Source organism: Pontibacter fetidus (assembly GCF_010119545.1).
Taxonomy (GTDB): Bacteria; Bacteroidota; Bacteroidia; order Cytophagales; family Hymenobacteraceae; genus Pontibacter; species Pontibacter fetidus.
On sequence record NZ_JAAEAA010000009.1, the window covers coordinates 1 to 57,671 of the forward strand.

A 57,671-nucleotide genomic window follows, 5' to 3' on the forward strand; every position below is an offset into this window, starting at 1 on the left:
GCTGCGTATTTGATAATAAATGCATAAAGCCTCCTTTTCTAAAGTGACCTGATACTACTGTCACTTACGAAAAGAAGGCTTTTACTTTTTAGAAATCCCTAACCTAAAATTCGGGATGACTCATGTTGTTTATGACTTCCGCTTCAGGGTTATAAAACTATAGCTATACTTGTTTTTTTCATCCGGTTCGTGTTTTTCTTCATAAATAACTTCCCAGTCGTTTTCCTTAATTTCAGGAAAGAACGTATCGCCCTCAAACCTATAGTGCACACGGGTTAGATAGATGGTGTCCGTTCTAGCTAAAGCTTGTTTGTAAATCTCAGCTCCACCGATGATATATACATCCTGATCTATAGTTTGTGCTTCTGTGATGGCTTCGTCAATTGAGTTTACAACGATACAACCGGGGGCTTCAAAATCCTGCTGGCGCGTGATGATAACAGTGGTACGACCAGGCAGCGGTTTACCAATTGATTCATAGGTTTTGCGGCCCATAATGATCGGATGGCCCATGGTCAGGTTTTTAAAGAAACGCAGGTCGGCGGGCAGATGCCAGATCAACTGGTTATCTTTACCGATTACGTTATTTTCGGCGACGGCCACAACTATAGCAATCATATCTTTATAAGTTAAAACTATAACCTCTTAATAAATCAGCCAGCGGCATACGCTTTTTGCCTTCCATCTGCAGGTCAACTATAGTTACAGCACTGTCTGAAGTTTTTACATGTACAAAGGTTTTGTTGTCGGTATATACCGTTCCAGGTACACCATCATACCCTGCATTTTCCAGGACTTCTACCTTAAATATCTTAAAGGTTTTGTCCCCCAGACGTGTCCAGGCAGTTGGGTAAGGAGAGAGGCCGCGCACAAAATTACGAACCTGCTCTGCTGGTTGGTTCCAGTTTATCTCACAGGTCTCTTTAAAAATTTTAGGGGCATGTTTCAATTCTCCCGTTTCCGGCTGCGGCATTGGTCTTACGTTATCCTGCTCTATAGCCTGTACGGTTTGCAATGCCAGCTTAGCGCCTTCAAATTTTAGCTTTTCATACACCGAGCCAAAGTCATCTCCATCTACTATCGGAACCCGTGTTTGCAGCAACATATCACCGGTATCAATTTCATGTTTCAGAAAGAAGGATGTAACGCCGGTTTCTTTTTCGCCATTAATGATAGCCCAGTTAATGGGCGCAGCACCACGATATTGTGGTAATAAGGAGCCATGAATGTTGAATGAACCCAGCGGTGGCATATCCCAGACAACTTCTGGCAACATCCTAAAGGCGACTATAATCTGCAGATCGGCTTTGTAACTGCGCAGTTCTTCTAAGAAAACCTCAGACTTTAAATTAGTTGGTTGTAGCACCGGTATGTTCTGTGAAACTGCGTACTCCTTCACCGGCGATTGCTGGGTTTTCTGTCCCCGGCCGGCTGGTTTATCGGGGGCAGTTATTACAGCAACAACGTTATAGTTGTGTTCAACCAATATTTGTAAAGTGGGCACCGCGAAATCGGGGGTACCCATGAAAATGATGCGTAGGTTTTGTGGCATAGCGTTATTCTGCGTCAGGGTAAAGCAGGTATTTTTTGCGTATCGTTTTATAGTTGGCTAAAGCAGGTTCCCAGCTGGCACGAATCTCAGCTTCCGTTTTTCCAGCTATGATCTGTTTTCTTAGCTCAGATGTTCCGGCCAGTTTCTCGAAAAATGGGATGAAGAATTTATCCTGCTGGGTAGAGTTCTTGTAAAAATCGATCAGGTAGGCTAGCGTGAAAGGCTGTGCTATAGTTGGGTCTGTTAAGTTTTTACCATAACAAATCTGGTTTTTGTAAGGTGGCTCGGTAGCGCCCGGCGTACTAACTGGCGTAAACGAAAAATCCTTGAACTTATAATACGGGCTGCCAATAACCTGAAACGGCGTAGGTGTACCACGGCCTACACTTACATTGGTACCTTCAAATAAACAAAGAGACGGGTAAAGTAAAATAGCCTGCTGATTTGGTAAGTTAGGGGATGGTTTTACTGACAAACTATAAGGCAAACTATGGTTATAATTGGCAACAGGTATAACCGTGATCTTTGCCTGGCGCTGTCCTTCCAGCCACTTTTCGCCGTTTATCATGTTCGCAAGTTCGCCAACTGTAAGTCCGTGAATGATAGGAATCGGGTGCATTCCTACAAAAGACTTATGTTCCGGCTCCAGCACAGGGCCATCCACATAATTACCATTTGGGTTTGGCCTGTCAAGTATAAGTACTTCTTTGCCATTTTCTGCGGCCGCTTCCATTACATAATGCATCGTACTGATGTAGGTATAAAAGCGGGCGCCTACATCCTGGATATCGAAAATCAATACATCTATACCTTGTAGTTGCTCCACAGATGGTTTTTTGTTCTTACCATACAGCGAAACTATAGGCAGACCTGTTTTCGTGTCTTTGGCATCTTTTACGTGAGCACCAGCATCAGCTTCTCCCCGAAAACCGTGCTCAGGTGCAAAAATGGTTGTGATCTTAACACCACGGTTTAATAAAGTATCTACCAAGTGTGATTTGCCAACTATAGATGTCTGGTTAACGACCATACCAACACGCTTGCCGTGTAGTTTGGGTAAGTATAGTTCCAGTTGTTCGGCACCGGTCTGTAGCGGTTTTGCTATTTCGGGAGTAGTTTCAACTATAGCTGGTTTTTGCTGCTCCGGTTGCCGGGTTGCCGTTTGTTTGGGCGTACAACTGCCTATGGCCAGCAGCAACGAAGTATAAAGTATAAACAGTGGCTGTATCATAATTGGGAAGAAGTCAAATTTCATACCTATCTTTAAGGCAGTTTATCCTGTTTTAACGCGTGAACATATCCAAGTACATATCCGAAAAAATATCAGGAGTTAAATCCGGTTCGTTTACGGCGTCGGTTACAAAAATAGCAATTATAAGTATAGCTGCCGGCATTGCTATCATGATTGTGTCGTTTGCGATTTTGGAGGGCTTCCGTAATGAGATCCGTGACAAGATATTTAGCTTCGGGGCGCACCTGCAAGTTAATAAATACGATACCAACAACTCTTACGAAGGTGCCCCGATCAGCAATGCCATTGGACTTTCGGAAGCGGATTCGATACCCGGTGTAAAACAGATACAGGCGTTTGCGCGCAAAACTGCCATCGTAAAATCAGAAGAAGAAGTGCTGGGTGTTGTGCTGAAAGGTGTGGGCAAAGACTACGACCTGAGCTCGATGCAGAAGAACCTGGATGATGGTAAACTGCTTGCCTACAACGATACGGCCTCATCGAAAGAAGTAATGTTGAGCCGCAGGGTAGCTGAAAAACTGCGGTTAAAAGTGGGCGACGACGCTATTTTCTACTTTATACAAAACCCGCCACGCGCCCGAAAACTGAAAGTGTCCGGCATTTTTAATACTGGCCTGGAAGAGTTTGACGAAGTGTTTGTGATCGGGGATATAAAGCTGATCCGTGAACTGAACAACTGGCCTGATTCTATTTCGGGTGGGATGGAGATCATGATCACAAACTTCGACCAGATAGACCAGGTGGCTGACCGCGTGTTCGAGAAAATGAACTATGACCTGCAACTCGAAAAAATAACCGACCGCCACGCACAGCTTTTCGACTGGCTGAAACTGCTGCGCAAGAACGTTATCATCTTCCTGGTGCTTATCATCTTTGTGGCTACTTTCAACATGGTCTCAACGGTATTTATCATGATCATCGAACGAATAAACATGATAGGTGTGCTGAAAGCGGTGGGGGCTACAGATGCGCAAATTCGGAAGGTATTTTATTTCCGGGGACTAAATCTTACACTTAAAGGAATGCTTTGGGGGAATGTAGTTGGACTAGGCTTCTGTGCTTTGCAATACTACTTCAAGTTTATTCCATTAGACCCGGAAAATTATTATATGGACACAGTGCCGATCAGCTGGAACTTCGGAATTATAGTTGTGCTGAACATCATTACCCTAGGTATGACTATGCTGGCTATACTTATTCCTGCCGCCATGGTGGCCCGCATTAAGCCGGTAAAAGCTATTAAGTTTGATTAAAGTATAAATAGAAAAGCCATACCCGCAAGTATGGCTTTTCTATTTTTAAGACCTAGCAGTGTGCGCAGCTCCTGCTAGCGTCTGTAATTTTACATCGGGAGCAACGGACATTGAAGTATAAGATTCGGGTTAGGGCAGATTTGTTCAAAATGAGCTCTGTCTGATGCTGCAGCTACACCCGGGAAATCACCTGATCGGCCTTCCATAGATGCCATTATTTGAAAGTGCAGATGTGGTGGCCAGTCGCCATTCTCCGGGTAGTTGCCGAGCCAGGCAATTCTGTCGCCTTTCTTAAATGCCTTTCCAACTTCTAGACCTTCCAAGGATTTGCGGCTCAGGTGGCCATACAAAGTATAAAAAGTAACGCCTTCCAGTTCGTGCTGTAGAATTATAGTTGGGCCGTAATCTCCAAAATTATTGTTGTCCTGGAAACTATGAACTATAGCGTCCAACGGCGTATAAACCGGTGTTTCGGCTTCCATCCAGATATCGATACCTAAGTGCAGGTTGCGGCTTTCGGCGGCAACATCAAAGTGCTCGCTGCGACGATAAATAAACCTGTCTTCAAAATAACCGCCCACGCCAACTATAGCTTTTTGCTGGGCCAGCATCTGGTTTACAGCTTCATTAAAAGTCGCAGTATCAACTAAATCGGTTTGCTGCAGCAAGGTGTTGGCAGCCGTAAAATCAAGACGGCACACTACGTTGCTTTGCAGGTCGGCATCGATAACCGGGGCAAAGGCAGTAGTGTGCCGTCTCAGCAGTTCGCTAAGTTCTGTTGTTGTTTTCATTCACTCTGTAGTGCAGCGGTTTTGGCTGCAGGCGCAAGTATAAGAAGTTAATTTACTTCTTCCACAAACTTAGAGAGTGTTTTTAAACTTTTAGTTTTACCAAACAGCTCTTCCGATTTTCTGCTGTAAGCCATGGCTGCTTCCTGCAGGGTCTCGAAAGTACCAAGGTTGATACGCTGCTTGTTATGATGGATTATGGCTCTGTACTTCTGGGCTTCTTTATGCACGCCACGCACACCAAGTTTGTTCTCGGTTTTGGTAGTGTTGCGCACAATTTTGCAAAGCGGTGCCCACTCCAGGTTCTCGCGGCGGCAGTCTAGTTTGTTGCCGTTTTTGAAGTGCACGTACAGCTTTATGTTGCTTTCCTGCTTTTCCAGGAGCTGTTCGCCAATAAGTTTATGCAGGTAAATCGTCTCGTTGCGGTACTTGCCATTCTTTAAAGGCCAGTTCTTCTGGAAGAAGGCATAGCCGTTGGAGTGGATGCGCAGGTGCTTTAAGAATTCGATCTGCTGCAGATATGCATTTTTCTGAATGTACTCGTAAGTGTGGTCATCTACCACTACGGTTTTTTCACAGTTTTTGAGCGTGAGTTTATAAAGCATCACAGTTTTATTGTAGTAAGGTGTTAGAACGGTAATTGAGCTGGGGTCTATTACCCATTTTGTTTCTGAAACAGCTCAACAGCACAAAGTTGCAGTTTTTTTTCCAATCTTTATACAGCTTGTTTTCAGTTTTGGTCTTGTACGTATACTTTATATAAAAGCGTTGTGTTTTAATAAAAACTTTCTGACAACAACTAAGTTTATTGTAACTTTCCGGTTCTAAACAGGCTCTGAAGCATAAATCATCATTATAAACTATAAACTAAAATGAGTAACTCTTACCACACCCTGAAAATTGCGGACATCACCCGCGAAACTTCAGATGCTGTTACCCTTCATTTTGAACAACCACAGAATCAAACTATAAACTATAAGCCCGGTCAGTTTCTTACCCTTATCATTCCTTTTGAAGGTAAAAAAGAACGCCGCTCTTACTCGCTTAGCAGCACCCCACACGAGAACAATTTATCAGTAACTATAAAGCGTGTGCCGGGTGGTAAAGTGTCTAATTATTTACTGGATAATGCAACAGTAGGGCAGGAAATTGAAGTGATGGAGCCGCTTGGTAATTTCTGTATTACCTGCGATGCCGCCGAAACCCGCAACGTAATTTTGCTTGGCGCCGGCAGTGGCATTACGCCGCTTATGTCTATACTTAAAGGAGTGCTGCGCGAAGAGCCGAACAGTAAAGTAACGCTGCTGTACGGTAACCGCGACGAGAACTCTGTGATCTTTAAAGACCAGCTGGAGCAACTGCGTGCTAATAACCCTGACCGTTTACAGATAGCTTATATTTATAGTCAGCCAAAGCAGGATTGCGAGTACCGTGGCCGCATGAACCAGAGCCTGATCATTAAAATTCTGGAGCGACTACAGCTATCTAAGATCAGCAACGGTTTATACTTTATGTGCGGACCTGAAGGCATGATGGATGAAGTGAAGAAAGCCCTCCATGTGTTGCATGTTCCGGCAGAGCGTGTTTTCAGGGAGAGCTTTGTGAGTACCAAACTTGCCGGTGAACCCGATAGCGACGGACACGGTGATGTAAGTGCTACTGACCAGGATGAAATCGTAACACAAACAGTAACAATAATTTATGAAGGCTCGGAGTACAGTGTAACCGTCAACCCGGACCAAACTATATTGGAAGCTGCCTTAGATCAGGATGTGGACCTGCCATACTCTTGCCAGGCGGGTTTATGTACCGCCTGCCGTGGCAAATGCCTGAGCGGAAAAGTGCACCTGGATGAGCGTGAAGGCCTGTCAGATGCCGAGCTGGACGAAGGTTATGTGCTGAACTGTGTGGGCCACCCGCTTACCAGTGATGTAGTTATTGAGATCGGATAATTCTATTTCACGTATAAAATAAGAGCCATATCTTTTGTAGATATGGCTTTTTTTGTACTTTCAACGGAAGTACTTATATTACACTTTTAGGATATATGTTAGCATTATGACCAACCTATCAGCAAACTTAATTATACCCAAGCGCAAGCAACGTACTTACCTGCCCGAAGACTTTAAAGTAGAAACCTGGGAAGCCCTGCAGCCATACTTTGAAGAACTCAAAAGCAGGCACATCGACAATGTGCAGGACCTGGAAAAATGGATGGCCGACCGCAGCGAGTTGGAAAGTATGCTCTCCGAAGACATGGGCTGGCGCTACATCCGCATGACCTGCGACACGCAAAACGCAGAAAGTACGAAAGCTTTCCAGTATTTTGTTTCTGAGATTGATCCTAAGATTGCGCCTTACGATCACGAGCTGAATAAAAAGCTGATGCACTCGCCGTACGTGAATGCACTGGATAAAGACAAGTATAGAATTTACCTGCGTGGCGTAGAGCGTGCTTTGGAGATTTTCAGGGAAGAGAACATTCCGCTTAATACCGAGATCAGTACGAAGCAGCAGCAATACGCAGCCATAACCGGTACCATGACAGTAAAGCTGGATGGCGAAGAAATGACCCTGCAACGCGCTGCCGACCGCATGAAGCAAAACGATAGAACGGTGCGCGAAACTGCCTGGAGAACCATACAGGAACGCCGCGTTCAGGACAAGGACAAGCTGGATGAACTGTTCAACGAACTGCTGAAACTACGCACAAAGGTTGCTAAAAACGCTGATTTCGAGAACTTCCGGGATTATATGTTTGCTGCACTTGGCCGCTTCGATTATACCCCGCAGGATTGCTTCGATTTCCATACTTCGATAAAAGAAACTATAGTTCCGCTGCTTACAACTATAGACCAGGAGCGCAAGCAGAAACTGGGTGTAGAAGAATTAAAGCCCTGGGACCTGGACGTGGACCCGTCTGGCAGAAAACCGCTGGAGCCTTTTACATCCGGCGAAGAACTGCTGGAGAAAACGGTTCAGGTTTTCTATAAACTGGACACTTATTTAGGCGACTGCCTTGCCACCATGCGTGCCATGGGCCACCTGGACCTTGAATCAAGAAAAGGAAAAGCACCGGGCGGTTATAACTATCCGTTGGATGAAATTGGTGTTCCATTCATCTTTATGAACGCCACTTCCAGCTTACGCGATGTAATCACGATGCTGCACGAAGGCGGCCACGCTGTACATTCTTTCCTGACCCGCGAACTGACACTTAACTCCTTCAAGCATCCACCTTCAGAAGTAGCAGAGCTGGCTTCGATGTCGATGGAGCTGATCTCGATGGATTACTGGGATACTTTTTTTGATGACGAAGACGAATTGCGCCGTGCCAAGAAAACTCATCTGGAGAGCGTATTGGAGACTTTCCCGTGGGTGGCTACAGTCGATAAATTCCAGCACTGGATTTACGAGCATCCAGAGCAGACTACTGAAGAGCGTAAACAGGAATGGGTTACTATCTTCGACCAGTTTAACCACCAGTTAGTAGACTGGACCGGGATAGAGCAATACAAACCTTACATGTGGCAAAAGCAGCTTCATATTTTCGAAGTGCCTTTCTATTACGTGGAGTATGCTATGGCGCAGTTGGGCGCTATCGCTGTCTGGAAGAACTATAAGGAGAACCCTGCCGAAGGATTGGCTGCTTACAAACGTGCGCTAAGCCTGGGTTATACCGTTTCAATCGGTGAAGTATACGAAGCAGCTGGCATCAAATTCGATTTCAGCACTGCGTATATCAAGAGCCTGGTTGATTTTGTACAGCACGAAATGGAGCAACTATAAACTATAAAATTTGCCTAATTTTGAGCCCTGCTAATAATAGCAGGGCTTTTTAGTTTAAGTATAAGATCGGCATAAATTTTAGGTCGTAAAGTAAAAGTATGAGAAGTAGGTTTTGGGCGTTTCTGGTGTTAGTAGCTATAGTTTCAGGTTGTACAACAAGTGAGCTTTCGACGGAGCCTGTGGATGTAGCAGCTGGAGAAAGCAGGTTACCAGGCAGTGTGGTGGGAGTATGGCGTGGCGTAATACCATGTGCCGACTGCCCGGGCATAAACTATAGCCTGGGCCTGAACGATGACAATACTTTTGAAGAAATCATGATCTACCAGGAGCGTGACGTAGATCCTTATACACGCACCGGAACCTGGCAAATAGCGAATGGCATTCTTCAACTTCACGGTAATGACTCTACTTCAACCCAGTTTGATATGTCGATAGGCGGGGAATTGCATATGCTGGATCAGGAAGGCAAGAGAATAAATTCAAACCTGGCTGATAAGTATAAGCTAAGAAAAGATACTGACTTAACGGAAGACAACCCTGAACTATGGAATGAGAAACGCAGACTAGGCGTTGATTTTATTGCAACTGGTAACGAACCAGGTTGGGCTTTGGAAATTGACCAGGAGAAAGGCATGTACTTCAAAACGCTTCCATCTGAAACTATAGCTTTGCAAACTGCAATGCCAGAAGTTGCAAATAATGGAAAAATAATCACTTACAAAGCCACTTCCGAAACCGGTGACCTTATAGTTGAATTAACTGCCCAACCATGCGAAGACACCATGTCGGGAAAAATATCTACTCATACTGTTCGGGTGAAGGCAAAAGGAATAGAATTCAACGGTTGCGGAATGTTTCTAAGCGATAAGAGTGATGAGAAATAAACTATAACTATAAAACAGGAAGGCCAGCTAAACTATAGCTGGCCTTCCTGTTTTATGTTGGTTTGCTTAAAGCGGTTTAAACTGCTCAAACATCTGCTTACAATTATTGCAGTAGTGCATAGAACGGCAAAGTGTCGGACCAAAAGGGGTTCTCATATCCGTGTTATCGCTGTCGCAGTAGGGGCACTTTACATGCTCCAGTATGTCCAGGTCCAGGATCAGGTCGTACTTTGGCGGTGGTGCCAAACCAAACTCTTTCAGGTGCTGACGACCTTTCTCGCTTAGCTTATTGCTGTCCCAAGGCTTATCAAAGGTCATGTTAACCGTATAGTTGCTGATGCCGTGCTTCTCCAGCGTGCGTTCTACATCTTTCTTCATGTAGTCCATGGCAGGGCAACCGGCAAAAGTAGGCGTCATGTTCACGGTTACGTGGTCATCATCTGATATCTCCACACCCGTAATCACTCCCAGATCTACCAGCGATAATACCGGTATCTCAGGGTCTTTTACCTCCTCCAGCAGGGTTAATATGTCTTCCTTAATTAGTTTCATGGTTTTAATTAGGACATAAGACTAATTGACGAAGGACAAAAGAGATACATTTTTTATAAATAGAGTCATTTGTCTTTTGTCAAAAAATCTTTCGTCATAAAAAAACTACCACTCAGCAGTTGGGTCTATTTTAAATACTTCAGCCATCTCGTCCAGTAGTGGTTGCAGGTGCTCTGTATGCTCGCCGTAACGTCCGCCAAACTTAGGCTCTATAATTGCCAGGTCAGGTAGTTTCAGGTCAGTCTTTTCGATCACTGCTGTTATACGCTTCAGCCACTCTGCTTTTACTGCTTCTTCTCCGGCATAAACGCTAGTATCGATCAGTTCCTGCTCATACTTCGATTTCTCGAACATAGCCAGCGCATAAGGCATCGCTTCATTCAAAGAAGTCTGCAAACGAAGTATAGCTTCTTCTATAGATGAGCCCAGGTTTTTGATCCAGGTGTTAGCGTGCAACACATGGTATTTCACTTCACCTTTCAGTTTGGTAGCAACTTTGGCAATTGGCTCGTAGCTCGACTGGCTTAGCATTTCAAAACGGATGATCTCAGCGTTGTCGTACAAAAAGTGGCGAATCAGGCTGAAATCGTATTCGCCGTTTGGCAGCTCTACCAACTGGCTGTTGTGAAACTGGTTGGCATTGCGGGTAAACGCAACAGTATCTGGTTCAGCTTCGCCAAGTTCCTGCAGCAAGGTATAAAATGCTAAACTATGGCCTATCTTATCCTGCGCCATCGACGAGAAAGCAATGTCCTCTTCCAGTATCGGGCCGAAACCGGTCCACTCAGAGTTGCGGTGGCCAAGTATAAGTTGGTCGTCAGCCAGTTTGTATAACAGGTCTTTTATCGCTTGCTCGTTCATTATTGGGCAGTTGTAGGTTTATTCTCTTCTTTATACTTCGTGATCTTGTCCATTACCTTGTAGGCAATGGCTTCGCGGTACTTTTTCTCCGGTATTGTAGTCCACATGTCCTTGTCTTCTTCCGCAGACTGCAGCACATCTTTCGACTTAACAACCCACACATTCACGATAGGGCCTTTTTCACCGAATTGCTGTTTAGCTTCCTGTAAAGCTTCCTGGTATGATGTTGCCATCACACGGCCAGCGTGTGCATGCGCTTTACCGCGCTTCTTCAGGTGGAAGATCTCGTAAGGTTCCGGCTGTTCGCTGCGCTGTGTTGGCTCGTCAAATTGAATGGTGTCGTACACATTGTCGTTGTCGTTGCCATAAGGCGTTAGCTGGATGTTTTCGGTGCGCGCTATCCACATTCCAGTACAGGCAAAACGGCGGCTATACTGCTCTTTTGCAAACAGGAAAGCTACGTCTTCGTTAGGCGCGTGAACCGGACCAACATAAGTATAAGCAGTACCTTCTTTCTTCTGGTGGAAGGCTTCGTATGTTTCAAACTGATCCAGCTCCGGCTTTGGCTCCATTGCAGGAACTTCACCTTCCGGCAGATTCAGTCTCGTTACTCTAGGGTCTAATGACTTTAAGCTCATATCCTTTAATTATGAATTAAAAATTAGAAATTAGAAATGGGTGTTTCAAACTATAGCTTGGCACTCCAAATCAATTTCTAATTCATAATTTTGAATTTCTAATTTGCTATTGGCTACGCCAATGGCCTTACATATTTCGCTTTCGGGTTAAGCAGGGCTCTGCGTACCCAGGCACCACGCTCTTCTGCGGTACGGCGTACGGCAAGGCGCTCAGCGTTACAAGGGCCATCGCCATTGATCACGCGCTTAAACTCATCCCAATCCGGCTCGGTAAATTCCCACTGGCCGGTTTCCATGTTCTTTTTCAGTTTAGGATCCGGAACAGTGAGACCGAGCTCCCAGATCTTAGGCACATACATATCCAGGAACTGCTGACGGCACTCGTCGTTCGAAGCCATCTTTACTTTCCAGCGCATCAGCGTTTCGGTGTGCGTACTCATTTTATCAGACGGTCCGAAGAACGTCATAATAGGTGGCCACCAGCGGTTAAGCGCAGCCTGAATCATTTCGCGCTGCTTTGGTGTACCTGTTGCCATGTGAACTACGGCATCGTGGCCGTACTTCAGGTGGAAAGCCTCCTCAGCGCAGATACGCTCCAAGGCTCTCGAATAAGGACCATAGCTACCTTTGGCATTTGCCATCTGGTTAACGATAGCACCCGCATCAATTAGCCAGGAAATAATATTAGAATCTGCCCAAGTAAAGGCAGGGTAGTTGAATACGTTTGAGTATTTTGATTTACCGCTGATCAGGTCAGTCAGCATTTGCTCGCGCGACTTGCCCAGCGTTTCGGCAGCAGAGTAAAGCAGCTGTGCGTGGCCTACTTCGTCCTGCACCTTCGCCATCTGCGCCATTTTGCGGCGGAAGCCAGGAGCACGGGTGATCCAGGTTCCTTCCGGTAAGGCGCCAATAATTTCTGAATGCGCGTGCTGTTCAATCATGCGGATCAGCTGCTTGCGGTATAGTTCGGGCATCCAATCGGTTGGTTCGATCTTTTCGCCACGGGCAATGCGGGCTTCAAATTCGGCTAATTTTGCAGGATCTTCGGTCTGCACATCATCGAATTTAGTCGCTTCAAAAACGTTTCCTCCTCCGTACATATTATTTATAGTTTAAAGGTTCAGTTAAGGTGCCGGACTGCGTTACCAGTCCGGCGATTAGTTAGTTTGTAGGGTGCGTATTAAGTTTGTTTCAGTCCGTTTAGTAGCATAGTTGCCAGGTTAGCGGCAATTTCTTCAGCGTTCATTTTGCCTTCAGGTTTGTACCAGGTATGTATCCAGTTCAACGCCGAAAGTATCGTTAAAACAGCAAATTTCTCGTCAGGCACTTTAAACTCGCCGGCTTTAATTCCTTCCCGGATAATTTCTCTAAAATGCTCTTCGTAGCGATTTCGCAATGCTAAAAACTCAGCATGGTGCGGTTCGCTTAAATGGCGCCATTCATGCAGAAATACTGCCGATGCTTCGGTGTTTTTAGTCAGCACCTGTACGTGTGCGGTAATAGCAGCCTGTAGTCTTTCGGATGCAGAAGCAGTGTGAACATCAGCCTGGTCTATCGCTTCGAAAAACTCATTTGCCATTCTAAAGCAAACGCGTTGCAGAATCTCTTCTTTAGACTTTATATGAGAGTAAATACTGGCAGCTTCGATACCCAACTGGTTGGCTAGGTCGCGCATAGACGTAGCCGAAAAGCCCCTGTTTTTAAAGAGTGCTGTAGCGGTTTGTTCTATTTGTTCTTTTCTGCTCAAAATTACCTCCATGTATAGCTAACAAATGTAGGCAACCTAACGTTCGTTAGCAAATTTTAAACGCAGATTTATAGTTGCGGGTTATTGTATGAACCAGGATTTTCAGGATTCGGAAGAATATACAGGATTAGGCTGTTGCCAAAGTTTGAGGTTTAGTTTTATAGCTGCCGTTTTCACCTCACCCCAGCCCTCTCCTAAAAACAGGAGAGGGAGTTTTGGCTATGGTTGAGTTTGGGTATAGTACAATAGTTTCCGTAGTCCAACCACCCCCAACCCCTCCTTATCTAAGGTGGGGAGCTTTTAGGCCTTTGCTATAGTTGATTGCATAGTTCTATAGTTACAAACCAAGTTCGGACAGGTCGCGACCTGTCCCTACGAAACTATAGCCATGATAAAAGTCGAAGCTTAGCTATTCAAACTATAGTTGGTGGTGAATAGTAGAAAGACATCAGTCTTTGGGCTGAGCGCCTTTGACTTGTTGCGGTGGCGTGAGCCAATCCGAGGAATGAGGATAGCAAGAAGGCAGCAGCGCGATGCCCGAAGACGGGGCCTCCCGGCCGTGGGGGCACCAAAGTTGATTTGAAACGATAGGTGACTGAAGCTCCCAGGATTAAAAGTAATGTGAAAGAAAAGGCTTGGTTCGGATAGTAAAGACTATAACTATAGGCTGAGATAGATTTCTCTCGTTGTTCGAAATGACAGAAAGAGGAAACTATAGAACTATACCAAAACTCCTTCCCCTGTTTTTAGGGGAAGGCTGGGAAGGGGTAATTCAACTATAGAATCCAGACGCTAGCAGGAGCTGCGCACGCTGATAGGTCTTCACCAACTATAATATCCAGATTTCTCCTGACGTCGGAATGACAAATAATTATCAGCAGCTTCCTTCATAAAACTACTTTTTCCATCTCTTACCGAGCATTGCTGTAACTCTTACGTATATTTGAAATCCAACCTTTAATACCTTCAAACTATAAACTATACTGATATGAACGATACAGCAACACCTGCTGGAAAACTGAAAATGGACTTTGTACATTATGTTGTGCAGGACCGTGTTGGCTACATTACCCTGGCCAGAGCAGAGAAAAGAAACGCCCTTAACTATGAAGTTGTCTCTGAATTAAAGCGTGCTTTTATTGCAGCTGAAGAAGATGAGGCATGCAAAGTATTGGTGTTACGCGCCGAAGGAAAAGTATTTTGTGCCGGCGCTGACCTGGAATACATCCAGAAACTACAGGGCAACGACTACCACGAAAACCTGGCTGACTCTACACATTTAATGGAGCTTTTCCGGCTGATCTATACGCTAAAGAAAGTCGTGATCGCCCAGATACACGGGCATGCTATTGCGGGTGGTTGCGGGCTGGCTGCTATTTGTGATTTCGGATTTACAGTACCTGACGCTAAGTTTGGTTACACTGAAGTGAAAATCGGATTTATACCTGCTATAGTTAAAGTATTCCTGCTCCGCAAAATAGGGGAGTCCAGAGCCAAGCAGTTGCTACTAACCGGAGACCTTATTTCTGCAACTGAAGCGGAAAACTATGGCCTGGTAAATTATGTAGTGCCTGCTGAAGAACTGGAACAGCGCGTATATGCCTTTGCGCAGAAACTATGCGTAGAGAACTCCAGACAAAGTATGGAAGTAACCAAGGAGATGATTGCCCGCGTGCAGGAAATGACACTGGAAGGCGGATTACAGTATGCAGCTGAAATGAATGCCGTAGCGCGCAGCTCCGAAGATTGCCAGCGTGGTATAGCCTCGTTCTTAAATAAAGAACCTATAAACTGGTAATTTCTGTTTAACTTTTAAAACTATTTCTTAAACTTGCTGTTTCTTGGGTATGCTGACAGGAATCGGAATCATGCTCTTAACCTTTGTAGTAATGGAAGTCGTGGCCTGGGCCATGCACAAGTACGTGCTACATGGTTTTTTATGGTTCCTGCATAAGTCGCACCACACCCGGCACCAGCACACATTCGAACTGAACGACCTGTTTTTTGCATGGTATGGCACATTGGCCATGCTGTTCTTTGTTTTCGGCAGCGAGCCGATAGACTACAGGTTCTGGATAGGAGCAGGCATTACCTTATATGGGGTTGCTTACTTTCTGATTCATGATGTATTCATACACAGACGCATAAAAGCGGTTGGCCGTACGTCTAATGTTTATCTTAAAGCGTTAAACATGGCGCACAAAGTACATCATAAAGTAACCGCCAAAGATGGGTCAGAGTCGTTTGGGATGTTGTGGGTGTCGCCGAGGTATTTTAAGGCAGCAAGTGAAGTAGTTAATAAAAAGGATAGACGTGGCGCAGTACACCATTAAAGAACTGGAACATCTTTCGGGCATCAAAGCCCATACCATCCGGATTTGGGAGCAGCGGTATAACATCCTTTGCCCCAAGCGCACGGAAACAAACATTCGGTATTACGACGACAAGGACCTGAAAACCTTGCTCAACGTGTCGTTGCTGAACGAGAAAGGGTATAAGATATCCAAAATTGCCCAGATGCAGCCAGACCAGGTAGTGCAGAAGGTGCAGCAACTATGCGAAGTGCCCGGTGAGTGCTCGCAGCACATTAACAGCATGATGGCAGCCATGCTGGACCTGGATGAAGAAGCATTTGATAAGGCTATCTCTACTGTAACCCTACAGGTAGGCTTTGCCGAAGCAATGAACCGACTTGTTTACCCGTTCCTGCACAAGATTGGGATACTCTGGCAAACCGGTAACATTACCCCAGCTCACGAGCATTTTGTGAGTAACCTCATCCGGCAGAAACTTATAGTTGCTATTGATGGGCAGGTAGTTCGCCGTAAACCGGATACACCTACTTATCTTTTATACTTACCAGAAGGGGAGTTGCATGAGTTGGCATTACTATACATGAACTATGTGGTCAGATCGCATAACAACCATGTCATTTACATGGGGCAAAACCTGCCCTTCAGCGATCTCGAATTAACTTACGCCCTTACTAATCCGAAATATATCTGCTCTGTACTTACGGCATCTCCGGACCGCGACCAGGTACAGAGTTATCTCTACAAATTGTCCGAAAGCTTCCCGGAGGCAACCATTTACTTATATGGCGTGCTGGTGCAAAACGACCAACTGGTGTTTCCGGAAAATGTAAAACGACTGGCCTGCATGCGAGATTTTACTGACCTTTTTAAATAAGATTTAACCTTATATTATCATAAAGCCTGCTTTTGTACCGTTTAGTACAGAAGCAGGCTTTAATTTTTTTAGTCGTTAACCCCCTCATTTTTATAGAATTACTAAATAAAATTCGGTGTTTAAACCTTTGTTTAATGTTTTTGATAAAAAAATTAAACAAAAAACTTTTATTTTTCAGAAAGCTACGTATATTTGTTTATAGTTTTAGATAAAAGTATAAACAAAAAGTATGACAGCAATAGAATTTAGCAACGTAATACAACGTGTTGCTCAGTCTTTGCGGCCTGTGGCTTTTAACCTCACCCGCGATACTGACGATGCAAAAGACCTGGTGCAGGAAACCGTATTGAAAGCCTTGATGAATCGTGAGAAGTTTAAGACAGGAACCAACCTGAAGGCCTGGCTTTATACCATCATGCGTAACACGTTCATTAACAACTATAACAAAATCACCAAGCGCAGCAGCAATATCGACAGTTCAGAATACCTGCAGTACCTGAATACCGACGAAAACTATATCACGCAAAACAAAGGAACGGCAACTTTCGTCATGAACGATATTAACAAAGCCATTGCCGGCCTGAGCGAAGAACACCGCACGCCATTTATGATGTATTACATCGGGTTTAAGTATACCGAAATAGCTGAAAAACTGCAGATTCCGATCGGGACAGTGAAGAACAGGATACACATAGCACGAAAAGAACTGAAGCAAACCCTGAAAGTATATAAGCAGGACGCATAAGTTAACCTGCGTGGCGCGGCCTTTTTAACCCTTACTTTATGAGCGAAAAAAATGTAATTGTTATTGGGGCCGGATTTTCTGGCATATCGGCGGCAACAAGTTTGGCCGACCAGGGTTATCAGGTAACCGTGCTGGAAAAAAATAGTACCCCCGGAGGTCGCGCCCGCAGCTTTAATACCCAAGGCTTTACATTTGACATGGGTCCCAGCTGGTACTGGATGCCCGATGTATTTGAATCCTACTTCCAAAAGTTTGGTAAAAGCACCGCAGACTACTATAACCTGGTCAGGCTCGATCCGTCGTACACGGTGGTTTTTGGGGAAGATGATTTTGTAGATGTACCTGCCTCACTGGATGAACTGAAAGCCCTGTTTGAAAGATGGGAGCCGGGTAGTGCGCACCAACTCCATAGGTTTCTGGAACAAGCCGCTTATAAGTATGAAGTAGGCATAAACCAGTTGGTATATAAACCGGGCCGCTCGGTTACCGAATTTATGAACCTGCGGTTGCTGCTGGATGTGCTGCGCATGGATGTTTTCCAGTCATTTCATAAGCATATTCGCCGCTACTTTTCGCACCCCAAAATCATCAAGCTCATGGAGTTCCCGATATTGTTTCTGGGAGCTTTGCCTGAGAATACACCCGCCCTTTATAGTTTAATGAATTATGCCGACATCAGTCTAGGTACCTGGTACCCGATGGGCGGCATGTATAAAATTATTGAAGGCATGGTGCAGTTGGCAGAAGAGAAAGGGGTCGTGTTCAAGTATAACCAGGATGTGCAGGAAATTCAGGTTAACCAAAATATAGCCACACGCATAGTTACTACAACTGATGTTTTTGAAACCGATGTTATAGTTGCCAGCGCCGATTACCACCACGTAGAAAAGAACCTGCTGCCGGCGCAATTCCAGAGCTATAGTTCGGAATACTGGGATACCCGTGTAATGGCACCGTCATCTTTAATATTCTACTTAGGGGTAAACAAACGCCTTAAAAACCTGCGCCACCATAGCCTGTTTTTCGATGAGGATTTTGGGCCGCATGCGAACGAGATCTATACCAATCCGAAGTGGCCAACCAAACCCTTGTTTTATGTATCGGCACCATCTGTAACGGATGATAGTGTTGCCCCAGCCGGCTGCGAGAACCTGTTTATACTTATACCGGTAGCACCAGGCCTGCAGGATACCGAAGAAGTTAGAGAGAAATACTATAACCTGGTGATGGACAGACTGGAGCAGCTGACAAACCAGGAAATACGTGGAAGCGTACTATACAAACGCAGCTACGCACACAACGATTTTATACACGACTACAATGCTTTTAAGGGCAACGCCTACGGGTTAGCAAACACCCTGTTGCAAACCGCACTGCTTAAACCCAGCCTTAAAAGCAAAAAAGTAAAGAACCTATATTATACCGGGCAGCTCACCGTGCCCGGGCCAGGAGTGCCGCCAAGCCTTATATCGGGGCAGGTGGTAGCGCAGGAAGTGGCGAAGGAATTTAAGGCTCCTGTAGTAATATGATCAGCACCTAAACATGAAACTATGGATTTATTTAAACAAACCTGCCTGAAATGCAGCAAAGTGATTACCGAAGCCTACAGCACCTCGTTTACGCTGGGCATCAAAACGCTGCATCAGAAATTCCATTTCCCGATTTATGCCATTTATGGTTTTGTGCGCTGCGCCGATGAGATTGTAGACACGTTTCATGAGCATAACAAAAAGGAATTATTGCAGGAGTTTAAAGAACAAACTTATAAAGCCATAGCTACAGGCATTAGTCTGAACCCGGTGTTGCATGCTTTTCAGTGTGTGGTAAACGAGTATAAGATTGACCACGAATACATTGAGGCCTTTCTGAGAAGTATGGAAATGGACCTGGAAGAGCAGCAATACGACCACCAACTATACGACAACTATATTTATGGCTCTGCCGAAGTAGTAGGGCTGATGTGCCTGAAAGTGTTTTGTGAAGGTGACGATGAAATGTTTGAGCGGCTTAAAAAACCAGCCTGCAGTTTAGGGTCAGCTTTCCAGAAAGTAAATTTCCTGCGCGACATGCAAAGCGATTACCTAGACCGTGGCCGCGTATACTTCCCAAAGGTAGAGTTCAAGCAATTCGATAACCTGAGCAAAGCTGAAATAGAAGCAGACATTTGCCTGGATTTTGAAGATGCTTACAAAGGCATTATGGAATTGCCCCGTACGGCGCGCCTGGGTGTATACCTAGCTTATAAATACTATATAAAGCTTTTCCGTAAAATACAGAACCTGCCGGCAACCCACATTCTGACCGAACGCGTAAGAGTACCTGATAACACAAAACTGGCATTACTGGTCAGTTCTTATCTCAGGTATCAACTTAACGCGATCTAATGAGCAGATTTATACTTTTCATCCTTTTGGTGGCAGGCATATCTGTGGCTAAAGCTGCAAATGCTACTACTTATAAATTATCCGAACTACGCGTAGAGTATCTGGCTGCCAGTAAAAACGAAGATGCTGCAGAGGACTTCTATGCTAAAATGGAAAAGTACACAGGAAAAGATCCGGTAGTAATTGGTTACAAAGCTGCTTCTGAAGCTGTAATGGCCAAGTATGTATGGAATCCTTATTTTAAAATGAAGCACCTGAACACGGCCTTGGGGCTGTTTGAAGAAGCAGTTGCGCTGAACAGGGATAATCCTGAAATCAGGTTTTTGCGGTTTATAGTAGAGTATCATATACCGGATTACCTGAACATGAGCCAGCACATGGCCGAAGATAAAGCTATAGTTATTGAAGGGTTGGTAGAGCATCCGAAATCAGGAATAAACAAAGCCCTGGCTCAGACAATGCGGGATGTGCTGCTGGAAAAGGAACGTTGCACCCCCGAAGAAAAGCAGTTGCTCAAGAGCCTGAAAATCTAAATAACTACTAATGCAGAACGATTAATTGAATTCGTCATTAAAAATCTGATCAGTCATTAATCATTAACAATTATTAATTAAAAACCCGTGTACATCTACCTATACTTAAACATATTCACCATCCTGTTTCCGCTGCTTTTGTCGTTCGACAAAAAGGTGGCTTTTTACAGGAACTGGCCGGCGTTATTTCCTGCTATACTGGTAAATGCCCTGGTGTTTATAGTTTGGGATGTACAGTTTACAAAGCACGGTATCTGGGGTTTTAACGAAGAATACCTGACAGGAATTTACTTCTTTAATCTGCCCCTGGAAGAGATCCTTTTCTTCATAACTGTGCCTTATGCCTGTGTATTTATTTACGATGTACTGAATGCGTATATTACTAAAGATCTACTGCAATCCTATGTTAAAACGATAGCCCTGGGGTTGATTATAGTTCTGCCAACTATAGCTGTGTTTAATATGGAGCGCTGGTATACTTCTGTTACGTTTATGTTGCTGGCAATTTTGCACCTGGTGCATTTAAAGTATTTCGGTACAAAATTTCTGGGGCGTTTCTACCTGGCTTACCTGGTGCACTTGGTTCCTTTTCTGCTGGTAAACGGTGTGCTTACCTACTTACCTGTAGTCTGGTATAACGATAACTATAACCTGGGTTTGCGCATCGTTTCTATACCTGTAGAAGATACCATGTACTCGATGCTGATGCTGTTGCTAACCATCTCTGTTTATGAAGGTTTGCGGGAAAAGTTCAGTATAAAACATTATCAGACCTCAGTTGTATAACCTGTATATGCAGCACCTAAATGTAACTATCGATGCCAACTCCGGATTCTGCTTTGGAGTAGTCTATGCCATACAAATGGCAGAGGACATACTGGATGAGCAGGGGTATCTGTATTGTTTGGGTGATATTGTACATAACGATGAAGAAGTGCAGCGCCTGCAGCAACGTGGCCTGCGGATAATAGATCATCAGCAACTCAGGGAACTGCAAAATGAGGCTGTTTTGATACGGGCTCACGGCGAACCACCTGAAACCTACCAGACTGCGCTTTCCAATAATCTTACGTTGATAGATGCCTCCTGCCCGGTGGTGCTAAAACTACAAAACCGCATCAAAAGCTCTTACGACAAAGATGACCGCATTTATATTTATGGCAAGCACGGTCACGCCGAAGTGCTGGGCCTGTTAGGGCAAACAAATAACAACGCCGTTGTTTTCGAAAATATAGATGAACTGCTACAGCACGAATTGCCATCAAAAATTACACTCTACAGCCAGACTACCAAGAGTACCGATAACTTCTATAGTATAAAGAACCAGCTCGAAACCAAAGGTTACGAAGTAGAAGCGAACGATACCATTTGCCGGCAGGTATCAAACCGCGATAGAGAGCTCCGGAAATTTGCCTCTCAATTCGATAAGGTCGTTTTTGTTTCCGGTACAAAGTCATCGAATGGAAAGGTGTTGTACCAGGTTTGCAAAAACACAAATCCAAATGCCTACTTTATATCAAAAGCTGAAGAATTACAACCTGCATGGTTTCAGGCTGGTGATACAGTTGGTATTTGCGGGGCAACATCTACGCCCATGTGGCTTATGGAGCAGGTAAGAGATAGCTTGCTTAAGCTTGAAGTAAAATAGGTCTGTACAAACCATACATGCCAACATTAAAAAAAGACACCCGTGGAATAGTAATCGCCGCAACTATAGTTTGTTGTTGGGTTGGGTTGCTTGCGTACCTGTTGACTAACTATACGGTCGACTTTGCATCGCCGGTGCCATACCTGTTAATGCTGGTACAGATGCATTTGTACACTGGCCTTTTTATTACGTCTCACGATGCCATGCACGGCGTAGCTGCTCCTGGCCGGCCGAAACTAAACCGAACTATAGGAACTATAACCGCTTTCCTGTTTGCCTATAACTGGTACCCGCGCTTGCTGCCACGCCATCACCAACATCATAAGCATGTCGCAACCGAACAAGATCCGGATTATCACCATGGGTCGTTTTGGCCTTGGTACTATAGTTTTCTGAAACAATACATAACCTGGTGGCAGCTATTGCTAATGGCAGTAAGCTTTAATGTACTCAAGTACTTCTACCCGGTAGAGAATGTGATCATGTTCTGGATGCTGCCGGCTGTTTTGGCTACGTTCCAGCTGTTTTATTTTGGGACCTACCTGCCACACCGCGGCGAGCATGCTCCCGAAAATCCTCATAAATCCGGAACACAGCAAAAGAACCACCTGTGGGCATTTCTGAGCTGCTATTTCTTTGGCTATCATTACGAACATCACGACAAGCCCTATTTGCCATGGTGGCAACTATACAAAGCAAAAGTATAAGCATCGTAATATTTAGATGTGTTTATGTTTTTAATGTAACAGTAGCTGTGGGCCCTGCGTAAGAGAAGCAACTTTATCCTTAATCAACTTCACGCAACTATTTTCCTTACAAGCATCTATATGCGCCCATCCGTTCGTGTTTATTTTTTATTGCTTAGTGTTTTCTTTTTAGCCGGTTTTAATGGCTATGCCGATACATTTAAGCGTGCTACCAGCAAAGACCCAAATACTTTTAAATCTGGGATTAGCTTTGTGTGGCTTTCTGAATTTGATAGCCAGGGGCTTATGTTCAGTAACCGGTATAGCCATTACCTGGGCGAACGTGCTGCCTTAGGCCTTAACGTGAGTTTACTCAGCGCATCCCGGTACGACGAAGGAAAGCAGATTTATTCCATTAAGAATACATTTTACATGGGTGGGCTGGAAGCCAGCTTCGACCTTATTCAGAAAGAAACGATAAGCCTTCGTTTAGGTGCCGGCGCAGCAGCAAGACACCGTTCCGAAATAAATTCAGATGCCGAAGAAGGTACTGTAGATGGTTCGGTAGCGCATATTAAAACTTCCGATGTAGGTTTTAACGGTTTCCTGGAAAATGATTTTAACTTCCTGAGAAGTGGCGTTGCCGGTGCCCGTATAGAATACTTCTCATATTCTTCCGGTACGCCAGTCTTTGCCATTGGTATGCACGTCGGCTTTAAGTTTTAGCGATCAAATAACGATAAAGAAAAGGGAGCCCGACAGCTCCCTTTTTTCATTTTATACCTTCCCGGTTCTGGTTCTGACTTATACCAATCTTCTCCACTTTTCCCCGCATCTTCCACTTTGTCCCACTTTTACGCTGGAAATCCTCCCCACCTGATGGTGAAAACAGGGGTTGTTTTGTAATTAATTGATTATTAGATATTTGTGTTTGTATTGCCTCGTATGATAGTGGTTTACATTCAAATATTCAAATATAGTTATACCCAAAGTGGGTTGATACGTATGTGGATAATGTGGATAAGTGGTGTGGATTACCATAATTTATCCACAAAGTGGTAAAAAGTGGGAGATTGTGGTTGTGGTCTTTTGTTGAATCGTTACATTTGTATACTCCGAAAACCACGCGGACGAACCTAAAGAAAAACATGAACTTCCTGTCAGGCGAATTTGAATGCAAGATAGACCCTAAGGGAAGGTTGGTTTTACCTGCAAAGATAAAAGCCAACCTGCCGGAGGCGTCTGGCAATCATGTGGTGCTGATGCGTGGTTTTGAGCCTTGCCTGGTGTTATATCCGAAGGCAGAATGGAAAGTGATCTATGACAAGGTGGCCGGCCTGAACGAGTTTAACGAAGAGTACCGCCACTTTCAGCGTAACTTCTTTAGAGGGAATACAGAGATAGAGTTGGATGGAACAGGCCGTTTTATACTGCCTAAAACCATGGCCCGCTTCGCCGAGCTGGATAAAGAAGTAATTATAGTTGGGTTGGGTAACCGCGTCGAGATCTGGAACCCGGATAAGTATGAAGAGTTCCTGATCAAAGATCAGCAGAATTTCTCGCAGCTGGCGCAGAAGTTCCTGGGAGATAAAGAAGAAAAAGAACCGTTGCTGTAATGGAATACCATCGCCCTGTTATGTTGGAAGAGTCGGTTGATGCTTTGGCTATAAAACCGGACGGTGTATATGTGGATGTAACCTTTGGCGGCGGCGGACATTCAGCACTTATAGTTAGCAAGCTTACAACCGGTAAGCTATATAGTTTCGATCAGGACCGCGATGCAGAAGAGCAAAGCAAGAAGCTGGAAGGAGAGAACTTCCAGTTTGTGCGAGCCAACTTCCGTGATTTGAAAAAGTATTTGCGCCTGTACCGTGTAAAAGAAGTTGATGGCATCCTGGCTGACCTTGGTGTTTCATCGCATCAGTTTAACGAAGGCAGCCGTGGTTTTTCAACCCGTTTTGATGGACCGTTGGATATGCGCATGGACTACGACCAGGGCGACTCGGCGAAAGATGTGGTTGAAAACTATAGTGAAGAGCAGTTGCACCGCATTTTTGGCATCTACGGCGAAGTAAAGAATGCAAAGACTTTAGCCAGAACTATAGTTGAGCAACGCGCCCGCAAGCCGATTGAAACGATTGAAGATTTTAAGCAGGCGATACGGTCCTGTACACCGAAAGGCAAAGAGAATAAATACCTGGCACAGGTCTTTCAGGCGCTCCGCATCGAAGTGAACGACGAAATGAAAGCGCTGGAAGAGATGCTGGTGCAGGCAGCCGAAGTGCTGAAGCCCGGCGGAAGATTGGCGGTTATCTCTTACCATTCTTTGGAAGACCGTTTGGTGAAGAACTTTATAGCAAAAGGTAAATTTTTCGGGGAGGTTGAAAAGGACCTGTTCGGGAACGAAATAAGGCCGCTGGATGCTGTAAGTCGGAAACCGATAGTGCCTACAGAAGAAGAATTACTGATAAATAGCCGCTCGAGGAGCGCAAAGCTGAGAATAGCACAGAAAAGAGAATTAGATGATTAAACACCTGGCCTGACAAGCCGAATTTTAAATGAGTAACTATGGCTTCTAACGTTATGACTAAGAAAGCAAGCGCACCCAGAGCAAACACGGTGCGTCCGAAGCCAGCAGAAGAAGCTCCAAAGCCAAAAAAACGTAAAGGATTCAGTATCTTTGGGTTACTTGAAAAGTATGCCAGCGTTGATGCCTTGTTTGAAGAAGGTGTTCCCCTTAAATACCTGCCCCGCATTTTATTCCTGACGGCACTTACCCTTTTCTATATCGGCAATACCCATTACGCTGAGAAAACGCTGCGTCGTATCGATAAAGTTAAAGTAGAAACAGAAGATCTTCGCGCAGATTATACGACGCTGAAGTCGGATTACATGGAAGCCAGCAAGCAATCGGAAGTTGCCCGTAACGTGGCGCCGCTGGGCCTCGAAGAAAGTTCATCTCCACCATATCAAGTTATAGTTCCGGCAGATGAATATTAAGAAATCCATCGTAATCAGGGTGCGGTTAGCCTTTCTGGCTATCTGCATTTTTGCGTGTGCTATAGTTTACAAAATCACCGTCATTCAGTTTTCGGATGGTGATAAGTGGAAAGAAATTTCCAAAGAGCGCCGCATTCATTATCAGCCGGTATTTGCCACACGCGGTAATATCTACTCCGATAACGAAAGTATTATGGCCACTTCGCTGCCATTTTACCGTGTCGCGTTCGATCCTACTATTTCTGATGCCAGGGCCTTTAATGCAGGTATAGATTCGCTTGCTATGTTGCTTTCGCGTTTTTATGGCGACCGCTCAGAAGATTATTACCGTCGTAAGATCAAAAATGCCCGCCTTTCCGGCAGACAATACATTCGCCTGAACAGCCGCCAGATAAACTACCAGGATAAAAAGATGATGGCCAAGTGGCCTATCTTCAGAGGTGGTAAAAACAAAGGCGGTGTTATTTTCGAGAAAGTTGAAAAGCGCTTTAAACCGTTCGGCATGCTGGCTGAGCGTACCATTGGTTTTATAAACGAAGATAAGAACGGTGCCGGCCTGGAGTTCAGCTTTAACGGCGACCTGGCCGGAACAGATGGCGAAGCACTGTTTGAGCGCATTGCAGGTGGCAGCAAACCAATTTATGATGGTACCGAAGTAAAACCACAGCATGGCTACGACATCAAGACAACTATAGATATTAACCTGCAGGACGTTGCCGAAAATGCCCTTTATAAAGCACTGGAAAAAACGGATGCTGAGTATGGTACGGTGATCATGATGGAAGTGAAGACAGGGGAAGTGAAGGCAATTGCAAACCTGGGTAAAACTACGGGAGGATATATAGAAGACTATAACTATGCCGTTGGTTCTCAGGGTCGTACAGAGCCTGGTTCTACCTTTAAGCTGGCAACGATGCTGGCCCTTTTTGAATACGCTCCGGAGGTAAAACTAACCGATACAATTGATGCCGGCGACGGAAGGTATAAGATCAAGAATACCATCATGACCGATGCTAAAACGGGTGGCTATGGTAAGCTGTCGGTGCAGCAGGTGTTTGAAAAATCCTCAAACATTGGCGTGGCCAAACTGATGGAGAAACACTTCAGCAGCAACCAACAGGCTTATGTAGATTACCTGGATAAATTTGGTTTAGGCAACACGCTTGGCTTCCAGATGGATGGCGAAGCACGGCCTTACATAAAGCACCCGCAGGACAGAACCTGGTACGGTACAACGCTTACCTCCATGGCCATTGGCTACGAAATGAAGCTATCGCCATTGCAAACACTGGCTTTGTACAATGCTGTTGCCAATAACGGTACTAAAATACAGCCAATCATCGTAAAGGAAATCCGCAAGTCGGATAAAGTGGTACAGACCTTTAAGACCCGTGTGCTGGTTGATAAGATCTGCTCTGATGCTACCCTGAAAAAAGTACATGCCATGCTGGAAGGGGTAGTGGAGAACGGAACAGCCAAGAACATTAAAAGTGCTGACTATAAGATAGCTGGTAAAACTGGTACTGCCCGTAAGGTAAAGGATGGTAAGTATGTGAAGGAATACTCTACTTCGTTTGCCGGTTACTTCCCCGCTGATAATCCAAAGTATAGCTGCATCGTGATCATAGACAGCCCGAAAGGGGTGAACGTGTATGGCTCGGATGTAGCGGCACCAGTGTTTAAGGAACTGGCTGATAAAGCCTACGCCCGCGACCTGGAAATGCATAAACCACTGCGTGCCCGCGTTACGCCAAATAAAGATAGTTTGCCACAGGTAGCTGCCGGTAGCCTCGATGACCTTTCTACTATTTGTAACCGCCTGGGCATTAGCAATCATCCGAAAACCGCAGATGAGGAATGGGTAAAAGTGAAGCCTGGAATGCGCTCACTTGACTTTGAGCCAAACCCTGTACTGGAAGGTAAAGTACCGGATGTAGTGGGGTTAACCTTACGCGATGCCTTGTTTATACTTGGTAACCAACGTCTGCGCGTAAATGTGCAGGGAGCAGGTAAACGCGTACAGAAACAGTCGTTGGAGGCAGGTACGCCCATAAATAAAGTAAAACAGATAACTATAGTTTTAAGCTAATGCAGTCGCTGCAAACATTACTACACAAAGTTCAGGTACTTAACACCATTGGCTCGCTTGATGTGCCCGTTGAAAGTATAGCTTTTGACTCGCGTAAAGTGCAGGCAGGTGTGCTGTTTGTGGCGGTGCGTGGTGTGCAGGCTGACGGACATGCTTTTATAACCAAAGCGGCAGAGGCCAATGCCGTAGCTATAGTTTGCGAGGAATTGCCGGTAGAAAAGAACAGTGCTGTAACTTACATACAGGTAAAGGATTCAGCTGAGGCGCTGGGCCAGATGGCTTCTAATTTCTACGACAATCCATCTGCAAAGCTAAAATTGGTAGGTGTTACGGGCACTAATGGGAAAACGACTTCTGTAACCTTACTACACAAACTTTTCCGCGAGCTGGGCTACCATGTGGGGTTGCTTTCTACAGTACAAAACCAGATAAACGAGGAGATAATCCCTTCCACACATACCACGCCGGACGCGGTAACCCTGAACGAGTTGCTGGCGAAAATGGTGAAAGCAGGTTGCACGCATTGCTTTATGGAAGTGAGCTCGCATGCCATGGTACAGCACCGGGTAGTCGGCTTAACTTTTGCTGGTGGCGTTTTTACCAATATCACCCACGACCATTTAGACTACCACGAAACCTTCGACGCCTATATCAAAGCCAAGAAATCGTTTTTTGATATGCTGCCGAAAGGTGCATTTGCTCTGGTGAACGCTGATGATAAGCGTGGTTTGGTAATGGTACAAAACACTAGGGCAAGTATACACGAGTTCTCGCTACGCAAAGCAACCGAGTTTAAAGCGCGCATTATCGATAATACCATTCAGGGCTTACACCTGGAGATTGACGGAAACGAGATCTGGTGCAAGCTGATCGGCGCTTTTAATGCTTACAACTTGCTGGGCGCTTATGGCGTGGCTGTGTTATTAGGCGAGGACCCTACGGAAACACTGACTGTACTTTCTGCCCTCGATTCAGCAGCTGGTCGCTTTGATTATATTGTTTCTGATTCGCAGATCACTGGTATTATTGATTATGCCCACACGCCGGATGCATTGGAAAATGTTTTGAATACAATTCAGCAGATACGGACACCATTGCAAAAAGTGATAACTATAGTTGGTTGCGGTGGTAACCGCGATGCGGCCAAGCGCCCGGTGATGGCCGACATTGCCTGCCGCCTGAGCGATAAAGTTATACTTACTTCAGATAATCCACGCTTTGAGGAGCCGCAAACTATACTTGCCGATATGCAAAAGGGCGTAAAGCCACTGGATTACAAAAAAACGCTTTCGGTGCTGGACAGAAAGGAAGCAATAAACACTGCTATAATGCTGGCAGAACCCAATGACATAATACTGGTAGCCGGTAAAGGGCACGAAACTTACCAGGAAATACAGGGCGTGAAGTACCCTTTTGACGATAAACAAGTGTTGCAGGAAACGTTTCAGCAACTCGGAAAATAAACTAATTACATCTTTTAGCCAGGAGTAACGAATAAACTTAAATGCTATACTACTTATTTACATACCTCGATCGGGAATATGATCTGTTTGGAGCCGGTGTGTTTCAATACATTTCCTTCCGTGCTGGTATGGCCGTACTGGTATCGCTGCTTATCGCCATGATTTTTGGTGGTAAACTGATCAAAATGTTGCAGCGCAAACAAGTCGGCGAAAGCATCCGCGACCTGGGCCTGGAAGGACAGATGGAAAAGAAAGGAACCCCTACGATGGGTGGTCTGATCATCCTGCTGGCTATACTTGTGCCTACGCTGCTTTTTGCCAGATTAGATAATATTTACATTATCCTGATGCTGGTCTCTACGGTTTGGTTAGGGGCTATTGGCTTCCTGGACGACTATATCAAGGTTTTCAGAAAGAACAAAGAAGGCCTGGCTGGACGCTTTAAAATTATGGGCCAAATTGGCCTTGGACTTATAGTTGGTCTTACGCTATACTTTAACGACGACGTTACTGTTCGTCAGTATATTTTCTCGGATGGTGGTGTTTCGGCTGTTAATGCTTCAAAAAAGTATGTGGACGTGCACAGTATGATCACAACTATACCGTTCCGCAAAAACAACGAATTAGATTACTGTAACCTATTTTCCTTTGCTGGTCCTTTGTTCCAGGGTTGGTCGTGCTACCTGTATATACCATTTGTGATCCTGGTGATTACGGCTGTATCAAACGGAGCTAACATTACAGACGGTATCGATGGCCTGGCAGCAGGTACCTCTGCAATTATCGGTTTAACACTGGCAATTTTTGCATGGGTTTCCGGTAACACCATTTTCGCCGATTACCTGGATATTATGTTTATCCCGAATTCGGGTGAGCTGACTATTTTCTGTCTGGCTTTTGTGGGAGCGTGCGTTGGTTTCCTGTGGTATAATACCTATCCGGCGCAGGTCTTTATGGGCGATACAGGCAGCCTGGCTATCGGTGGTATCATTGCGGTACTGTCGCTTATAGTTCGTAAAGAGCTGCTTATACCTATCCTATGCGGCATTTTCCTGATCGAGAATTTATCGGTAATGCTGCAGGTAAGTTACTTTAAGTATACTAAAAAGAAGTATGGCGAAGGGCGTCGCATTTTCAAAATGTCGCCACTGCACCACCATTACCAGAAGCTGGGTTACCACGAGTCTAAGATCGTAGGCCGTTTCTGGATCGTGGGTATTATGCTGGCTATTTTAACGCTGGCTACATTGAAACTTCGCTAACCGAACAAAAAACAAACTATGAAGATAGCAATACTAGGAGCGGGAGAAAGTGGTGTTGGAGCCGCATTACTGGCACAGGCCAAAGGGCTTGATGTGTTTGTGTCAGATATGGGGCAGATCAAAGACCAGTATAAAGCAAAGTTGGCAACAGCTGCTATCCCATTTGAAGAAGGAACACACACCCTTGATAGAATCCTAGATGCTAACGAAATCATTAAAAGTCCTGGCATTCCTGATAAAGCTGCAATTATACAAGAAGCAGCCAAAAGACAGATACCGGTCATATCTGAGATAGAGTTTGCCGGCCGCTATACTGATGCCAAATTCATCTGCATAACAGGTACCAACGGTAAAACGACTACTACGCTGCTAACTTACCACCTGCTGAAAAGCGCCGGGCTAAATGTTGGCCTGGCTGGTAACATAGGGGAGAGCTTGGCAGAAAAAGTGATCGAGAATAAGCACGATTACTATGTGCTGGAGCTAAGCAGTTTTCAGCTGGATAACATGTACCAGTTTAAAGCGGATATTGCTGTGCTGCTGAACATTACCCCGGATCACCTGGACCGCTACGGCTATAGTATGGAGAAATATGCAGCCTCTAAACTGCGCGTAGCTCAGAACATGACCAGCAGCGACTATTTTATCTATAATGCAGATGATCAGAATATTAAAAAGGCTTTTGACACGGTAGCATTCGGCGGTACAGCTATACCATTTTCATTAGAAGACGCTGAGGGTACAAAAGTAACTTTTAAGAACTCAACTATAGCTTTGTCGTTGGGGACTACCGAAGCAACTATAGATGCCTCAAAATCCAGCCTGATCGGGAAACATAACCAGTACAATACCATGGCAGCTGTTGCGGTAGCAAAGCTGTTAAATGTATCTGACGAAAGTATAGCCCTGTCGCTGGAGACGTTCCAGAATGCCGACCACAGATTGCAATTGGTAGGTGTAGCAAAAGATGTGAGCTATATAAACGACTCAAAAGCAACTAACGTGGAAGCTGTTTGGTATGCGCTGGAAGGTATAAAACAACCGATCATCTGGGTTGCAGGAGGCGTGGACAAAGGCAATGACTATAGTACGCTGGAGCCGCTGGCCCGCGAAAAAGTGAAAGTGCTGATCTGCCTGGGTAAGGATAATAAAAAGCTGGAGCGCTCTTTTAACAAAGTGGTGCCGATCATCGCCGAAACAGACTCAATAGAATATGCCGTGCGCATGGCAAAACTACTGGCTGTGCCTGGTGATGTTGTTCTATTGTCGCCAGCCTGTGCCAGCTTCGATTTGTTCGATAACTATGAGCACCGTGGGCAGCGCTTTAAGGAAGCAGTTGAGAAGATAGTTTTAAAGAAGTAAGCATAACAATTTTTAGCCAAAGGTTATGGTAAAGCAGTGGTTACAGAAAAACCTGCAAGGAGACCCCGTGTTGTGGGGCATCGTCCTGATGTTCTCGCTGATAAGCGTGGCCGTAGTGTATTCTGCCACAGGTACGCTTGCCTATAAATCATATGAGGGTAATACAGAGTATTTCCTGCTAAAGCACTCATCGCTCATTTTTGTAGGCCTGGCTTTTATGTGGGCAGCCCACAAGATCAACTATAGGTATTATTCCAGGTTATCGTTGGTAGCCTTAGTGCTGTCGGTACCGTTGCTACTGTTCGCTTTTTTCTGGGGTTCCAACATCAACGATGCTTCGCGTTGGATTACCATTCCGGTTATCAACCAAACCTTTCAGCCATCCGACTTAGCCAAACTGGCCCTGATCTCTTACTTGGCAAGTATGCTGGCTAAAGTACAGTTGCAGGTTAAAGACTGGCGCAAAACACTGGTGCCCATGCTGCTCTGGACGGTAGCCATCTGCGGTCTGATCGCGCTTACCAATACCTCTACAGCAGTGTTGCTTTTTGCTACCTGTATGCTGTTAATGTTCATCGGGCGTGTGCCATTCAAATACCTGATGACGGTATTCGTGATCGTGATTATAGTTGGGGGACTTGCACTTTGGGCTGGTCAGCGTTTAGAGACAGCGGTCAGCCGTGTAGAGGCATTCATGGACAAATCCGAAACGCCTTTCCAGTTAGAGCAATCTTACATAGCGATTGCCACTGGTGGTGTGGTTGGTAAAGGTCCCGGTAACAGTTACCAGCGCAACCTGCTTCCTCACCCTTATTCAGATTTTATTTTTGCGATCATCATAGAAGAGTATGGTTTGTGGGGCGGGGCTGTCGTGCTGTTCTTATACCTGGCCTTGCTCTACCGGGGCATGGTTACAGTAGTTAACAGTACCGGCGCTTTTGGTGGCTTGCTTTCTGCGGGCTTAAGTTTCAGCCTTGTCATTCAGGGGATGATCAACATGGGCGTAGCCGTTGGTTTGGGCCCGATCACAGGTTTGCCTTTGCCGCTCCTTAGTATGGGTGGTACATCATTGATCTTTACAGGCATTTCGCTGGGGATTATTCTTAGCGTGAGCCGTACCGATAACGAAGTGAAAAATGCTGCGGTTGGTGCGTCAGCAGGTATAAATGCAAGAGTTCCGGCACATGCGTAATACCAACAGACCATATCGCATCATTATCAGCGGTGGCGGTACCGGCGGGCATATTTACCCGGCTGTTGCCATTGCAAATCAGATCAAGGCGATTAGCCCGGAATCTGAAATACTGTTTGTGGGGGCCAAAGGCCGCATGGAAATGACCCGTGTGCCGGAAGCAGGCTATAAGATTGTAGGCCTATGGATAAGCGGCCTGCAGCGCAGATTAACTATAGATAACCTGTCCTTTCCGCTAAAAGTGCTTTCCAGTGTGCGCGCGTCGCATAAGATCATCAACGATTTTAAGCCGGATGCAGTGGTTGGGGTTGGGGGTTATGCCAGTGGTCCGTTGCTGTATGCGGCAACTGCCAAAGGAATACCGTCACTTATCCAGGAACAGAATTCTTATGCCGGAATTACCAATAAGCTACTGGCCAAGCGCGTAGGTAAAGTTTGTGTGGCTTACGAGAACATGGATAAGTTCTTCCCGGCGGATAAGCTTGTACTCACCGGCAACCCAGTGCGCCAGGATATTCTGGACATAACCGAAAAAAGGAGAGAAGCGCTACTACACTTTGGCCTGAACTCTGAAAAGAAAACGATACTGGTGATAGGTGGTAGCCTGGGTGCCAGAACCATTAACCAAAGTATAGCTGGCGGACTGGAACAGCTAACTATAGCTGGCTATCAGCTGATATGGCAAACAGGAAAAGGATATTACGCCGAAGCTAAAGAACTAGAGCAGAACTATAGCGACAAAGGCGTCCGCGTTTTTGATTTCATCAAACGGATGGATCTGGCTTATGCAGCCGCCGATATAGTTGTTTCAAGAGCTGGCGCGCTGTCTATTTCTGAACTTTGCCTGGCAGCCAAACCATGTATACTGGTGCCGTCGCCAAACGTGGCTGAAGATCATCAAACTAAAAATGCAATGGCTCTGGTGCAGCAGCATGCAGCTATACTTGTACGCGATGCAGAAGCATCTCAAAAACTGATTCCGGCGGCTTTACAACTGGCCCAGGACGAAAAGGAACAGCAACGCCTTTCAGAGAATATTAAGAAAATGGCCCGCCCTAACGCGGCTGCCGACATCGTGAACGAACTTGTAAAACTGATAAAGTGAGACTGGAAGACTACAGGTATATCTACTTTTTAGGCATTGGCGGCATAGGTATGAGCGCGATTGCCCGATGGTTCCATGCCAAAGGGTTTCAGGTATGGGGCTACGATAAAACCAGAACCCCTCTTACCGAGGCTTTGGAGCAGGAAGGTATTTCAGTTCATTATGAAGATGATGTAGCAAACCTGCCACAGGAAATTCTGCAGGATAAGGAAAACACGTTAGTTATACTTACTCCTGCTATACCTGCCGAGCACACGGAATGGAATTACCTGAAAGCGCAGGATTATACTATAAAAAAACGATCTGAAGTGCTGGGCATTATTACAGCGAATGCATTTACCATAGCTGTAGCCGGCACGCACGGTAAAACCACTACTTCATCTATGGTTACGCACCTGCTGCACCATGCCGGGGTTGATGCTTCGGCCTTCCTGGGAGGTATTGCCACAAACATAAATTCTAACCTCCTTATCAGCAAAGGCGAGCGTGAGCAGGAGCTGGTAGTGGTGGAAGCTGATGAATATGACCGTTCTTTCCTGACCCTGTTTCCGGATATTGCAATCGTAACTTCCGCAGACCCAGACCATTTGGATATTTATGGTGATGGCGAGGAACTGATACGTACATTTAAGAGGTTCATTAGTCAGATAAAACCAGGGGGCTACTTGTTACTGAACAAAAATACAGATCCACGATTAACAGCTCAGATTCAGCCTGGAGTGCACGTTATTTTCTATAGTTTAAACTCTGGAGATGCTCATATTCAGAACCTTAGCATTGAGGGTCGTTGGTTCAGATTTGATGTGCAGAGTCCGTTCCATAACATAGGTTCGCTTAGCTTAGGTGTGCCTGGTTTTCATAACGCCGAAAACGTGCTGGCAGCAATACTTACCACCCAGATTTTGCAGGTGCCTGAAGCCCAGATACGTAGTGGCGTAGAGACCTATAGTGGTGTAAAGCGTCGCTTCGAATTTGTGTATGAAGGCAAAGGCAAAGTATATATCGATGACTATGCGCACCACCCAAAAGAGATTGATGCGTTTATGTCATCCGTGCGCGCCTTGTATCCGGACAAGCAACTTAAAGTGATATTTCAGCCACACCTCTTTACGCGTACCCGCGACTTCGCAAATGAGTTTGCAGAGAGCCTAAGTAAGGCCGATGAAGTGGTGTTGCTGGACATTTACCCGGCTCGTGAAAAACCAATACCGGGTGTAACATCAAACATGCTGTTAGAGCGCATTACCTGCCCTAAAAAATCGTTGATAAGTAAAGCTGAAATTGTGGATAATTTAGCTCTAAACAATGATTTTGAGGTTTTAGCAACTATAGGAGCCGGTGATATAGATACATTAGTACAGCCTATCAAAAATATTTTAGAAAAAGTGTAGTATGGGCTTGAATAGTAAAATAAAATCTTTAATTTTTGCAGGTTGTAGTATCATTACAATCGGCTCGCTCGCAGGTTTTGCTTCATCAAGGCAAAATGAAAAAACTTGTGAAAAAGTTTCAATAAATATTGATAATGAGTACAATAATTACTTTATTGGGGACAAAGAAATAGTTGACCTGCTTACCCGCGATGGCGAGCGCAAATTAGAAGGCATTCCTAATAAAAACATTGACCTGAAAAACCTTGAAAAACGCATTGAAGCTAATAAATTTGTGGAAGATGCTGAAGTGTACCGAGGATTGGATGGTAATATCAAAGTACAGGTAAAACAAAACCGGCCTATAGCTAGAATTATACAAGCAAATCAAGATGTGTATGTAGATGTAGAAGGGCATATTCTGCCCCTTTCAGAAAGATATACAGCCCGTGTAATTCCTATCACTAAGTCAGCTCTTTTAAAACCCCTTAACCAGGAGTTTTTCCAGGACTCGACCGGCCAGGCCTACCTTTCCTTACTTCAGTTCATCGAGAACGACGAGTTTTGGAAGGCCCAGTTAGCCCAGATGCATATAGATGGCAAGGGTAAAGTTTCGTTTCTGCCGCAGGTTGGCGACCATACCATAGAGTTTGGCAAGCCGGCAAACCCGGAGCAGAAGTTTAAGAAGCTGATGATCTTTTATAAAGAAGTGCTGCCTGTAATGGGTTGGGACAAATATAAAAGAGTGAATGTAGAGTTTGAAGATCAGATAATTTGCGAATAAGATATACAGATATGCAGAACGACAAAATAGTAGTAGGCTTGGACATTGGAACAACCAAAGTTTGCGCACTTGTAGGTCGGAGAAACGAGTACGGTAAGCTGGAGATCCTGGGAATGGGGAAAGCCGCTTCTGAGGGTGTGGTACGTGGCATGGTTAGCAATATCGATAAAACGGTAGAGGCTATTAAAAAAGCAGTACAACAGGCAGAAGCACAGGCTGACATTAACATTGGTGTTGTGAACGTTGGTATTGCCGGTCAGCATATTAAAAGCTTACAACACAATGGCAGCATTACACGTGCCGTTACAGATAACGAGATTACGGTAGAAGATGTGAACCGCCTGACCAACGACATGTACCGTCTGGTTACGCCTCCGGGCAGCGAGATCATCCATGTAATGCCGCAGGAATATAAAGTAGACTACGAAGAAGGTATCGTTGATCCGGTTGGTATGTCGGGTGTGCGCCTGGAGGGAAATTTCCATATCATCACGGCACAGTCAAACGCGATCAGCAACATCAGCAAGTGCATTTCCCGTGCCGGCCTTGTAATGGACCAGCTTATACTGGAGCCACTGGCCTCGTGCATGTCTGTATTGAGCGACGAAGAAAAAGAAGCAGGTGTAGCGCTGGTTGATATTGGTGGCGGCACAACAGATATCGCTATCTTTAAAGACAATATTATCCGCCATACGGCAGTTCTACCGTTTGGTGGTAACATCGTTACTTCCGATATAAAGCAAGGCTGTATGGTAATGCAGAACCAGGCCGAGCAACTGAAGGTTAAATTTGGTAAAGCTATTGCAGACGAAGCATCTGAAAATGAGATAGTTTCAATACCTGGCCTTAGAGACCGCACACCAAAAGAGATATCTTTGAAAAATCTTGCTTATATTATAGAAGCAAGAATGGAAGAAATAGTAGAGTTGGTATATGCCGAGATCGTTCGTTCGGGCTATGCCAATAACCTGGCAGCTGGTATAGTTATTACCGGCGGCGGCGCACAGTTACAGAATCTGGTGCAGCTGGTAGAGTATATTTCGGGCATGGATACCCGCATCGGTTACCCGAACGAGCATTTAGGTAAATCCAAGATCGAAGCGGTTAAGAGCCCGATGTACGCGACCAGTGTTGGTTTAGTGCTTGCCGGTTACCAGTCGCTTAACCAGCGTGGCAACGAAATTGTAACCGAAGTTCCGGAAAGAAAAGAATACCAGAAACCAGCACAGAAATCTGCTGGCAAAGAAGGCGGCGGTATCATTAATATGATCAAAGGCTTCTTATCTGACGACATAGACAACAACAAACAAAGTTATTAACCCATAACAGAGCAGGAGAAATTAGCATGAGCATGTACACTTTCGACTTACCGTCAAGCAGTAAGTCTATCATTAAGGTGATTGGTGTCGGGGGCGGTGGAAGCAACGCTGTGAACCATATGTATAACCAGGGCATTAAAGATGTTGAGTTTATCATATGTAATACCGATGCGCAAGCCCTTAAAAGCAGCAGCGTTCCTACAAGACTTGCCCTTGGTCAAAACCTGACAGAAGGTCTTGGAGCCGGTGCGAACCCTGAAAAAGGCAAACAGGCCGCTCTTGAAAGCAAAGAAGAAATCCGCGAAATGCTAAGTAACGATACCAAAATGGTATTTATTACAGCTGGTATGGGCGGTGGTACCGGTACTGGTGCAGCTCCTGTAATTGCTAAAGTGGCAAAAGAGCTTGGCATCCTTACAGTAGGCATCGTTACAGCGCCTTTCGGTTTCGAAGGCCGTAAGAAAAAGCAAGCTGCCGAAGATGGCGTTAGAGAACTAAGCGAAAACTGCGACACGATCCTGGTGATCCTGAATGACAAGCTTCGTGAGATGTTCGGTAACCTGACCATTCGTGAAGCCTTTGCAAAAGCAGATAACGTATTAACCACAGCTGCTAAATCTATAGCTGAGATTATTACAGTTACAGCGGAAGTAAACGTTGACTTTGAAGACGTTAAGACGGTAATGAAAGACTCTGGTGCCGCAGTGATGGGTTCTGCGATAACAGAAGGCGAAGGCCGTGCGCTGCGTGCTGCTGAAGAATCTCTTTCATCTCCGCTATTGAACAACACTGACATTCATGGTGCTCAAAAGATCCTTCTTTCAATTATGTCTGGTGAGCAGGCAGAACTTGAAATGGATGAACTGACTGAGATTACAGAATACATACAGGAAAAAGCCGGCCAAGACGCTGAAGTTATCTTCGGTCATGGTATCGATTCTTCACTGGGTCAGAGCATCAGGGTTACAGTTATTGCAACAGGTTTTGCCGGCAACACAGATAACCTGATGGAACCAAAAAAGACGGTATTTGACCTGAACAGCCAAAAAAAAATTGAAGTAGAGCCAGTTAAGCCAGAGGTAGTAGAAGTAACTACATTTGTACCTAAGCAGGTGGTAGCTCCGGCACCAGTTCCTGTGGCACAGGCACCGGCGCCAGCTCCAATACCGGCTCCTGTTCACATTCCTGCGCCGGCCCCGCACTACGAGGCAGTACGCAAACCAATTGAGCAGCCTCAGCCAAACCGTATCGTATTTGATCTGGGATCGGTTGAGACTACAGCAAACGAGAGCTTTTACGCACCGCAGGCAGATGCCCGTGCTGCACGTGAGCTGGAAGAACGTGAACTGATGAAGCGCAGACAGGAAGAGCGTCGTGAGCGCCTTCGCAGACTGAGCTCAGAGATCACTTCAGAAGCTATAAAAGAGAAACTGGAAGTACCTGCATATCTTCGTCGTAATGTAGCCCTGGAGTCTGTGGCACATTCTTCTGAGCGTAATATTTCCCGTTTCAACTTAAATGATGACAATGAGATATTAGGCGACAATCGTTTCCTGCACGATAACGTTGACTAAGCATTTTCAACTATAAAACAGAAAGGGCTTCCGATTTCGGAAGCCCTTTCTGTTTTATAGTTTGTTTCTGGTAGTTCTAAAACTCCGAGAAATGTTGAGCAAACGACAAAAACTATAGTTTAAAGTGCGCAGCAGTCCGAGTAAAGTACATGCTATAGTTGATGCCAGCCTGTGTATTAGAAGCTGAGAAATTGCGTTACGTGCAGTTCTAGTAGCTCCTGGTATAGTTTATTAGTTAGTTGGGTGCCATCAAAGTTCTTTTCGATGTGGGCCAGTTTAAGGCGCATAGCCATCACATGCATGCCCAGGTAATTCAATACATCAGAGAGATGGCTAAGTGCCGGTCCACTGCCCTGCATGCCCGACGATAAGCCGATCAAAGCGCCCTTTTTATTCCTGAACGTGTTCGGATACTCCAGCCCATCAATAAACGCCTTTAGTACACCCGGGAAAGACGAATTATACTCCGGAACGACAAACACAAACTTATCGGAAGTAGCGATCATACCTGCCAGCTTATTGAATTCCGCATTTTTTCCGGTATTGTCGTAAAGGGCAGAAACCGTGAAATCAGCAGGAAGCTTGGCCAGGTCAAGTATCTGGTAAGGTACGCCGTGTTGCTGTAAAAGCGCAGCATACAGGTTAACTATAGCTATACTATTCGATTCAGGCCTGTTAGTACCTGAAATTAGTGTGATCATATAAAAGGCATTAGTTACTTCTTTAACAGGGTAGCGGAAGTAAAGTTATAATTTAGATAATAGTCAGCAATATAAAGTACAAAGTGCCTTAAAACAAAAAGGGCGGAACATTGCTGCCCCGCCCTTTTATTGTGTTTAAGCAGTTAAGCTACATGTTCGGAAGTGGCTTTTGCTGAAAGGTACTCTCTGTTCATGATAGCAATGTTTTCCAGAGAAATACCAACCGGGCACTCGGCTGCACAGGCACCGGTATTAGAGCAGGCACCAAAGCCTTCTATATCCATTTGTGCAACCATGTTTTCTACGCGTGTTTTAGCCTCTACTTTACCTTGTGGCAACATAGCCAGCTGGGATACCTTAGCAGATACAAACAGCATAGCAGACGCATTTTTACAAGCTGCCACGCAGGCACCACAACCAATACAGGTTGCTGCATCAAACGCTTTATCAGCTATAGACTTTCCGATCGGGATAGCGTTCGCATCTGGTACGCCACCTGTGTTGATAGACACATAACCACCTGCCTGCTGAATACGGTCGAATGCCGAACGATCCACCACAAGGTCTTTATGCACCGGGAAAGCAGCTGCTCTCCAGGGCTCTATAGTTATCGTATCGCCGTCGTTAAAGTGGCGCATGTGTAACTGGCATGTAGTTGTACCACGCTCTGGCCCATGCGGACGACCGTTTATGTACAAGCTGCACATACCGCAGATACCTTCACGGCAATCGTGGTCGAAAGCGATCGGGTCCTGGCCGCTACGCAGCAGGTCTTCGTTCAGTACATCCAGCATTTCCAGGAACGACATGTCCGGGGAAATGCCTTTTACAGGGTATGTTACCATAGCACCTGCGGTTTCTCTATTTTTTTGGCGCCAAACCTTTAGTGTCAGGTCCATTGGTTTAGCATTTGGATTACTTCCAGCCATCTTTTTATTAATTACGAATTAAGAATTATAAATTAAGAATTATGATTCGTCAGCTAATAGACTCATTCCTCATTCTTAATTATTAATTATTCATTATTTGTAGCTACGCTGTGTTAGCTTCACGTTCTCGAACTTCAGATCTTCTTTATGAAGAATGGCATCGTTGCCTACACCTGTAAACTCCCAGGCAGCTACATATGCGTAGTTCTCATCGTCGCGCAGGGCTTCGTTCTCAGGCGTCTGGTATTCCTCACGGAAGTGACCACCACATGACTCATTTCTGTTCAGGGCATCATCTACCATCAGTTCACCAAGCTCCAGGAAGTCAGCAACACGGTTTGCCTTCTCTAGCGTGATGTTGAGTTCTTCGTTCACACCAACAACTTTCACATCTCTCCAGAACTCATCGCGCAGCTTACGGATCTCCTGTTTTGCAAACTTCAGACCTTCAGCGTTACGGGCCATACCGCAGTAATCCCACATCAGCAAACCAAGCGCCTTATGGAAATCATCCACTGTACGGGTACCGTTTATTGAAAGCAGCTGGTTGTTTTTAGCGATAACAGCCTGCTCCGCTTCTTTAAAGGCAGGGTGGTCCGTAGTTACTTTCGTAGTTGGGTTCTGTGCCAGGTAATCGCCTATAGTGTAAGGTATAACGAAATAACCATCAGCCAGACCTTGCATCAGGGCAGAAGCACCTAAGCGGTTTGCACCGTGGTCAGAGAAGTTACACTCACCTGTAGCATATAAACCAGGGATGTTAGTCATCAGGTTATAGTCTACCCAAAGGCCACCCATGGTATAGTGTACAGCCGGGTAAATACGCATCGGGTTTTCGTACGGATTCTCGTCTGTAATCTTCGCATACATATCAAACAGGTTGCCATACTTAGCTGCAATAGCAGGCTGGCCTTCACGCTTGATCGCATCTGCAAAGTCAAGGAATACAGCCAGGCCGGATGCACCAACACCACGTCCTTCGTCGCACATCAGTTTGGCGTTACGGGAAGCCACGTCGCGCGGAACCAGGTTACCAAATGCTGGGTATTTACGCTCCAGGTAGTAATCTCTGTCTTCTTCTTTAATATCCTGAACTCTGATCTCACCTTTACGCAGGCGCTGAGCAATCTCAACAGTCTTAGGTACCCAAACGCGGCCATCGTTACGAAGCGACTCAGACATCAGCGTCAGCTTAGACTGGTAATCGCCTGATACTGGGATACAGGTAGGGTGGATCTGGGTAAAGCAAGGGTTCGCGAACAAAGCACCTTTCTTGTGTGCTCTCCAGGCTGCCGTTGCGTTAGAGCCCATCGCGTTAGTAGAAAGGAAGAATACGTTACCGTAACCACCTGTTGCCAATACTACTGCGTGCGCACTATGCGATTCGATCTTACCTGTAACCAGGTTACGAACAACTATACCACGTGCTTTGCCATCCACCATTACCAGGTCCAGCATTTCAGTACGTGGGTACATTTTTACTTTACCATAAGCAATCTGGCGGTTAAGGGCTGAGTAAGCACCTAACAACAGCTGCTGTCCGGTCTGGCCACGGGCGTAGAACGTACGTGATACCTGCGCACCACCAAACGAACGGTTAGCCAGCAAGCCACCATATTCACGGGCAAACGGAACACCCTGCGCCACGCACTGGTCGATAATGTTAACTGATACCTGAGCCAGACGGTATACGTTAGCTTCACGTGCGCGGTAGTCACCACCTTTAATGGTATCGTAGAACAAACGGAAAACAGAGTCACCGTCGTTCTGGTAGTTTTTAGCGGCATTTATACCACCCTGTGCTGCAATAGAGTGTGCACGGCGTGGAGAATCCTGGAAGCAGAAAGCCTTTACGTTATAGCCAAGCTCGCCCAGAGTTGCAGCAGCAGATGCACCGGCAAGGCCAGTACCTACTACAATTACATCGTATTTACGCTTGTTAGCCGGGTTAACCAGCTTCACATTAAATTTATGCTTGTCCCATTTCTCAGCCAATGGCCCTTCAGGGATTTTAGAATCTAATATCATATCAACTATAGAATCTGGATGTTACACGAAGAAAAAGAAGTAAAGCGGGATAGCTGCAAAGCCAAGGCAGATCAAAACTGAAAATGCGTAGCCGAACTTCTGGATAAATGGTGTGTACTTTTTGTGCGTCAGGCCCAGCGACTGGAACGCGCTTTGGAAACCGTGGATCAGGTGATAGGCTAGAGCAATCATGGAGATAACATATAGACCTACATAGATCGGGTTTTTGAAGGCAAGAACTACTTCGCTGTACAGGTTCAGGTACTCTGCGTTCGGAACACCTTCTAATCCGCCGAAACGGGCTGGAACGAAGAAATTCCAGAGGTGTACCAGCAGGAACACAAGGATAATGGTGCCCAGTAAACCCATGTTTCTAGATGACCAGGTACTGTTCTGCTCAGGATGGCTGTTAGCGTAACCCACAGGGCGAGCGGCTTTGTTGCGGCGCGTAAGCACGATGGCATCATAAATATGGAACAGGAAGCCTGCCACTAATACGAACTCCATGGTACGGATAATCGGGTTGTTTGCCATGAAATGCGAATAGATGTTAAAAGCCTCGCCGCCATCCTGTCTGAATAAGGTCAGGTTACCTACCAGGTGGACCACCAGGAAGGAGCAGAGGAAAAGACCCGTGATCGACATGATGATCTTGCGTCCGATTGTACTGGAAAACGTTTTAGTAAACCAATTCATCTGTATTTGTTAAAGGTTAAGTTAATAAGCTTTTTAATTCTCAAAGGTACATGCGCACCTTATATAAAACAATCTAAATATCGTATTTTGAACAAATCTAAATAGCAATGCGTAGGACAGATTATCTTACCTTATTAACCCGCAGTTTCACCTTTTGTTGACAATAAAAAGTGAAATTTTAAGTTAAAGTTATACCTTTGTTTACCGCCTAACCCTACCTATATGCCAAAAAGTTTACGCTTAAGGTACCTGTTGCCTGGTAGTTTGTTGTGGGTGTTGATACTGCTGTTGGGTTCACTTACTGAGGCACAGGCTACGCATATCCGGGCTGGAGATATCACCGCAAAACGTGATACTACTCCTAACCCTAATCCCCGCCGTTTTTTCTTTACCATGATCATGTATACGGACCGGCAGTCGCAGGCCGATGACCCGTTCGTAGATATATCGTTGGGAGACGGAAATACAATACAGGTACAGCGTAATTCAGTAACCCCGGTGGGCGACCCCGCTGACCAGATAGATAAGGAAGTATTTAGATGGGAATACACATACGGTGCCGATGGTACGTACACCATTTCGTGGAACGGTATTAACCGTAATCCCAATATCCTGAACATCACCCCACCATCCGACCAGCTTTCGTTTTATATCTCGACAACTATAAACATAAGTGCGCTGCGTGGCTTTAACAGTACGCCTATACTTACGGTAGCACCTATCGATAAAGCCTCTGTCGGGAAAAAATGGGTACACAACCCCGGTGCTTATGACCGGGAAGGGGACAGCCTATCGTTTAAACTGCGGGTACCTTTACGCAAAGATGCTTCCGGAAACATAGTTGCAGTGCCCGGCTATACCTTACCCGACCGCACCTTCGGATGCCGAAACGCTACGAATACTGCTGCGGCTACTTTTACCTTAAATATGGTAGATGGCCAGTTGGTTTGGGATGCCCCATGCCGGAAAGGAGAATATAACGTAGCCTTTGTGGTAGAAGAATGGAGGGTAACGGCAACAGGCGGCAAAATAAAGCTGGGCGAAGTAGTACGCGACATGCAGATACTGGTAGTGGATGACCCAAATAATCCGCCGGTGCTGGAGCCACTGGATACCTGCGTTGTTGCAGGCACTACCTTTACGGGCACAATTCGGGCTACCGACGTAGATAAGCACCTGATAACACTTACTGCCTCTGGTGGTATACTGCTTCCGGGGCCGGGCGGAAGTGCGCCACGTGCCTCATTTACACAAACATCAAACACGCCAGGCCTGGCAACCGGCCGCTTTACCTGGTCAACGGAATGCCTGGATGTGCGTGAGCGCCCATACCAGGTAATTTTCAGGGCAGAAGACCAACCGCCAACCGGCACCAAACTGGCCGACTTACAACCCTGGAACATACGGGTGGTGGGGCCGCCGCCTCAAAACCTGCGTGCCACAGGCGGAGACAGGACTGTAACCCTGAACTGGGATAGTTATGTGTGCCAGAATGCGGAAGTAATGTACATTTACCGCCGCGAAGGTCCATCTAACTTTGTGCCTGATAACTGCGAAACCGGTGTGCCGTCCAGCACAGGGTATGTACGCATAGGCGAAGTGCGTAAGGCCGCCAATGGCAGCTGGGCCACCACGTATACAGATGCTAACAACCTAAAGGCAGGGGTGCAGTATTGCTATACCATTTATGCCGAATTCCCGTCGCCGGGGCGTGGTAAAAGTATAGCCAGCCGCGAAGTGTGCATTATGGTTGATCAGGATATACCTTACTTAACAAACGTAAGTGTATTTACAACCAGCACTACTGCCGGTGTTATAGATGTAAAATGGACCCAGCCACGCAAACTCGACAAACTGACTCCTCCGTTCCAGTATCGCTTGTACCGCAAAGAAGGGCAGGCGGATGCAACAACCGGTTATGTTGAAATTGTATCTGTAAGAAACAAGGGGCTGGCTGATACTACATTCAGGGATACCGGCTTAAATACAGTTGAAAAATCATACAGGTATAAGCTGGAGTTTTACCAATCAGGAACAGTGTTGCGCGATACTACTTCAGCATCTAGTGTGTTCCTGACGGTTACGCCATCTGATACCACAACTAAAAATATAGTTTTAAACTGGACCTATAATGTGCCTTGGCGAAACGATGTGCTGCCACATACTATTTACAGGCGCGAGGGTACAAGCGGTGCTTTTGTAAAAATTGCCGAAGTAAAAGCCGGAACATCCAGCGGAACATTTACAGATGCAGGTACTGAAGCTGCCCCGCTGGAGCGTGGTAAAACCTACTGTTACTATGTGCAGGCAAATGGAACGTACCAGCTATCAGAAATAAAAGAACCATTGCAAAACAACAGCCAGCAGGTTTGTGCCGAATTGCCGAAACTGGTTTGTGCCCCAATCCTGAGTGTGGATGAGCTGGATTGCGATGCGTTTCTGGCAAGCCCGACCGAGCCACCTTACCAGAACGTACTGACCTGGGTGCCACAGATAACCGGCGATTGTACAGCTGACATCAAGAACTATACGATCTACTTTAAAGGTCCGGGGCAGGCAGAGTATACCGAACTGGCACAAGTGCCGGGCAATGTTACTACCTATACCCACACCGGGCTGGAGTCGTTTGCGGGTTGCTATGTGGTTACGGCCACCGATGTGAATGGCAATGAAAGCGAATTCAGTAACGAAGAGTGTAAGGATAACTGCTTCTTCTTTATGCTGCCAAACATTATTACCCCGAACGGCGATGGTAAGAATGAAGTGTTCAGGCCGGATGAAAAAGCCCGCTTTATCAAGTCTATTAAGTTTACTGTGTTTAACCGCTGGGGCGTAAAAGTATACGAAGGCAACGACAAAAACATAAACTGGCCTGGCACAGACTCGAACGGAAACCGCCTGAATGATGGCGTATACTATTACGAAGCACAGGTAGAATTCTTCTCGATCGATCCGGCTAACACGTCTAAAAAGTATAAAGGCTGGGTAGAAATAGTACGTTAATGCAAACTGACCGGGAAAAGCTGCAGGATAAGGCGATCGTGTTTTATGATGGCTCCTGCGGCTTTTGCCAGGGCAGCGTGCAAGTGGTTTTAAAGTATAACCGCAAACACAATCTATACTTTGCTGCCCTGCAAAGCGGCGTGTTGCAACAACTGCTGCCCGCAGCGCAAGTGCCTGATCCCTTGCCCGATGCTGTTCTTTTTTATGAGCGAGGTACCCTATACTTTGCCTCCGATGCTGCTTTGCACATTGCCCGCCATCTTAATTTTCCGTTGCGTCTGTTTTCCTATTTCAGGTTTATTCCAGTATCTTTCCGCGATAAAATCTATAGTTTTATAGCCAGGCACCGCTACAAAATTGCCGGCCGCCGCGAAGCCTGTATGCTTCCGGAACCCGCACAGCGCGCCAGGTTTATAAATTAGATGGCTAAATTGTTGGATTGTTAAATTGTTGATCTCAGTAACTATACAATTATAGTTTGAGGACCAATTTAACCATTCAACCTTTAACCATTTAACCTAAAACAATCAGCAATTATCAATTAAAATAAGAATGAAGAAAGCATACGTTTTCCCGGGACAGGGTTCTCAGTTTGTGGGTATGGGCAAAGACCTGTACGAGCAGCACGACGAAGCAAAACAATTGTTTGATAAAGCAAATGAGATCCTGGGTTTCAACATCACCGAGATCATGTTTAACGGTACCGACGAGGAGCTGAAGCAGACCAAAGTAACACAACCAGCTATTTTCCTGCACTCGGTAGCACAGGCTATAGTTGCAAAAGATTTTGCTCCGGACATGGTAGCAGGTCACTCGCTGGGCGAATTTTCGGCGTTGGTAGCAAGCAAAGTGCTGAGCTTTGAAGATGGCCTGAGACTGGTATCTAAAAGAGCGTTGGCCATGCAGGCAGCCTGCGAAGCAAACCCGTCAACTATGGCTGCTATACTTGGCCTGGAAGATGAGAAAGTAGAAGAAGTTTGCGTGTCGATTGATGAAGTAGTGGTAGCAGCAAACTATAACTGCCCAGGTCAGCTGGTAATTTCAGGCTCAAATAAAGGCATCGAGATTGCCTGTGAGAAAATGAAAGAGGCAGGAGCGAAGCGTGCCCTGCCGTTACCTGTAGGAGGAGCATTTCACTCGCCGCTGATGAAACCAGCCGAAGAAGAACTGGCAAAAGCGATCAACGAAACAACGTTCAGCCAGGGTATCTGCCCGGTTTACCAGAACGTGGATGCCATGCCGCACACCGACCCAGCCGAGATTAAAGAAAACCTGATCAAACAGTTAACGGCTCCGGTTCGCTGGACGCAGTCTGTACAGCAGATGATAGCTGATGGCGCCACGCATTTTGTGGAATGCGGACCAGGTAAAGTGCTGCAGGGTTTGGTTAAGAAAATCGACCGTAATGCTGAAGTGAGCTCTGTAGAATAAACTATAGTTTACCTCAAAATAAGAAAGTCCTTTCCTGCTATATACAGGGAAGGACTTTTTGTTTAAATTGCTCGCCTTCAATCCCCTCAACTATGAAAAATAAGATTTCCTTACCACTCTGGATAATCGGGTTTATACTGCTGAACCTCTATTTCAACGGCATCCCCAAACTGGTTCAGCTCGATGTGTTACCGTGGCTGATGTATGCCGGCGGTTTCTTTTTACTTGCTTTTATAGTTGCCCGCTACCTGCTTGGACTAAAAGGTATAAATAGCTTTGGCCTGCCCATGCAGAAAGGCTGGATGAGTGATTTAGGACTTGGTTTTATAGTTGGTGCGGCTGTCTGGGGACTTAAATACCTGGTATACTATAGTCTGGGTAAATTTGAGGTAACAGGTCTGATGGATACCGGGTTTATAGTTGGAATGCTGGCGCAGGCGCTGCTGGGAATGTTGCTGGTTTCAGCTATAAACGATATCATGATCCGGGGTTATTGGTTTGCCTACCTTAAAAAAGAGAACCTGCTGAAATGGTTTATGCTGGTAACTACAGTGCTTTATGTGGCAGACGATTTCTGGAATGAGGGCTTTGGCTGGCAGAATATTGTTTTCTCGGCTCTGCTTGGTCTTGCACTTGCTTATACAGTTCTGAAAACCAACGCCATCTGGATGGCCATAGGTATACACTTTGGCAGCAACATGTTGTACAGGGTAATGGCCGGTTTTGATGGCCAGGGAATCTTTAAAATGGAGAATTTTACGGACGGCACCATGTATGAATATGTAGGTTTAACGATAACTGCCCTGTTACTGCCCTTGGTGTACCTGCTCCTTCGAAACAGGCATGTTGCAGCTCCGGAACCTCAGCAAACTATAGCTACCGATTTACCTGAAACTAAGCTGACCTAAAGAAAAGATGAATTCTGAAAACAGAAATAAAGTGTTAGAGCTTGTTGATGCCGCTCATGCTAAAGTAGAATCCTTTTATCCCGAAACAGCTATTCATAAAGGTACTCCCGAGTGGCTGGAAAAACGGAGGTTATTACTGGCCGACCTTGCCCTGCACTTAACCCAGGATGCCCTGAAAGGGGAGACTATAAACGAAGCAAAACTCAGGAACCACCTGTTCGCTATTCTTAAAATCAGTGCTGAGTTTTTTCCGCAAGGGAAGTTTGAGCAGGCTACTGCATTGCTGGATGAAACTATAGCCACCTTACAGGCAGACAAACTATAGTTTAAAGCAAGGTTAAAAGATACCCCAGCAACGCGCCGCCAATAACCACAAGCGCACTGTTCACTTTCCGGAAGCCGAAGGTAATGGCTATACTTACCAGGGCAATAACAATAGTTCGCCAGTCGGTAATGGTGTCTTTGCCCATTTCTAAGCAAACGGCAACTATAACCGCTACCGACGCCACATTTACAGCATCCAGGAAAGCAGCCATTAAAGGCGAGTTGCGCATGTACTTTACAATAGGTTTAAGCAGGGCTACAAATACAAAAGAGGGTAGAAAAATACCTATAGTTGCTACTGCAGCACCACTCCAGCCATTTAGCTGATAGCCGATAAAGGTAACCGACGAGAAAACCGGTCCCGGCGTAAACTGCCCCACGGCAATGGCATCAATCAGTTGCTGCCTGGTTAAAAGCCCGGTTAAAACTAGTTCCGTATCCAGGAAGGCAAAAAGCACATAACCGCTGCCGTACAATATTGCTCCGATCTTAAGAAAAATAAAGAACAGTTTGGTATTGCTGGCTGTGAGGGCCACCTGCCAGAGCGGAACGATAGCTATGCTCTGCAGCCTTGTAGGAATGTGTTTCTGACGGAGCAGGGCGAGCAGCAGTGCTACAAATCCAGCCCCGAACAGCACATAGATCTCGCCCACGCCAACTATAGCCAGTCCTAAAGCCAGAGAACCAATCACATACAACGTAACCGACTTTAGTGATTTTTTGGCCAGCGGAAATACAGCAGCAAGTATAATGGCGATAATAGCGGGTTTAATGCCATAGAGGTAAGGCTGTAGTTGTGGCAACTGCCCGTACGTTTTGTAAAGCCAGGCAAAGCAGCCTGTAATAAACACAGCCGGAAGTATAAAGCAAAGCCCTGCTACCAGCAAGCCCCGCCAGCCGGCACGGTCGTAACCAATGTGGATGGCCAGTTCGGTGCTGTTAGGGCCGGGTATCAGGTTGGTAGCCCCGATCAGGTCCAGGAAGTGCTGTTCGCTCATCCATTTCCTTTTCACGACCACTTCGTCCTGCATCATGGCGATGTGGGCTGCCGGTCCGCCAAAGGCTATAAAGCCCAGTTTCAGGAATAACTTTGTAAGCTCTTTTAATTCTATATTCATTGAAACTATAGTTCGGTAGCTATTGGCCTGCCCATTCTGGACCATTCGCTCCAGGAGCCTACGTATAGTTTTGGAATGCCCAGGCCGGCCTGCTCCATGGCCAGTATGGTATGGCAGGCTGTAACACCGGAGCCGCAATGCACGATCACATCTGCGGAAGTGCGGGTGCCAAGTGCCTTTTTATAGTTGTGTTGCAGGATTTCAGCAGGTAAAAAAGTACCATCAGTAGCAAGATTACCTGCAAACGGAATGTTAACTGCACCCGGAATATGACCGGCAACAAGATCGATCGGTTCGGTTTCGCCACGGTAGCGGGCTGCTTCACGCACATCTATTACCAACGCATTTTGGTCTCGAGATGCCTGTTCTACATCGGCTATAGTAGCTGTTGGTAATTGCCAGGTGGTATGCGGGTAAGGAGGCTGTTTTATAGTTGTTTCCTGACCGGAATTTACGGGCACGCCGGCTGCTTGTGCAGCTGCATAACCGCCATCCAGCACCTGCACTTTTGTATGCCCGATGGCACGTAACATCCACCAGAACCGCGCAGCCGCATTAGCCCCATTCTTATCATCATAAACCACTACATGGCTCTCGGGGCTAATACCAAGTTTGCCTAACAATTCAGCAAAAGTTTGTATATCCGGTAATGGGTGCCGCCCACCTTCTGCTGGGTCTGCCGTTTTGTGCGCCATATCTGTTTCCAGATCCACGAAAAGTGCGCCTTGCAAATGCTCTGAACTATAGTTTTCCTTTGCCTTAGGGCCTGTTCGGGCATCAATTAAAACCAGGTTCTTTTCAGGTAACAGGTCAGCTAATTGCTTTGGTGTAATAAGTGGCTTCATAACAGGTTTTGGTTTATACTTTCGTTACCAATTAAATTCCAAAGTTACATAAGCGCGTCTGGGGAAACCGTTTAAGGACCCCGCCCGCCAATAGGGCATGTGGCTAAGTATAGCTAGCGAGCTCTTTGTCAGGATTTCTGAATTGGTTTGTAAAACAACCGGGTTGGTTAAAGAACCATCCCGTTCCACCACAAGTTTTAGATTTACAATGCCTTTTTGTGTTATAGTATACGCTTCTTTTATTCTTGCTATTTCCTCGCTGATGTAAGTTGTTGCGTTTTTCCCCTTGTAATTAAAGGTAGGCTCAGTTTCCAGGCGCGTAAAAATAGTAGTGTCGGTCATGGCTTCTGCGCGTTGCTGTGCTACAGAAGGCAGAGGAATAGACGGAGCTTCATCTGGTATCGGCGCATTGGGCTCGTCAGGGGAGTATATTTTGACTGCAACAAGCGGTTCCGTTTTGCCCGGTTCACCCGGCTGCTCTTTTGCTATTACATCTCTTTTAGTTGAGATACAAGCTGTACAGCAAAGTATAGCTCCAGCTAAAAGAATGTTGTTAAATACTTTCACTAGGTATACAAAATTTATCCTTCCACAGCAATTTTCAGCACAACTTTCCTCACCACACGCTCACCTGTAACCATAGCTGCATGGGCATCATCCGGGTAGAACACAGTGAAAGAGCCAGCCGGCACATCAAACCAGTTGTCTGTTTTGTCGGGGAAAAAAGCAGCTTCGCGTTCTTCGTTGTAAGGGTCGTTGGGTTCAGCGCAGAGGGCCAGGTCTTTCCGGCCCATGTGGTCGGTGCCGGAGATAACGTACTGTATGTCGATGTACTTGCGGTGTACTTCCAGCTTATAGTTGTCTTTGGTAACGCCGGCAGCTTCTGAAACTATAGCAAACAGTTTTTTGCCTTCAATCTCCAAAACACCGGTTTCTATAGTTGCCAGATCGGTTTCCTGTAAAAATTTAAAAGCCTGTGCAAAAAGCGGATGCATGCAAACATAACGGTCGGCATTGGCAAGTTTATCGAGAACCATTTTAAGTTAGAAAGTTAGAAAGTTAAAAAGTTAGAGAGTTAGAAAGTGAGTATAAACAGTTGTAAAAGTATGAAACTCTTATCCTATCAAATCGAACGAAACACCCGTTTATACTTGTTATAAAATGCTAAATTTGCCTTAAATTAAGAGATATCCATTGATCTATCCAGAAAATTTTGAAATAAAGATCGGGTTTGCGCAAGTGCGTGAAATGCTGTCTGAGCTTTGCTTAAGTCCGCTGGGCCGCCAGTTCGTAAACCGCATGCAGTTCCTGAACCGCCACGACCTGGTGCAGCGACTGTTACAACAAACCAACGAATTTAAACAACTGCTCGAGTCTGATGCCGAGATTCCGCTGAGTCATTATTTCGATGTAAACGCTTACCTCGACAGAGCCGCTATTCCGGGTACTTTCCTGGATGTAATTCAGTTCTTTGAGATCAAGATGTCGTTGCGTACCATCCGGGATTCGCAGCGCTTTATTTCGGGCACCGAAGAAGGAAAGTTTGAAGCCCTGAAAGCACTGGGCGCCGACGTGACCGTAGAGCGTTCGCTGATTGCTGCCCTGGATAAAGTGGTAGACGATGCCGGTACCGTGCGCGACGATGCCACCCCCGAACTACAACGCTTAAAACGCGACCTGATTTCACAGCAGGCTGCGCTTCGTAAAACAATCAGTTCCATCATCCGTCACGCCAAAAACGAAGGCTGGACACCCGATGATGCCGAGCCAACGATACGCGGCGGTCGTTTGGTGATACCTGTTATTGCCGAGCACAAGCGCCGGGTAAAAGGCCTGATCCACGATGAGTCGAACACCGGGCAAACGGTTTACATCGAGCCGGAGTCAATTTTTGGGCTGAACAACGATATTAAAGACCTTGAGAATGCGTATCACCGCGAGCTGATCCGTATTTTAACGGGCCTTACCAATACGCTACGCCACCACATTCCGGAACTGCGCAAGGCTTACCAGTATTTGGGTTTGCTGGACTTTATAAGAGCCAAGGCTGCTTTTGCGCGTCGCGTGGAAGCTACGATGCCAACGCTGCATAAATTTCCGCACATCGCCTGGAAACAAGCCATTCACCCGCTTTTATACTTGTCGCATCGCCAGTTGGGTAAACCGACCGTGCCCATGGACCTGGAACTGACCCGCGACCAGCGCATACTTCTGATCTCAGGCCCAAACGCAGGTGGTAAATCGGTGAGCTTAAAAACGGTAGGCCTTGTGCAGTACATGCTGCAAACAGGTATGCTGATTCCGGTTGCCGATGGTTCTGAAGCAGGTATTTTCCATGATATTTTCATTGATATCGGGGATGAGCAGTCTATTGAGAACGACCTGAGTACTTATAGTTCGCACCTGACCAACATGAAGAAATTTGTGACGGTGGCGGACAGTAAAAGCCTGGTGCTGATAGATGAATTTGGTACAGGTACAGAACCAGTGCTAGGTGGTGCGATTGCCGAAGCCGTGTTGCAGACGCTTAATAACAGTAAAGTTTACGGTGTGATAACAACGCACTATACCAACCTGAAAAACTTTGCCGAGAAAACACCGGGCATTGTAAACGGCGCTATGCGCTACGACCATAAAAACCTAGCGCCGCTTTACCAACTGGAGATAGGAAAACCGGGTTCGTCGTTTGCCATTGAGATTGCCCGTAAGATTGGGTTGCCGAAAGCTATAGTTGATAAAGCCAGTAGCCTGGTAGGGAAAGACAAAATACGCTACGACCGCTTACTGGAAGAACTTGAAACTGAAAAGCAGGAACTGGAAAAGAAACTGCACGAAGCTACTAAACTAGAGCAGAAGCTGAAGCGCAATGTAAAAGAATACAACGACCTGAAAAATTTCCTGGAGGAGAGCAAGCAGGACGTAATGCGCGAAGCCAAAGGCAAAGCCAAACTGCTACTAAAAGATGCCAACCAGAAAATTGAAGCAACTATACAGCAGATAAAGCAAAGCCAGGCCGAAAAAGAAAAGACCAAAGAAGCACGCCGCGACCTTGAAACATTTGCCAACGAACAGGTGCGTAAAGAAGAACCACGACCTGCTCATAAACGCATAACCGCCAGTGGCCCTTTAAAAGAAGGCGACAATGTAGGCCTTATTGGTCAGGACTCGGTGGGCAAGATTGTAAGTATAAAAGGCAAGACGGCGGAGGTTATGTTTGGTGGCCTTAAAACTATAGTTAAAGTTGAAAACCTGGAACGTGTGGAAGCACAGGTGGCCAAGCAGAAAAAAGCAGCAGTCAAAGCTGAAGAAGGCTATACACGCGGTATGAACATTACGCAACGCATGGCCGATTTCGGAAATACCATAGATATACGAGGGGAGTACGCTGAAGACGCGCTGAACAAAGTGATGAACTTTACCGACGAAGCCATTATGCTGGGTATCCCGGAGATCAAGATCATTCATGGCCGTGGCAATGGTATATTGCGCCAAGTGGTGCGCGATTACCTGTACTCGGTGCCGGAAGTAGCCAGCCTGGGCAGCGAAGCCGAAGAGCGTGGTGGCGATGGTGCGACTTTGGCCGTTTTAAAGTAGCAACTATAAACTATAGCACATAAAAAAGGCTCCCGGTTATGGGAGCCTTTTTTATGTGCTATAGTTAAAACTAGTCGCGGATAAAGCGTATTTCAACTGTATATGATTCACCTGATTCTATGTCCTCATCTTCGTATTTCACGTTAAGGGCAGTGTTGGTTAGCTTTACAATGTCCAGGGTAAATTCACCATCCAATAACAATTTCTGGTTGTTAGAAGTAAGCTCCCAGGTTCCGTTTTCTGAATCACCATCAGCTCTCATGGTATACGTACCGTTTGTGTTAAACTTCCAGTACATCTGGTCAATGTCAAGAAAGCTCGACATATCCTGTCCGTCTATTAGGTATTTGTTTCCCTGCCACTCTTTAGCTGTTAATAAAGCTTGTGACGATGGAGCTGCGTCGTCGTCTTTGCTGCAACTTGTAAGGGCAGTCATTACTAAGGCAACAAACAGGATAGAAAGTAAACGTAGTCTGTATAAATAAGGGTTAGCTAAAAATTGAAAAATTTAATATTTAGACAAATATATATAACACAAGCTGCATATACAATACTAAAATTTAACTAATCAAGATTTTTTTTAACAAAAAAAAGCTCCTTAACCAGGAGCTTTTTGCGTTTTTACAGAACAGTAGCTTTACCGCCTGAACCTGAATTCATATCCGCTTTGCACAAACGAGAATTCATCCTGATCCAATTTAGAGATAACGATAGAGTATTCGTCATCGGTGCCCCTGTCGTACACTATTATTCTTTCGCTGTTATCAAATTCCCATTTACCTTCCGCCTGTATCTGCCCGTTGTAGCGCTCCAGGTACGAGCCATCTCTTTCAAACACCAGCAGGTATTCCGTAATATCAAAGCCCTGTTCATCCAGTATCTCGTCGGTTACATCAACACCATCTAAATAAATGGCATCGCCTGTCCAGTCGCCGTCTGTCAGGTATTTCAGGTTTGGTGTAGCGTTGTCGTCATCGTCGTCTTTGCCGCAACCTGCCAGCATAAACGTAAAAAGTATGGCGCATAAAAAGTAGCGTAATTGGTGTCTGGTCATAAAATATGCGTTTAGGTTTAACTTTTAAATCAGGGGAAAGACTGGTAAAGTAAGTGTACTTAAAAAGCTGAATTTCGATGTGTTTTAAAGCAGATTTATACCGGATGGTACCAAAAAAGGCTTCCCCGTTACAGAGAAGCCTTTCAGTTTTAAAATGGTGCCGGCTTAGTGAACAAACCTGATCTCTACATCCTGGCCCATGCCCGTCAGGTCGCCTTCGGCCCAAAGTTCTGTGGCAGTCAGTTTGTTTATGTCTACCAGTTCCTCGTCGTCAGTGCCCTTATCTAACAGTACCTGTGTCTGGTTGTTTGCAAATTCCCAGGTGCCATCTTCGGCAGTGCCATCCATGTCGAAAGTATAGGTGCCGTCTTCGTAAAATTTAACCGATACAGTAGTTACATCAAAAATGTCTTTGTAATCTTCGGTTACGTCCTGGCCGCCAAGGTATATTTTGCTACCTGTCCAAACATCTGCTAGCAGCAGCGCTTCTTTATCAGGATTCACATTGTCGTTATCATCGTCGTCGTCGCAGCTAACAGTTGTAAACATCAACAAGGCTGCAAAAAGGTAGCTCAGAAACTGTAGTTTTTTCATGGTCTTAATTTAAGATAAATAATAGGTGATAATGATTTGTTTAGTAACCGGCCTGCATTGGTTGCGGGTAGCATAATGCTTAAACGGGAGCAGGCTTCTGGTTAGTATAGTTGTGTTTCTCTTGAATTGGCAAGTACGGATTACCAAAACGAAATGTTCAGAAAAAATAAATGCTACCCGGGTGTGGGGTAGCATTTATTACGGTAACTATAGTTTTGTGAGCTTATCAGTAAAACCTGTGGTAACTATAGTTTACATGATGTTTACTTCGGGGTGCAGGCTTATGCCAAATTTTTCTTCTACAGAGTGAATGATGTCGTATGCCAGCTGGCGTACTTTTTCGCCGGAGGCCCCGCCATAGTTTACCAGCACCAGCGCCTGGTTTTTGTGCACGCCATAGTTTTCTATTACTTTTCCTTTCCAGCCACATTGCTCAATCAGCCAGCCGGCCGGTACTTTCACGGTCATTTCTGATACCGGGTAAGCCGGCATGTCAGGGTATTGTTCTTTCAGGATGTCGTATAGGATGATCGGTATCTCAGGGTTTTTGAAGAAGCTGCCGGCATTGCCTAGCTGTTTCGGGTCGGGCAGTTTGCTCTGGCGAATATGGCACACGGCTGCGCTTACATCCTGTATGGTTGGCTGTGTGATCTGCATCTCCTGCAGGGTGGTTTTGATAGCGCCGTAGCTGGTGTTTAGCTGGTGATTTTTGTGTAGCCTGAACGTAACCGAGGTAACGATAAACTGGCCTTTCAGGTCATTTTTAAATACACTTTCGCGGTAGCCAAAGCGGCAATCCTGGTTGGTAAATACCTGTGTCTGGCCAGTTTCCTGGTTTACGGCTTCCAGCTCATAAAACACATCTTTCAACTCTACGCCATAGGCGCCAATGTTCTGCAGGGGAGCTGCGCCAACCGTGCCCGGTATCAGCGACAGGTTCTCGACGCCGCCCAGGTTATGTTCTAATGTATACAGTACAAACTCGTGCCATACTTCGCCACCACCGGCCTTTATGTAACTATAGTTTTCGTCTTCGCGGATAATCTCAATGCCCTTTATGCCATTTTGCAGTACCACGCCCTCAAAATCTTTTGTAAAAAGCAGGTTGCTACCGCCGCCAAGTATCAGTTTTGGTTCCTGCTTCAGTTCAGAGAGCTGTAACAGTTCCTGAAGTTCCTGCACACTATCGAATCGGGCAAAAAGCTTGGCTTTTACATCGATCCCAAATGTATTAAAAGGCTTAAGCGAAAAATCAGACTGCAGTTTCATAGGCGGATAATTTGCCGTAAAGATAGCTTTAGGAGTTAAGAGTTAAAAGTTATGAGTTAAGAGTTAGAGGGTAGCTTAAGCTGGGATCGAATTTTTATCGGTATACATTACTACTAATACAAATAAAATATAACCGAACTATAACCGTACCCTGAA

56 protein-coding genes are annotated in these 57,671 nt (G+C 45.6%); 34 read left to right on the forward strand and 22 right to left on the reverse strand.

The annotated features are described in order from the left end of the window. Nucleotides 1-129 precede the first annotated feature (129 nt). The 3 genes from GWO68_RS08220 to GWO68_RS08230 are packed head-to-tail and all read right to left on the reverse strand — an operon-like array spanning nt 130 to nt 2,807. Nucleotides 130-618, reverse strand: a complete 489-nt coding sequence (locus tag GWO68_RS08220) for a dihydrofolate reductase (RefSeq protein ID WP_162345960.1) — start codon at nt 616-618, stop codon at nt 130-132. A 4-nt stretch (nt 619-622) separates the two neighbouring features. After that, entirely contained in the window at nt 623-1,552 is a 930-nt protein-coding gene (fmt, locus tag GWO68_RS08225) for a methionyl-tRNA formyltransferase (RefSeq protein WP_162345961.1), read from the reverse strand. Nucleotides 1,553-1,556: 4 nt separating this feature from the next. Beyond that, nucleotides 1,557-2,807, reverse strand: a complete 1,251-nt coding sequence (locus GWO68_RS08230; RefSeq protein ID WP_235941994.1) for an exo-beta-N-acetylmuramidase NamZ family protein — start codon at nt 2,805-2,807, stop codon at nt 1,557-1,559. 35 nt (nt 2,808-2,842) lie between these two features. Between GWO68_RS08230 and GWO68_RS18020 the strand changes: the two genes are divergently transcribed. Next, entirely contained in the window at nt 2,843-4,057 is a 1,215-nt protein-coding gene (locus tag GWO68_RS18020) for an ABC transporter permease (protein ID WP_162345962.1), read from the forward strand. Between the two features lie 89 nt (nt 4,058-4,146). Here the strand turns inward: GWO68_RS18020 and GWO68_RS08240 are convergent, their stop codons facing one another. Then, entirely contained in the window at nt 4,147-4,848 is a 702-nt protein-coding gene (locus GWO68_RS08240) for a peptidoglycan DD-metalloendopeptidase family protein (RefSeq protein WP_162345963.1), read from the reverse strand. 47 nt (nt 4,849-4,895) lie between these two features. Further along, nucleotides 4,896-5,450: an HNH endonuclease gene (locus GWO68_RS08245; protein ID WP_187033103.1), complete on the reverse strand. Its 555-nt coding sequence runs from the start codon at nt 5,448-5,450 to the stop codon at nt 4,896-4,898. A gap of 267 nt (nt 5,451-5,717) precedes the next feature. On the opposite strand from GWO68_RS08245, the gene GWO68_RS08250 reads away from it, so the two are divergent. The 3 genes from GWO68_RS08250 (at nt 5,718) to GWO68_RS08260 (ending at nt 9,518) form a co-directional block, all read left to right on the forward strand. Next, a complete protein-coding gene (locus GWO68_RS08250; protein WP_162345964.1) occupies nt 5,718-6,797 on the forward strand; it encodes a ferredoxin--NADP reductase in 1,080 nt (359 codons plus the stop codon). A gap of 106 nt (nt 6,798-6,903) precedes the next feature. After that, on the forward strand, nt 6,904-8,634 hold the full coding sequence (locus GWO68_RS08255; protein ID WP_162345965.1) for a M3 family oligoendopeptidase: 1,731 nt from the start codon (nt 6,904-6,906) through the stop codon (nt 8,632-8,634). 98 nt (nt 8,635-8,732) lie between these two features. Then, entirely contained in the window at nt 8,733-9,518 is a 786-nt protein-coding gene (locus GWO68_RS08260) for a copper resistance protein NlpE N-terminal domain-containing protein (RefSeq protein ID WP_162345966.1), read from the forward strand. A 66-nt stretch (nt 9,519-9,584) separates the two neighbouring features. Here the strand turns inward: GWO68_RS08260 and paaD are convergent, their stop codons facing one another. The 5 genes from paaD to GWO68_RS08285 all read right to left on the reverse strand — a co-directional run bounded on the left by paaD (nt 9,585) and on the right by GWO68_RS08285 (nt 13,328). Beyond that, the gene (paaD, locus tag GWO68_RS08265) at nt 9,585-10,070 is read right to left on the reverse strand and encodes a 1,2-phenylacetyl-CoA epoxidase subunit PaaD (protein ID WP_162345967.1); all 486 of its coding nucleotides are present in this window, start codon (nt 10,068-10,070) and stop codon (nt 9,585-9,587) included. 105 nt (nt 10,071-10,175) lie between these two features. Next, nucleotides 10,176-10,931, reverse strand: a complete 756-nt coding sequence (gene paaC, locus GWO68_RS08270) for a 1,2-phenylacetyl-CoA epoxidase subunit PaaC (protein WP_162345968.1) — start codon at nt 10,929-10,931, stop codon at nt 10,176-10,178. Continuing rightward, nucleotides 10,931-11,569 (reverse strand): phenylacetic acid degradation b, encoded by a 639-nt coding sequence (locus tag GWO68_RS08275; protein WP_162345969.1) that lies wholly within the window; start codon nt 11,567-11,569, stop codon nt 10,931-10,933. The genes paaC and GWO68_RS08275 overlap by 1 nt, the downstream gene beginning before the upstream one ends. A gap of 113 nt (nt 11,570-11,682) precedes the next feature. Continuing rightward, nucleotides 11,683-12,669 carry a 1,2-phenylacetyl-CoA epoxidase subunit PaaA gene (gene paaA, locus GWO68_RS08280; RefSeq protein WP_162345970.1) on the reverse strand — a complete coding sequence of 329 codons (987 nt, stop codon included), beginning with the start codon at nt 12,667-12,669 and terminating at the stop codon, nt 11,683-11,685. A gap of 80 nt (nt 12,670-12,749) precedes the next feature. After that, nucleotides 12,750-13,328, reverse strand: a complete 579-nt coding sequence (locus tag GWO68_RS08285; protein WP_162345971.1) for a TetR/AcrR family transcriptional regulator — start codon at nt 13,326-13,328, stop codon at nt 12,750-12,752. A 1,012-nt stretch (nt 13,329-14,340) separates the two neighbouring features. On the opposite strand from GWO68_RS08285, the gene GWO68_RS08290 reads away from it, so the two are divergent. From GWO68_RS08290 to ftsZ, 24 genes are all read left to right on the forward strand, one after another. Then, nucleotides 14,341-15,114: an enoyl-CoA hydratase/isomerase family protein gene (locus GWO68_RS08290; RefSeq protein WP_162346092.1), complete on the forward strand. Its 774-nt coding sequence runs from the start codon at nt 14,341-14,343 to the stop codon at nt 15,112-15,114. Nucleotides 15,115-15,163: 49 nt separating this feature from the next. Next, nucleotides 15,164-15,649, forward strand: coding sequence for a sterol desaturase family protein (locus GWO68_RS08295; RefSeq protein ID WP_162345972.1), 486 nt, complete (start codon nt 15,164-15,166; stop codon nt 15,647-15,649). Next, complete coding sequence (locus GWO68_RS08300; RefSeq protein WP_162345973.1) at nt 15,630-16,505, forward strand: MerR family transcriptional regulator; 876 nt, start codon at nt 15,630-15,632, stop codon at nt 16,503-16,505. The genes GWO68_RS08295 and GWO68_RS08300 overlap by 20 nt, the downstream gene beginning before the upstream one ends. A 229-nt stretch (nt 16,506-16,734) precedes the next feature. Further along, nucleotides 16,735-17,250 (forward strand): RNA polymerase sigma factor, encoded by a 516-nt coding sequence (locus GWO68_RS08305; protein WP_162345974.1) that lies wholly within the window; start codon nt 16,735-16,737, stop codon nt 17,248-17,250. A 38-nt stretch (nt 17,251-17,288) separates the two neighbouring features. Continuing rightward, the gene (locus GWO68_RS08310) at nt 17,289-18,779 is read left to right on the forward strand and encodes a phytoene desaturase family protein (protein ID WP_162345975.1); all 1,491 of its coding nucleotides are present in this window, start codon (nt 17,289-17,291) and stop codon (nt 18,777-18,779) included. 21 nt (nt 18,780-18,800) lie between these two features. Continuing rightward, entirely contained in the window at nt 18,801-19,634 is an 834-nt protein-coding gene (locus GWO68_RS08315) for a phytoene/squalene synthase family protein (protein ID WP_162345976.1), read from the forward strand. Then, on the forward strand, nt 19,634-20,167 hold the full coding sequence (locus tag GWO68_RS08320) for a hypothetical protein (protein ID WP_162345977.1): 534 nt from the start codon (nt 19,634-19,636) through the stop codon (nt 20,165-20,167). Before GWO68_RS08315 ends, GWO68_RS08320 begins: the two co-directional genes overlap by 1 nt. Before the next feature lie 87 nt (nt 20,168-20,254). Next, a complete protein-coding gene (locus tag GWO68_RS08325) occupies nt 20,255-20,953 on the forward strand; it encodes a lycopene cyclase domain-containing protein (RefSeq protein WP_162345978.1) in 699 nt (232 codons plus the stop codon). A 7-nt stretch (nt 20,954-20,960) separates the two neighbouring features. Next, the gene (locus GWO68_RS08330; RefSeq protein WP_162345979.1) at nt 20,961-21,815 is read left to right on the forward strand and encodes a 4-hydroxy-3-methylbut-2-enyl diphosphate reductase; all 855 of its coding nucleotides are present in this window, start codon (nt 20,961-20,963) and stop codon (nt 21,813-21,815) included. 17 nt (nt 21,816-21,832) lie between these two features. Further along, on the forward strand, nt 21,833-22,522 hold the full coding sequence (locus GWO68_RS08335; protein WP_162345980.1) for a fatty acid desaturase: 690 nt from the start codon (nt 21,833-21,835) through the stop codon (nt 22,520-22,522). 120 nt (nt 22,523-22,642) lie between these two features. Then, nucleotides 22,643-23,227, forward strand: coding sequence for a hypothetical protein (locus GWO68_RS08340; protein WP_162345981.1), 585 nt, complete (start codon nt 22,643-22,645; stop codon nt 23,225-23,227). Between the two features lie 422 nt (nt 23,228-23,649). Further along, on the forward strand, nt 23,650-24,117 hold the full coding sequence (gene mraZ, locus GWO68_RS08345; RefSeq protein WP_162345982.1) for a division/cell wall cluster transcriptional repressor MraZ: 468 nt from the start codon (nt 23,650-23,652) through the stop codon (nt 24,115-24,117). Beyond that, a complete protein-coding gene (gene rsmH, locus GWO68_RS08350; RefSeq protein ID WP_162345983.1) occupies nt 24,117-25,031 on the forward strand; it encodes a 16S rRNA (cytosine(1402)-N(4))-methyltransferase RsmH in 915 nt (304 codons plus the stop codon). The genes mraZ and rsmH overlap by 1 nt, the downstream gene beginning before the upstream one ends. 53 nt (nt 25,032-25,084) lie before the next feature. Further along, nucleotides 25,085-25,501: an FtsL-like putative cell division protein gene (locus GWO68_RS08355; protein WP_235941995.1), complete on the forward strand. Its 417-nt coding sequence runs from the start codon at nt 25,085-25,087 to the stop codon at nt 25,499-25,501. Next, on the forward strand, nt 25,491-27,590 hold the full coding sequence (locus GWO68_RS08360) for a penicillin-binding protein (RefSeq protein WP_162345985.1): 2,100 nt from the start codon (nt 25,491-25,493) through the stop codon (nt 27,588-27,590). Before GWO68_RS08355 ends, GWO68_RS08360 begins: the two co-directional genes overlap by 11 nt. Further along, nucleotides 27,590-29,053 carry a UDP-N-acetylmuramoyl-L-alanyl-D-glutamate--2,6-diaminopimelate ligase gene (locus GWO68_RS08365; protein WP_162345986.1) on the forward strand — a complete coding sequence of 488 codons (1,464 nt, stop codon included), beginning with the start codon at nt 27,590-27,592 and terminating at the stop codon, nt 29,051-29,053. Before GWO68_RS08360 ends, GWO68_RS08365 begins: the two co-directional genes overlap by 1 nt. 41 nt (nt 29,054-29,094) lie before the next feature. Continuing rightward, nucleotides 29,095-30,315, forward strand: coding sequence for a phospho-N-acetylmuramoyl-pentapeptide-transferase (mraY, locus tag GWO68_RS08370; protein WP_162345987.1), 1,221 nt, complete (start codon nt 29,095-29,097; stop codon nt 30,313-30,315). Nucleotides 30,316-30,333: 18 nt separating this feature from the next. Then, nucleotides 30,334-31,677 (forward strand): UDP-N-acetylmuramoyl-L-alanine--D-glutamate ligase, encoded by a 1,344-nt coding sequence (murD, locus tag GWO68_RS08375; protein WP_162345988.1) that lies wholly within the window; start codon nt 30,334-30,336, stop codon nt 31,675-31,677. Between the two features lie 25 nt (nt 31,678-31,702). Further along, nucleotides 31,703-32,869 carry an FtsW/RodA/SpoVE family cell cycle protein gene (locus GWO68_RS08380; RefSeq protein ID WP_162345989.1) on the forward strand — a complete coding sequence of 389 codons (1,167 nt, stop codon included), beginning with the start codon at nt 31,703-31,705 and terminating at the stop codon, nt 32,867-32,869. Continuing rightward, nucleotides 32,862-33,974: an undecaprenyldiphospho-muramoylpentapeptide beta-N-acetylglucosaminyltransferase gene (gene murG, locus GWO68_RS08385; protein ID WP_162346093.1), complete on the forward strand. Its 1,113-nt coding sequence runs from the start codon at nt 32,862-32,864 to the stop codon at nt 33,972-33,974. Before GWO68_RS08380 ends, murG begins: the two co-directional genes overlap by 8 nt. Next, entirely contained in the window at nt 33,971-35,365 is a 1,395-nt protein-coding gene (gene murC, locus GWO68_RS08390) for a UDP-N-acetylmuramate--L-alanine ligase (RefSeq protein WP_162345990.1), read from the forward strand. The genes murG and murC overlap by 4 nt, the downstream gene beginning before the upstream one ends. A 1-nt stretch (nt 35,366) precedes the next feature. Then, on the forward strand, nt 35,367-36,128 hold the full coding sequence (locus GWO68_RS08395; protein WP_162345991.1) for a cell division protein FtsQ/DivIB: 762 nt from the start codon (nt 35,367-35,369) through the stop codon (nt 36,126-36,128). An 11-nt stretch (nt 36,129-36,139) separates the two neighbouring features. Continuing rightward, a complete protein-coding gene (ftsA, locus tag GWO68_RS08400; RefSeq protein ID WP_162345992.1) occupies nt 36,140-37,447 on the forward strand; it encodes a cell division protein FtsA in 1,308 nt (435 codons plus the stop codon). Between the two features lie 26 nt (nt 37,448-37,473). After that, nucleotides 37,474-39,021 (forward strand): cell division protein FtsZ, encoded by a 1,548-nt coding sequence (gene ftsZ / locus GWO68_RS08405; protein WP_202923706.1) that lies wholly within the window; start codon nt 37,474-37,476, stop codon nt 39,019-39,021. Between the two features lie 176 nt (nt 39,022-39,197). Here the strand turns inward: ftsZ and GWO68_RS08410 are convergent, their stop codons facing one another. The 4 genes from GWO68_RS08410 to GWO68_RS08425 form a co-directional block, all read right to left on the reverse strand. Further along, nucleotides 39,198-39,722 (reverse strand): NADPH-dependent FMN reductase, encoded by a 525-nt coding sequence (locus tag GWO68_RS08410; RefSeq protein WP_162345993.1) that lies wholly within the window; start codon nt 39,720-39,722, stop codon nt 39,198-39,200. Between the two features lie 143 nt (nt 39,723-39,865). Continuing rightward, nucleotides 39,866-40,621: a succinate dehydrogenase/fumarate reductase iron-sulfur subunit gene (locus GWO68_RS08415; RefSeq protein ID WP_162346095.1), complete on the reverse strand. Its 756-nt coding sequence runs from the start codon at nt 40,619-40,621 to the stop codon at nt 39,866-39,868. A gap of 123 nt (nt 40,622-40,744) precedes the next feature. Then, complete coding sequence (locus GWO68_RS08420; RefSeq protein ID WP_162345994.1) at nt 40,745-42,679, reverse strand: fumarate reductase/succinate dehydrogenase flavoprotein subunit; 1,935 nt, start codon at nt 42,677-42,679, stop codon at nt 40,745-40,747. Nucleotides 42,680-42,700: 21 nt separating this feature from the next. Then, nucleotides 42,701-43,375 carry a succinate dehydrogenase cytochrome b subunit gene (locus tag GWO68_RS08425; protein ID WP_162345995.1) on the reverse strand — a complete coding sequence of 225 codons (675 nt, stop codon included), beginning with the start codon at nt 43,373-43,375 and terminating at the stop codon, nt 42,701-42,703. A gap of 222 nt (nt 43,376-43,597) precedes the next feature. Between GWO68_RS08425 and GWO68_RS08430 the strand changes: the two genes are divergently transcribed. The 5 genes from GWO68_RS08430 (at nt 43,598) to GWO68_RS08450 (ending at nt 49,042) form a co-directional block, all read left to right on the forward strand. Beyond that, nucleotides 43,598-46,378 (forward strand): T9SS type B sorting domain-containing protein, encoded by a 2,781-nt coding sequence (locus tag GWO68_RS08430; protein ID WP_235941997.1) that lies wholly within the window; start codon nt 43,598-43,600, stop codon nt 46,376-46,378. Continuing rightward, entirely contained in the window at nt 46,378-46,800 is a 423-nt protein-coding gene (locus GWO68_RS08435) for a thiol-disulfide oxidoreductase DCC family protein (RefSeq protein ID WP_162345996.1), read from the forward strand. Before GWO68_RS08430 ends, GWO68_RS08435 begins: the two co-directional genes overlap by 1 nt. A gap of 130 nt (nt 46,801-46,930) precedes the next feature. Further along, nucleotides 46,931-47,809, forward strand: coding sequence for an ACP S-malonyltransferase (gene fabD / locus GWO68_RS08440; protein WP_162345997.1), 879 nt, complete (start codon nt 46,931-46,933; stop codon nt 47,807-47,809). A 92-nt stretch (nt 47,810-47,901) separates the two neighbouring features. Beyond that, nucleotides 47,902-48,717 carry a CPBP family intramembrane glutamic endopeptidase gene (locus GWO68_RS08445; RefSeq protein WP_162345998.1) on the forward strand — a complete coding sequence of 272 codons (816 nt, stop codon included), beginning with the start codon at nt 47,902-47,904 and terminating at the stop codon, nt 48,715-48,717. 7 nt (nt 48,718-48,724) lie between these two features. Then, the gene (locus GWO68_RS08450; protein WP_162345999.1) at nt 48,725-49,042 is read left to right on the forward strand and encodes a hypothetical protein; all 318 of its coding nucleotides are present in this window, start codon (nt 48,725-48,727) and stop codon (nt 49,040-49,042) included. Nucleotide 49,043: 1 nt separating this feature from the next. Here GWO68_RS08450 and chrA read toward each other — a convergent pair whose 3' ends face one another. From chrA to GWO68_RS08470, 4 genes are read right to left on the reverse strand one after another with little or no spacing between them, the layout of a single operon-like run. Then, a complete protein-coding gene (gene chrA, locus GWO68_RS08455) occupies nt 49,044-50,159 on the reverse strand; it encodes a chromate efflux transporter (protein WP_162346000.1) in 1,116 nt (371 codons plus the stop codon). Between the two features lie 5 nt (nt 50,160-50,164). Continuing rightward, a complete protein-coding gene (locus GWO68_RS08460) occupies nt 50,165-51,004 on the reverse strand; it encodes a sulfurtransferase (protein WP_162346001.1) in 840 nt (279 codons plus the stop codon). Between the two features lie 24 nt (nt 51,005-51,028). Next, complete coding sequence (locus GWO68_RS18025; protein ID WP_162346002.1) at nt 51,029-51,571, reverse strand: energy transducer TonB; 543 nt, start codon at nt 51,569-51,571, stop codon at nt 51,029-51,031. A 14-nt stretch (nt 51,572-51,585) separates the two neighbouring features. Further along, nucleotides 51,586-52,041: a YhcH/YjgK/YiaL family protein gene (locus GWO68_RS08470; protein WP_162346003.1), complete on the reverse strand. Its 456-nt coding sequence runs from the start codon at nt 52,039-52,041 to the stop codon at nt 51,586-51,588. Nucleotides 52,042-52,198: 157 nt separating this feature from the next. Between GWO68_RS08470 and GWO68_RS08475 the strand changes: the two genes are divergently transcribed. Beyond that, nucleotides 52,199-54,598, forward strand: a complete 2,400-nt coding sequence (locus GWO68_RS08475; protein WP_162346004.1) for an endonuclease MutS2 — start codon at nt 52,199-52,201, stop codon at nt 54,596-54,598. A gap of 70 nt (nt 54,599-54,668) precedes the next feature. Here GWO68_RS08475 and GWO68_RS08480 read toward each other — a convergent pair whose 3' ends face one another. The 4 genes from GWO68_RS08480 to murB all read right to left on the reverse strand — a co-directional run bounded on the left by GWO68_RS08480 (nt 54,669) and on the right by murB (nt 57,515). Next, nucleotides 54,669-55,034 carry a hypothetical protein gene (locus GWO68_RS08480; RefSeq protein ID WP_162346005.1) on the reverse strand — a complete coding sequence of 122 codons (366 nt, stop codon included), beginning with the start codon at nt 55,032-55,034 and terminating at the stop codon, nt 54,669-54,671. 201 nt (nt 55,035-55,235) lie between these two features. Continuing rightward, a complete protein-coding gene (locus tag GWO68_RS08485) occupies nt 55,236-55,652 on the reverse strand; it encodes a hypothetical protein (protein WP_162346006.1) in 417 nt (138 codons plus the stop codon). A gap of 165 nt (nt 55,653-55,817) precedes the next feature. Further along, complete coding sequence (locus GWO68_RS08490; RefSeq protein ID WP_162346007.1) at nt 55,818-56,246, reverse strand: hypothetical protein; 429 nt, start codon at nt 56,244-56,246, stop codon at nt 55,818-55,820. A 252-nt stretch (nt 56,247-56,498) separates the two neighbouring features. After that, nucleotides 56,499-57,515, reverse strand: a complete 1,017-nt coding sequence (murB, locus tag GWO68_RS08495) for a UDP-N-acetylmuramate dehydrogenase (RefSeq protein WP_162346008.1) — start codon at nt 57,513-57,515, stop codon at nt 56,499-56,501. Between the last annotated feature and the right edge of the window lie 156 nt (nt 57,516-57,671).

Bases quoted from the DNA above. Each gene is read 5' to 3' on its own strand.
- GWO68_RS08220 (WP_162345960.1), bottom strand. From the start codon at position 618: ATGATTGCTATAGTTGTGGCCGTCGCCGAAAATAACGTAATCGGTAAA.
- fmt (WP_162345961.1), bottom strand. From the start codon at position 1,552: ATGCCACAAAACCTACGCATCATTTTCATGGGTACCCCCGATTTCGCG.
- GWO68_RS08230 (WP_235941994.1), bottom strand. From the start codon at position 2,807: ATGAAATTTGACTTCTTCCCAATTATGATACAGCCACTGTTTATACTT.
- GWO68_RS08240 (WP_162345963.1), bottom strand. From the start codon at position 4,848: ATGAAAACAACAACAGAACTTAGCGAACTGCTGAGACGGCACACTACT.
- GWO68_RS08245 (WP_187033103.1), bottom strand. From the start codon at position 5,450: ATGCTTTATAAACTCACGCTCAAAAACTGTGAAAAAACCGTAGTGGTA.
- GWO68_RS08250 (WP_162345964.1), top strand. From the start codon at position 5,718: ATGAGTAACTCTTACCACACCCTGAAAATTGCGGACATCACCCGCGAA.
- GWO68_RS08255 (WP_162345965.1), top strand. From the start codon at position 6,904: ATGACCAACCTATCAGCAAACTTAATTATACCCAAGCGCAAGCAACGT.
- GWO68_RS08260 (WP_162345966.1), top strand. From the start codon at position 8,733: ATGAGAAGTAGGTTTTGGGCGTTTCTGGTGTTAGTAGCTATAGTTTCA.
- paaD (WP_162345967.1), bottom strand. From the start codon at position 10,070: ATGAAACTAATTAAGGAAGACATATTAACCCTGCTGGAGGAGGTAAAA.
- paaC (WP_162345968.1), bottom strand. From the start codon at position 10,931: ATGAACGAGCAAGCGATAAAAGACCTGTTATACAAACTGGCTGACGAC.
- GWO68_RS08275 (WP_162345969.1), bottom strand. From the start codon at position 11,569: ATGAGCTTAAAGTCATTAGACCCTAGAGTAACGAGACTGAATCTGCCG.
- paaA (WP_162345970.1), bottom strand. From the start codon at position 12,669: ATGTACGGAGGAGGAAACGTTTTTGAAGCGACTAAATTCGATGATGTG.
- GWO68_RS08285 (WP_162345971.1), bottom strand. From the start codon at position 13,328: ATGGAGGTAATTTTGAGCAGAAAAGAACAAATAGAACAAACCGCTACA.
- GWO68_RS08290 (WP_162346092.1), top strand. From the start codon at position 14,341: ATGGACTTTGTACATTATGTTGTGCAGGACCGTGTTGGCTACATTACC.
- GWO68_RS08295 (WP_162345972.1), top strand. From the start codon at position 15,164: ATGCTGACAGGAATCGGAATCATGCTCTTAACCTTTGTAGTAATGGAA.
- GWO68_RS08305 (WP_162345974.1), top strand. From the start codon at position 16,735: ATGACAGCAATAGAATTTAGCAACGTAATACAACGTGTTGCTCAGTCT.
- GWO68_RS08310 (WP_162345975.1), top strand. From the start codon at position 17,289: ATGAGCGAAAAAAATGTAATTGTTATTGGGGCCGGATTTTCTGGCATA.
- GWO68_RS08315 (WP_162345976.1), top strand. From the start codon at position 18,801: ATGGATTTATTTAAACAAACCTGCCTGAAATGCAGCAAAGTGATTACC.
- GWO68_RS08320 (WP_162345977.1), top strand. From the start codon at position 19,634: ATGAGCAGATTTATACTTTTCATCCTTTTGGTGGCAGGCATATCTGTG.
- GWO68_RS08330 (WP_162345979.1), top strand. From the start codon at position 20,961: ATGCAGCACCTAAATGTAACTATCGATGCCAACTCCGGATTCTGCTTT.
- GWO68_RS08335 (WP_162345980.1), top strand. From the start codon at position 21,833: ATGCCAACATTAAAAAAAGACACCCGTGGAATAGTAATCGCCGCAACT.
- GWO68_RS08340 (WP_162345981.1), top strand. From the start codon at position 22,643: ATGCGCCCATCCGTTCGTGTTTATTTTTTATTGCTTAGTGTTTTCTTT.
- mraZ (WP_162345982.1), top strand. From the start codon at position 23,650: ATGAACTTCCTGTCAGGCGAATTTGAATGCAAGATAGACCCTAAGGGA.
- rsmH (WP_162345983.1), top strand. From the start codon at position 24,117: ATGGAATACCATCGCCCTGTTATGTTGGAAGAGTCGGTTGATGCTTTG.
- GWO68_RS08355 (WP_235941995.1), top strand. From the start codon at position 25,085: ATGACTAAGAAAGCAAGCGCACCCAGAGCAAACACGGTGCGTCCGAAG.
- GWO68_RS08360 (WP_162345985.1), top strand. From the start codon at position 25,491: ATGAATATTAAGAAATCCATCGTAATCAGGGTGCGGTTAGCCTTTCTG.
- GWO68_RS08365 (WP_162345986.1), top strand. From the start codon at position 27,590: ATGCAGTCGCTGCAAACATTACTACACAAAGTTCAGGTACTTAACACC.
- mraY (WP_162345987.1), top strand. From the start codon at position 29,095: ATGCTATACTACTTATTTACATACCTCGATCGGGAATATGATCTGTTT.
- murD (WP_162345988.1), top strand. From the start codon at position 30,334: ATGAAGATAGCAATACTAGGAGCGGGAGAAAGTGGTGTTGGAGCCGCA.
- GWO68_RS08380 (WP_162345989.1), top strand. From the start codon at position 31,703: ATGGTAAAGCAGTGGTTACAGAAAAACCTGCAAGGAGACCCCGTGTTG.
- murG (WP_162346093.1), top strand. From the start codon at position 32,862: ATGCGTAATACCAACAGACCATATCGCATCATTATCAGCGGTGGCGGT.
- GWO68_RS08395 (WP_162345991.1), top strand. From the start codon at position 35,367: ATGGGCTTGAATAGTAAAATAAAATCTTTAATTTTTGCAGGTTGTAGT.
- ftsA (WP_162345992.1), top strand. From the start codon at position 36,140: ATGCAGAACGACAAAATAGTAGTAGGCTTGGACATTGGAACAACCAAA.
- ftsZ (WP_202923706.1), top strand. From the start codon at position 37,474: ATGAGCATGTACACTTTCGACTTACCGTCAAGCAGTAAGTCTATCATT.
- GWO68_RS08410 (WP_162345993.1), bottom strand. From the start codon at position 39,722: ATGATCACACTAATTTCAGGTACTAACAGGCCTGAATCGAATAGTATA.
- GWO68_RS08415 (WP_162346095.1), bottom strand. From the start codon at position 40,621: ATGGACCTGACACTAAAGGTTTGGCGCCAAAAAAATAGAGAAACCGCA.
- GWO68_RS08420 (WP_162345994.1), bottom strand. From the start codon at position 42,679: ATGATATTAGATTCTAAAATCCCTGAAGGGCCATTGGCTGAGAAATGG.
- GWO68_RS08425 (WP_162345995.1), bottom strand. From the start codon at position 43,375: ATGAATTGGTTTACTAAAACGTTTTCCAGTACAATCGGACGCAAGATC.
- GWO68_RS08430 (WP_235941997.1), top strand. From the start codon at position 43,598: ATGCCAAAAAGTTTACGCTTAAGGTACCTGTTGCCTGGTAGTTTGTTG.
- GWO68_RS08435 (WP_162345996.1), top strand. From the start codon at position 46,378: ATGCAAACTGACCGGGAAAAGCTGCAGGATAAGGCGATCGTGTTTTAT.
- fabD (WP_162345997.1), top strand. From the start codon at position 46,931: ATGAAGAAAGCATACGTTTTCCCGGGACAGGGTTCTCAGTTTGTGGGT.
- GWO68_RS08445 (WP_162345998.1), top strand. From the start codon at position 47,902: ATGAAAAATAAGATTTCCTTACCACTCTGGATAATCGGGTTTATACTG.
- GWO68_RS08450 (WP_162345999.1), top strand. From the start codon at position 48,725: ATGAATTCTGAAAACAGAAATAAAGTGTTAGAGCTTGTTGATGCCGCT.
- chrA (WP_162346000.1), bottom strand. From the start codon at position 50,159: ATGAATATAGAATTAAAAGAGCTTACAAAGTTATTCCTGAAACTGGGC.
- GWO68_RS08460 (WP_162346001.1), bottom strand. From the start codon at position 51,004: ATGAAGCCACTTATTACACCAAAGCAATTAGCTGACCTGTTACCTGAA.
- GWO68_RS08470 (WP_162346003.1), bottom strand. From the start codon at position 52,041: ATGGTTCTCGATAAACTTGCCAATGCCGACCGTTATGTTTGCATGCAT.
- GWO68_RS08480 (WP_162346005.1), bottom strand. From the start codon at position 55,034: ATGACTGCCCTTACAAGTTGCAGCAAAGACGACGACGCAGCTCCATCG.
- GWO68_RS08485 (WP_162346006.1), bottom strand. From the start codon at position 55,652: ATGACCAGACACCAATTACGCTACTTTTTATGCGCCATACTTTTTACG.
- GWO68_RS08490 (WP_162346007.1), bottom strand. From the start codon at position 56,246: ATGAAAAAACTACAGTTTCTGAGCTACCTTTTTGCAGCCTTGTTGATG.
- murB (WP_162346008.1), bottom strand. From the start codon at position 57,515: ATGAAACTGCAGTCTGATTTTTCGCTTAAGCCTTTTAATACATTTGGG.